The 57,671-nt window shown below is 49.7% G+C and carries 51 protein-coding genes, 1 other RNA gene and 1 pseudogene (1 of these 53 running past the window's edge); 40 read left to right on the top strand and 13 right to left on the bottom strand.

Features of this window, described 5'->3' with window-relative positions; all coding sequences use genetic code 11:
• The 3 genes from pta to EKM73_RS09010 form a co-directional block, all read left to right on the top strand.
• Window positions 1-223, top strand: partial view of a phosphate acetyltransferase gene (gene pta, locus EKM73_RS09020; protein WP_125701594.1) — the final stretch only. Its footprint begins 755 nt before the window's first position; only the last 223 of its 978 coding nucleotides appear in the window; the start codon falls outside the window, past its left edge; it ends in the stop codon at window positions 221-223.
• 440 nt (window positions 224-663) lie between these two features.
• On the top strand, window positions 664-1,140 hold the full coding sequence (gene tsaE, locus EKM73_RS09015; RefSeq protein WP_125701593.1) for a tRNA (adenosine(37)-N6)-threonylcarbamoyltransferase complex ATPase subunit type 1 TsaE: 477 nt from the start codon (window positions 664-666) through the stop codon (window positions 1,138-1,140).
• The gene (locus tag EKM73_RS09010) at window positions 1,133-1,642 is read left to right on the top strand and encodes a GNAT family N-acetyltransferase (RefSeq protein ID WP_125701592.1); all 510 of its coding nucleotides are present in this window, start codon (window positions 1,133-1,135) and stop codon (window positions 1,640-1,642) included. The genes tsaE and EKM73_RS09010 overlap by 8 nt, the downstream gene beginning before the upstream one ends.
• 207 nt (window positions 1,643-1,849) lie before the next feature.
• Here EKM73_RS09010 and EKM73_RS09005 read toward each other — a convergent pair whose 3' ends face one another.
• On the bottom strand, window positions 1,850-2,386 hold the full coding sequence (locus EKM73_RS09005) for a 3'-5' exonuclease (RefSeq protein WP_125701591.1): 537 nt from the start codon (window positions 2,384-2,386) through the stop codon (window positions 1,850-1,852).
• Window positions 2,387-2,412: 26 nt separating this feature from the next.
• On the bottom strand, window positions 2,413-3,177 hold the full coding sequence (locus EKM73_RS09000) for an exodeoxyribonuclease III (RefSeq protein WP_125701590.1): 765 nt from the start codon (window positions 3,175-3,177) through the stop codon (window positions 2,413-2,415).
• A gap of 607 nt (window positions 3,178-3,784) precedes the next feature.
• Between EKM73_RS09000 and murB the strand changes: the two genes are divergently transcribed.
• Window positions 3,785-4,690, top strand: coding sequence for a UDP-N-acetylmuramate dehydrogenase (gene murB, locus EKM73_RS08995; RefSeq protein WP_125701589.1), 906 nt, complete (start codon window positions 3,785-3,787; stop codon window positions 4,688-4,690).
• 27 nt (window positions 4,691-4,717) lie between these two features.
• Window positions 4,718-6,859, top strand: coding sequence for a cation:proton antiporter (locus EKM73_RS08990; protein ID WP_125701588.1), 2,142 nt, complete (start codon window positions 4,718-4,720; stop codon window positions 6,857-6,859).
• Between the two features lie 386 nt (window positions 6,860-7,245).
• On the opposite strand, the gene EKM73_RS08985 is transcribed toward EKM73_RS08990, so the two are convergent.
• Window positions 7,246-7,911 (bottom strand): DUF1361 domain-containing protein, encoded by a 666-nt coding sequence (locus EKM73_RS08985; protein WP_125701587.1) that lies wholly within the window; start codon window positions 7,909-7,911, stop codon window positions 7,246-7,248.
• A gap of 257 nt (window positions 7,912-8,168) precedes the next feature.
• On the opposite strand from EKM73_RS08985, the gene cdaA reads away from it, so the two are divergent.
• The 20 genes from cdaA to EKM73_RS08880 all read left to right on the top strand — a co-directional run bounded on the left by cdaA (window position 8,169) and on the right by EKM73_RS08880 (window position 29,688).
• Window positions 8,169-9,017: a diadenylate cyclase CdaA gene (gene cdaA / locus EKM73_RS08980; protein WP_125701586.1), complete on the top strand. Its 849-nt coding sequence runs from the start codon at window positions 8,169-8,171 to the stop codon at window positions 9,015-9,017.
• Window positions 9,017-9,985 (top strand): CdaR family protein, encoded by a 969-nt coding sequence (locus EKM73_RS08975; protein WP_125701585.1) that lies wholly within the window; start codon window positions 9,017-9,019, stop codon window positions 9,983-9,985. Before cdaA ends, EKM73_RS08975 begins: the two co-directional genes overlap by 1 nt.
• Before the next feature lie 31 nt (window positions 9,986-10,016).
• Window positions 10,017-11,372, top strand: coding sequence for a phosphoglucosamine mutase (gene glmM, locus EKM73_RS08970; protein ID WP_125701584.1), 1,356 nt, complete (start codon window positions 10,017-10,019; stop codon window positions 11,370-11,372).
• A gap of 1,110 nt (window positions 11,373-12,482) precedes the next feature.
• On the top strand, window positions 12,483-14,300 hold the full coding sequence (gene glmS, locus EKM73_RS08965; protein ID WP_125701583.1) for a glutamine--fructose-6-phosphate transaminase (isomerizing): 1,818 nt from the start codon (window positions 12,483-12,485) through the stop codon (window positions 14,298-14,300).
• Between the two features lie 168 nt (window positions 14,301-14,468).
• A complete protein-coding gene (locus EKM73_RS12965; protein ID WP_020088250.1) occupies window positions 14,469-14,591 on the top strand; it encodes a hypothetical protein in 123 nt (40 codons plus the stop codon).
• Between the two features lie 249 nt (window positions 14,592-14,840).
• Window positions 14,841-15,545, top strand: a complete 705-nt coding sequence (locus EKM73_RS08955; RefSeq protein ID WP_125701606.1) for a glucosamine-6-phosphate deaminase — start codon at window positions 14,841-14,843, stop codon at window positions 15,543-15,545.
• 103 nt (window positions 15,546-15,648) lie between these two features.
• Complete coding sequence (locus EKM73_RS08950) at window positions 15,649-17,070, top strand: glucosaminidase domain-containing protein (protein ID WP_125701582.1); 1,422 nt, start codon at window positions 15,649-15,651, stop codon at window positions 17,068-17,070.
• A gap of 253 nt (window positions 17,071-17,323) precedes the next feature.
• Window positions 17,324-18,406 carry an ABC transporter ATP-binding protein gene (locus EKM73_RS08945; protein ID WP_125701581.1) on the top strand — a complete coding sequence of 361 codons (1,083 nt, stop codon included), beginning with the start codon at window positions 17,324-17,326 and terminating at the stop codon, window positions 18,404-18,406.
• A gap of 821 nt (window positions 18,407-19,227) precedes the next feature.
• On the top strand, window positions 19,228-20,364 hold the full coding sequence (locus EKM73_RS08940) for a Gfo/Idh/MocA family protein (RefSeq protein ID WP_125701580.1): 1,137 nt from the start codon (window positions 19,228-19,230) through the stop codon (window positions 20,362-20,364).
• Between the two features lie 16 nt (window positions 20,365-20,380).
• Window positions 20,381-20,803 carry a VOC family protein gene (locus EKM73_RS08935; RefSeq protein ID WP_125701579.1) on the top strand — a complete coding sequence of 141 codons (423 nt, stop codon included), beginning with the start codon at window positions 20,381-20,383 and terminating at the stop codon, window positions 20,801-20,803.
• Window positions 20,803-21,273 carry a heme-degrading domain-containing protein gene (locus tag EKM73_RS08930; protein WP_125701578.1) on the top strand — a complete coding sequence of 157 codons (471 nt, stop codon included), beginning with the start codon at window positions 20,803-20,805 and terminating at the stop codon, window positions 21,271-21,273. Before EKM73_RS08935 ends, EKM73_RS08930 begins: the two co-directional genes overlap by 1 nt.
• Window positions 21,274-21,285: 12 nt before the next feature.
• Window positions 21,286-22,140: an AraC family transcriptional regulator gene (locus tag EKM73_RS08925; RefSeq protein WP_125701577.1), complete on the top strand. Its 855-nt coding sequence runs from the start codon at window positions 21,286-21,288 to the stop codon at window positions 22,138-22,140.
• 397 nt (window positions 22,141-22,537) lie between these two features.
• Entirely contained in the window at window positions 22,538-22,846 is a 309-nt protein-coding gene (locus EKM73_RS08920; RefSeq protein ID WP_125701576.1) for a hypothetical protein, read from the top strand.
• 639 nt (window positions 22,847-23,485) lie between these two features.
• Entirely contained in the window at window positions 23,486-24,208 is a 723-nt protein-coding gene (locus EKM73_RS08910) for an NEAT domain-containing protein (protein ID WP_125701575.1), read from the top strand.
• A gap of 177 nt (window positions 24,209-24,385) precedes the next feature.
• Entirely contained in the window at window positions 24,386-25,588 is a 1,203-nt protein-coding gene (locus EKM73_RS08905) for an NEAT domain-containing protein (protein ID WP_225421361.1), read from the top strand.
• Entirely contained in the window at window positions 25,575-26,369 is a 795-nt protein-coding gene (locus tag EKM73_RS08900; protein ID WP_125701574.1) for an NEAT domain-containing protein, read from the top strand. Before EKM73_RS08905 ends, EKM73_RS08900 begins: the two co-directional genes overlap by 14 nt.
• A gap of 12 nt (window positions 26,370-26,381) precedes the next feature.
• Window positions 26,382-27,278: a heme ABC transporter substrate-binding protein IsdE gene (gene isdE / locus EKM73_RS08895; protein ID WP_125701573.1), complete on the top strand. Its 897-nt coding sequence runs from the start codon at window positions 26,382-26,384 to the stop codon at window positions 27,276-27,278.
• Entirely contained in the window at window positions 27,275-28,246 is a 972-nt protein-coding gene (locus EKM73_RS08890; protein WP_125701572.1) for an iron ABC transporter permease, read from the top strand. Before isdE ends, EKM73_RS08890 begins: the two co-directional genes overlap by 4 nt.
• Window positions 28,227-28,991, top strand: coding sequence for an ABC transporter ATP-binding protein (locus tag EKM73_RS08885; protein ID WP_125701571.1), 765 nt, complete (start codon window positions 28,227-28,229; stop codon window positions 28,989-28,991). The genes EKM73_RS08890 and EKM73_RS08885 overlap by 20 nt, the downstream gene beginning before the upstream one ends.
• 223 nt (window positions 28,992-29,214) lie before the next feature.
• On the top strand, window positions 29,215-29,688 hold the full coding sequence (locus EKM73_RS08880) for a flavodoxin (RefSeq protein ID WP_164508906.1): 474 nt from the start codon (window positions 29,215-29,217) through the stop codon (window positions 29,686-29,688).
• 446 nt (window positions 29,689-30,134) lie between these two features.
• On the opposite strand, the gene EKM73_RS08875 is transcribed toward EKM73_RS08880, so the two are convergent.
• From EKM73_RS08875 to EKM73_RS08855, 5 genes are all read right to left on the bottom strand, one after another.
• Window positions 30,135-31,070 carry a Ppx/GppA family phosphatase gene (locus EKM73_RS08875; RefSeq protein ID WP_125701569.1) on the bottom strand — a complete coding sequence of 312 codons (936 nt, stop codon included), beginning with the start codon at window positions 31,068-31,070 and terminating at the stop codon, window positions 30,135-30,137.
• Entirely contained in the window at window positions 31,070-33,229 is a 2,160-nt protein-coding gene (locus EKM73_RS08870) for an RNA degradosome polyphosphate kinase (RefSeq protein ID WP_382386884.1), read from the bottom strand. The genes EKM73_RS08875 and EKM73_RS08870 overlap by 1 nt, the downstream gene beginning before the upstream one ends.
• Window positions 33,230-33,231: 2 nt before the next feature.
• Window positions 33,232-34,761, bottom strand: coding sequence for a Ppx/GppA phosphatase family protein (locus EKM73_RS08865; protein ID WP_164508905.1), 1,530 nt, complete (start codon window positions 34,759-34,761; stop codon window positions 33,232-33,234).
• Window positions 34,762-35,082: 321 nt separating this feature from the next.
• Window positions 35,083-35,904, bottom strand: coding sequence for a LicD family protein (locus tag EKM73_RS08860; protein ID WP_125701566.1), 822 nt, complete (start codon window positions 35,902-35,904; stop codon window positions 35,083-35,085).
• A 64-nt stretch (window positions 35,905-35,968) separates the two neighbouring features.
• Window positions 35,969-36,559, bottom strand: coding sequence for a DUF5067 domain-containing protein (locus tag EKM73_RS08855; RefSeq protein WP_125701565.1), 591 nt, complete (start codon window positions 36,557-36,559; stop codon window positions 35,969-35,971).
• A 141-nt stretch (window positions 36,560-36,700) separates the two neighbouring features.
• Here EKM73_RS08855 and EKM73_RS08850 point away from each other — a divergent pair, with 141 nt between their 5' ends.
• Together EKM73_RS08850 and EKM73_RS12785 are read left to right on the top strand one after the other, a co-directional pair.
• On the top strand, window positions 36,701-37,144 hold the full coding sequence (locus tag EKM73_RS08850) for a MarR family winged helix-turn-helix transcriptional regulator (RefSeq protein WP_125701564.1): 444 nt from the start codon (window positions 36,701-36,703) through the stop codon (window positions 37,142-37,144).
• 59 nt (window positions 37,145-37,203) lie between these two features.
• Window positions 37,204-37,380: a hypothetical protein gene (locus EKM73_RS12785; protein WP_164508904.1), complete on the top strand. Its 177-nt coding sequence runs from the start codon at window positions 37,204-37,206 to the stop codon at window positions 37,378-37,380.
• A 58-nt stretch (window positions 37,381-37,438) separates the two neighbouring features.
• On the opposite strand, the gene EKM73_RS08845 is transcribed toward EKM73_RS12785, so the two are convergent.
• The gene (locus EKM73_RS08845; RefSeq protein ID WP_125701563.1) at window positions 37,439-37,888 is read right to left on the bottom strand and encodes an OsmC family protein; all 450 of its coding nucleotides are present in this window, start codon (window positions 37,886-37,888) and stop codon (window positions 37,439-37,441) included.
• Window positions 37,889-38,275: 387 nt separating this feature from the next.
• Between EKM73_RS08845 and EKM73_RS08840 the strand changes: the two genes are divergently transcribed.
• Window positions 38,276-38,455 carry a hypothetical protein gene (locus EKM73_RS08840; RefSeq protein WP_125701562.1) on the top strand — a complete coding sequence of 60 codons (180 nt, stop codon included), beginning with the start codon at window positions 38,276-38,278 and terminating at the stop codon, window positions 38,453-38,455.
• Window positions 38,456-38,932: 477 nt separating this feature from the next.
• Here EKM73_RS08840 and EKM73_RS08835 read toward each other — a convergent pair whose 3' ends face one another.
• Window positions 38,933-39,304 (bottom strand): DUF1304 domain-containing protein, encoded by a 372-nt coding sequence (locus EKM73_RS08835; protein WP_125701561.1) that lies wholly within the window; start codon window positions 39,302-39,304, stop codon window positions 38,933-38,935.
• Window positions 39,305-39,520: 216 nt separating this feature from the next.
• Here EKM73_RS08835 and EKM73_RS08830 point away from each other — a divergent pair, with 216 nt between their 5' ends.
• From EKM73_RS08830 to EKM73_RS08805, 5 genes are all read left to right on the top strand, one after another.
• Entirely contained in the window at window positions 39,521-40,018 is a 498-nt protein-coding gene (locus EKM73_RS08830) for an alcohol dehydrogenase (RefSeq protein WP_125701560.1), read from the top strand.
• Between the two features lie 144 nt (window positions 40,019-40,162).
• Complete coding sequence (locus EKM73_RS08825; protein ID WP_125701559.1) at window positions 40,163-41,551, top strand: class II fumarate hydratase; 1,389 nt, start codon at window positions 40,163-40,165, stop codon at window positions 41,549-41,551.
• 475 nt (window positions 41,552-42,026) lie between these two features.
• A complete protein-coding gene (locus EKM73_RS08815) occupies window positions 42,027-42,512 on the top strand; it encodes an RNA polymerase sigma factor (protein ID WP_125701558.1) in 486 nt (161 codons plus the stop codon).
• Window positions 42,499-43,431 carry an anti sigma factor C-terminal domain-containing protein gene (locus EKM73_RS08810; RefSeq protein WP_125701557.1) on the top strand — a complete coding sequence of 311 codons (933 nt, stop codon included), beginning with the start codon at window positions 42,499-42,501 and terminating at the stop codon, window positions 43,429-43,431. Before EKM73_RS08815 ends, EKM73_RS08810 begins: the two co-directional genes overlap by 14 nt.
• A gap of 127 nt (window positions 43,432-43,558) precedes the next feature.
• A complete protein-coding gene (locus EKM73_RS08805) occupies window positions 43,559-44,926 on the top strand; it encodes a M20/M25/M40 family metallo-hydrolase (RefSeq protein WP_125701556.1) in 1,368 nt (455 codons plus the stop codon).
• Between the two features lie 120 nt (window positions 44,927-45,046).
• Here EKM73_RS08805 and EKM73_RS08800 read toward each other — a convergent pair whose 3' ends face one another.
• The 3 genes and pseudogenes from EKM73_RS08800 to EKM73_RS08790 all read right to left on the bottom strand — a co-directional run.
• A complete protein-coding gene (locus tag EKM73_RS08800; RefSeq protein WP_125701555.1) occupies window positions 45,047-45,679 on the bottom strand; it encodes an NlpC/P60 family protein in 633 nt (210 codons plus the stop codon).
• Window positions 45,680-45,951: 272 nt separating this feature from the next.
• Window positions 45,952-46,322: a transfer-messenger RNA gene (gene ssrA, locus EKM73_RS08795) on the bottom strand.
• A 182-nt stretch (window positions 46,323-46,504) separates the two neighbouring features.
• Window positions 46,505-46,642: pseudogene (locus tag EKM73_RS08790) on the bottom strand (zinc ribbon domain-containing protein); the annotation flags it as partial.
• 114 nt (window positions 46,643-46,756) lie between these two features.
• Here EKM73_RS08790 and tnpA point away from each other — a divergent pair.
• The 7 genes from tnpA to EKM73_RS08755 all read left to right on the top strand — a co-directional run bounded on the left by tnpA (window position 46,757) and on the right by EKM73_RS08755 (window position 57,118).
• Window positions 46,757-47,176: an IS200/IS605 family transposase gene (tnpA, locus tag EKM73_RS08785; RefSeq protein WP_125701554.1), complete on the top strand. Its 420-nt coding sequence runs from the start codon at window positions 46,757-46,759 to the stop codon at window positions 47,174-47,176.
• A gap of 247 nt (window positions 47,177-47,423) precedes the next feature.
• A complete protein-coding gene (locus EKM73_RS08780) occupies window positions 47,424-48,158 on the top strand; it encodes a response regulator transcription factor (RefSeq protein ID WP_125701553.1) in 735 nt (244 codons plus the stop codon).
• Window positions 48,155-49,621 (top strand): sensor histidine kinase, encoded by a 1,467-nt coding sequence (locus EKM73_RS08775; RefSeq protein ID WP_125701552.1) that lies wholly within the window; start codon window positions 48,155-48,157, stop codon window positions 49,619-49,621. The genes EKM73_RS08780 and EKM73_RS08775 overlap by 4 nt, the downstream gene beginning before the upstream one ends.
• A gap of 434 nt (window positions 49,622-50,055) precedes the next feature.
• Window positions 50,056-51,204 carry a class I SAM-dependent methyltransferase gene (locus EKM73_RS08770; RefSeq protein ID WP_125701551.1) on the top strand — a complete coding sequence of 383 codons (1,149 nt, stop codon included), beginning with the start codon at window positions 50,056-50,058 and terminating at the stop codon, window positions 51,202-51,204.
• 185 nt (window positions 51,205-51,389) lie between these two features.
• Entirely contained in the window at window positions 51,390-52,256 is an 867-nt protein-coding gene (locus EKM73_RS08765; RefSeq protein WP_125701550.1) for a GRP family sugar transporter, read from the top strand.
• 130 nt (window positions 52,257-52,386) lie between these two features.
• Window positions 52,387-53,733, top strand: coding sequence for a glucose-6-phosphate isomerase (locus EKM73_RS08760; RefSeq protein WP_125701549.1), 1,347 nt, complete (start codon window positions 52,387-52,389; stop codon window positions 53,731-53,733).
• Window positions 53,734-54,133: 400 nt separating this feature from the next.
• Complete coding sequence (locus tag EKM73_RS08755) at window positions 54,134-57,118, top strand: YfhO family protein (RefSeq protein ID WP_225421359.1); 2,985 nt, start codon at window positions 54,134-54,136, stop codon at window positions 57,116-57,118.
• Window positions 57,119-57,671 lie beyond the last annotated feature (553 nt).

The following is a 57,671-nucleotide window of genomic DNA, read 5'->3' as shown; positions in this document are numbered from 1 at the left end:
AGCCCCAGACTCCAAGGTTGCGGGTCACGCGAATGTCTTTGTCTTCCCAGAATTACAATCCGGGAACATTGGCTACAAGATTGCCCAACGCTTCGGCGGCTTTGAAGCCATTGGACCGATCCTGCAAGGCCTGAACAAGCCAGTCTCTGACTTGTCACGGGGTTGCAACGAAGAGGATGTCTACAAGGTAGCCATCATCACGGCTGCGCAATCACTAGACTAAATAGTAGCTTACGCAATTCATGTTATCTGATCTAGTTGGCTAAATATTGAAATGAAATTAATAGGTATACACAGAAAATTAGTTAGCTGATGTATTTCAGTCGGAGGAGGCCAGAAATGTAGCTGGCTGTGACGATGGTGTTAGTCCGGGTGGTTGTTCTTTCCCGGAGTTACAGCATGGGACGATTTGGGAGACTCGCTGAATTTTAGCGAGGCTTCCAAGCGAGCCGAAAGCCCGTTCTTTGGCTGTAGGCGGTCCCCACAGCAGGCGGAATTTCTGGCAGCCGCAGACGATCTCGAAACATCAGTTAAATCAACTTTAAGGTACCCGGATTGCTATTTTCAAGCAGTCCGGGTATTATTTGTAAGGTGAGTCGTACAGGATGTTTTGGACAACGATGATGAATCAAATTTAGTTTAAAGTAAAAGGGGAAAGAGACAATGTATGAAGTAACGGTCACAAGTCCTGAAGCCACAATGGCTCTTGGGCAACAACTGGCACCGGACTTACAACCGCGCGATGTCATTCTACTCGATGGGGACCTCGGTGCCGGCAAGACGACCTTTACCAAAGGATTGGCTGCTGGTTTGGGCATCACGCGTAACGTGAAGAGCCCAACGTTTACCATCATTCGTGAATACCAGGGGGGGCGAATCCCACTCTACCACATGGACGTTTATCGCTTGGAAGAGGGCGGTGGTGATGAGCTGGGGCTCGATGAGTATTTCAATGGTGACGGGGTCAACGTGGTCGAATGGTCGAAATTCATTGCGGATGAACTCCCCGAGGACTACCTGCGAATTGTGTTCAAGCGTGACGATGAGGCTGGCGAAAGTCAGCGGACGTTACGGTTCGAACCTCGTGGGTCCCATTTCGAAAAATTAGTGAAACAACTGGAGGACGGCACCAATGAGTGATGAAGTGGCCATTCGCTTGCCGAATGCAACTGACGCGAAGGCTTTGCTGGCATTGCTGGAACGTTTGCAACAAGAGAGTGACACCTTTAGCTTGGCCGATGCGGATGATCCCATCAGTGCGGCGCAAGAGGCTGATCAGCTGGAACAGATCAAGGAGAGCCCGGTCCACTTATTGTTGGTGGCGTGTCTTGGCGACCAGCTGCTGGGCGTTCTGTCGATCTCACCAACACCACAAGGTAACGTGGGTGAACTGGGCATTGCTGTCGAGAAGAAATATTGGCACCTGGGCATCGGCACGGCACTAGTCGATGAGGCTCTCTACTGGGCGGATACGGCGAGTGACCTGCAGGCAATCGGACTGATCGTGCAGACGCGAAATGTCCCTGCAATGAAGCTTTACGAAAAGATGGGCTTTGCCCGGACCCAGACGCCACCGGAGACGGTGACCGACGATGATGGCGAGCACGTCCAAGCTGTTGAAATGGTGTACCAGTTAAATTAAGCCGTTATTTAAGAAGGCACCGATCAGGATTTCCTGGTCAGTGCCTTTTCGTATGTGATTAGATATTTTCTTTACAAACTGTCAAAGTCAATTGTCACAAGGCTTTGGACGCGATATCGGGTTGGTACAAAGCCTATTTTGTCAAAAAAGTTGAGACAATAATCCCATTTTTTACATTAGTAATAGTATAGGGCAAATTCAGTAGCGTTAGGCATTTACCGTCACAAAGTTCTTCAAAGGCTGTGTGCCAAAGTGATTGGCCTCGTACAGCAGAATGTTGGCGCAGGCCAAACTATCGTCCAGCGCGTTGTGATGGTGATGGAGGTCGATGCCCAGTTCGTCACAGACCGTGTTCAGCTTGTGATTGGGAAATTCTGGGAAGAACTTCCGACTGGTCTTGACCGTGTCCAACGTCAGGTAACGCGGGGTTGGTAAATTGTAGTGTTCCAGGGTACTGCGCAGAACGCCGTTATCAAATGGGGCGTTGTGGGCAATCACCAACCGATCCCGTTGGAAGAAGGGGGCGACGTGCTCCCAGACTTCGGGGAAGGCAGGGGCGTTGGCCACGTCGCGTTCGTGAATCCCGTGAATCTGAACGTTCCGCCAGAAAAAATCAGTATCGGGTTTGATCAATGAGTAGAATTCATCGACGACCTGGCTGTCCCGCACAATGGTTAGCGCGAGTGAACAGGCGCTGTAGCGTTTGCCACTAGCCGTTTCAAAATCCATAGCAACGAAATTCAAAAGTGCCTCATCCTTTCAGAGTGAATTTAGACGGTCAAACCGTCGACGTCGAGTTCCACCGGACAGTGGTCGGAACCCATGACTTGGTCTAGTATTTTAGCGTCTTTTAAATGGTCTTGCAAGCGTTCGCTGGTGACAAAGTAATCGATACGCCACCCAGCGTTGTTATCGCGGGCGTGGAACCGATAGCTCCACCAAGAATAACGTTCCGTAGCATCCGGATTGAAGTAACGGAAGGTATCGGTATAGCCGGCGGCGAGGAGGGCCGTGAATTTCTCCCGTTCATCATCGGTAAAGCCGGCATTCTTGTGATTCGTTTTGGGATTCTTCAGGTCGATCTCCGTGTGCGCCACGTTCAGGTCGCCACAGAAGATGACGGGCTTCTTGGCGTTCAACTGGTTAATGAAATCGAGAAAGGCCGTTTCCCAGCCCATCCGAAAGTCGAGTCGTTTGAGACCACTCCCAGAGTTTGGCGTGTAGCAGGTCAGCACGTAAAAGTCGGGGTATTCCAGGGTGATTGTCCGGCCTTCGTGATCAAAGTCGGGCGAATCGATGCCGTAGATGACATTTAGCGGTTTGTGTTTGGTAAACAAAGCCGTTCCGGAATAGCCCTTACGTTCGGCGTAGTTCCAGTATTGGTAGTAACCGGGGAGGTCGAGGTCAATCTGACCCTCCTGCAACTTAGTTTCTTGGATGCCAAAGAAGTCGGCGTCCATTTCCTTAAATGTATCGACAAATCCTTTTTTAACAATAGCCCGTAGGCCGTTGACGTTCCATGAAATAAATTTCATCTGTGCACCTCCAACTGCTACTTCCCAGTATACCAGATGGCATGACCATATCGTGTCCGTTTCGCCCACGCAGGGACTATTAATGTTTAAAAATAGGTAGTTAAAATTATCGCCTGCGGCAGACTGGGATTCCGCCTGCTGTGGGGACCGGCTAAAGCCTGAGAAGCGGTCTTTAGCCTCGCCTTGAAGCCTCGCAACCCCGGCGAGTCTCCAAGGTCGTCCCATGCCGTAAGCACGGGAAGGGGCTAGCCCCGTGCTTACGCCATCGACACGGCTGGCTACATCCCAGTCTGCCTCCGGCTACACATAGTTGTTCAACATTAAATATCGGCACCGGACTTATGACTCAGCCAGCCTTGCTAAGAAGTAGCGGACTTTCGTCAAAAGTGATTTCGGGTATGCCTCAACAGCGAGCTGCCATCTTACCCGACTCGATTTTCAGTAAGCCCACATAGAAATCCTCATTTCTCATGATATTTTCTGTGAATCAGTGCACCCAGCGTGCGATGGTAGGGGGTTCCATGGTAAAATAGCCCTATGACTGTTGTTCGTTTGGCCAGTGACAGGTCAAACCGATCACAAACTTTTGAGAAACGAAGGGAATTTGATGATGATGGAAGAGATTACAGCGGCATTTCCAGCGATTGAAATTTTGCGGAATGAACCCTTGGCTCACTATACGCATACGAAGACGGGGGGACCAGCGGATTACCTGGCCTTTCCGACCAACATCCAAGAGACCAAATCGCTTTTAGCCTACGCCAACCAGGAGAATTTACCGGTGACGGTCGTGGGGAATGCCAGCAACCTCATCGTGCGTGACGGTGGTATCCGTGGCTTGGTTATGATTTTAACTAAGATGGCGAACATCACGGTTACCGGCAATACGGTCACTGCTGAGGCCGGGGCGGCTATGATCAAGACGACCCAGGTTGCGCAAGCTCACGCGTTGACGGGAACTGAATTTGCGGCCGGAATTCCCGGTAGTGTGGGCGGTGCCGTCTTCATGAACGCCGGGGCTTACGGTGGCGAAATCAGTGAAGTGGTGACTTCCGCCGAAGTTTTGACGCCAGAAGGTGAGATTCGGACGTTGAACGCGCAGGAGCTCGACTTTGGCTACCGGCACAGTTCCGTTCAGGACTATCATGACATTATTTTGACGGCGACGTTTACGCTGAAACCCGGGGATGGTGTGGCCATTCAAGCCACGATGGATGATTTAAATGCGCGGCGGGCAGCTAAGCAGCCGCTGGATCTGCCATCCTGTGGGAGTGTATTCAAACGGCCTACGGGACACTACACCGGTCAATTGATTCAGGAAGCTGGATTACAAGGCCTCAAGTGGGGTGGTGCCCAGGTCTCCACGAAACATGCGGGCTTCATCGTGAACATTGACCACGCGACGGCGACTGATTATCTCGAATTAATCCACCACATTCAAGAAGTTATCTGGAAAGAAGACCAAGTTCACCTTGAAACCGAAGTTCGGATTATTGGTGAAGAACCGAAGTAAGTCTAAAAAAAGAAGGGGGAACCTTATGTGCCTATAGTTGAAGCAGTGATTTTGTTAATCGTCCTGGTCCTATTTTCGAATATTATCAGTCACTACCTCACGTTTATTCCAGTCAGTTTGATTCAGATTGCCCTTGGCCTCATGGTCGCGTTAGTCTGGCAATTTGAAGTGCCACTCGAGACTGATTGGTTTTTACTCCTGTTTATCGCGCCATTGCTATATAACGATGGGCGCCGCTTCCCCAAGCGAGAGTTGTGGCGTTTGCGGGGGCCGATTTTCGGAAATGCCATCTGGCTGGTCTTTCTGACCACGCTGTTGGGTGGGTTTCTGATCTATGAACTGATTCCAAAGATGCCATTGACCGTGGCGTTTGCGTTGGCAGCTATCCTGTCGCCAACCGACCCTGTGGCCGTGCAGTCGATCTCGAAGCAGGTCAAGTTGCCGGCTAGTCTGATGCATTTGGTCAGTGGGGAAAGTCTGATCAACGATGCCAGTGGTCTGATTGCCTTCAAATATGCGATTGCGGCCACGGTGACCGGGGCCTTCTCGGTCGGGACGGCCGTGGGCGACTTCGTCTACATCAGTATCGTTGGTTTCTTATCGGGGCTGATCTTCATGACGGCAATCCAGCTATTGATGGACATCTTACGGCGCCAAGGCATCGATGACGTGATTTTTAACACGGTGTTACAGATTGCCACGCCATTTGTGATTTATCTCGTGACCGAAGAAATCACTCACGCATCCGGCGTTATCGCCGTGGTGACGGCCGGAGTGCTTTTCCACGCGCGGGAGAGTCGTATCGTGGAGGACTCACCAGAACTAAAGCTCGTGACCGAAAAGGTTTGGGATATTATTATCTATTCATTAAATGGGATCGTGTTCGTGATCCTAGGAATCGAGCTTCCCGTGGCGACCTCACAGGTCATCAAGGGTGGTCAGTTCAACACTTGGCAGGCTCTGTTCTTTGCCTTCATGGCTTGGGTAATCTTGGTCGCCATTCGGACGTTGTGGACGTATGGGTATATCCTGTTCCAACGCCTGACACGCAACCACAGTGACGAGCGTCCTGGTTTTCGGACGGCCGTCCTATCCGGTCTTTCTGGGGTACGGGGGGCCGTTACGATGGCCGGTGTCCTGTCTGTCCCAGCGGTAGTTGCCAGCGGGGCCGGTTTCCCGGCGCGGGCGTTGATGCTCTTCGTGGCGTCCGGGGTGATCATTATCAGTCTGATTGCGGCGACGATTATGCTGCCACTGATTTCGACGGATAAGCAGCCCTTACAGACGCGGGCGAGTGCCAGCGATGACATTGCCAATGACATTAATTTAGACGATGAGGAAGATGAAGAGGAGTTCCCAGAGGAACCTGTCCGGCAAATCAGTGAGGAAGAGGCGCGCGCGTACATCATGCGTTTGGCCATTTCCAAGATTGAGGAGTTACGGCGGCCCAACAATCAGCGGGCGGCCTATGACTTGATCCTCGACTACCAGTTCATTATCCGCCGCTTAGAAATGAGTTATCGCGCCGACACCGTGATGCAGAAGGTATTGGACGATGAAATCAAACTGCGTCAGGTGGCCATTGACGGCGAACGCGCCACATTAAAGGAGTTGCGTCAGGGTGAGAAGATCACGCAGACCAGCTATGTTGGTGCGCTCCGCCGGATTGAAAATCTGGAAGGTCGATTGACGCAAGTCTCCGGCCACACGATGCCCGGCGTCATCAACTACTGGCGTCGCTTCTTCAAGCATTTGTGGCGGGATGCGGCCTACTGGCTACACTCCGAGGATACTGACCGCTTACACGCGGAGAACAATCTGATTGAGCGTGAGACAGCTAAGGCGGCCATTAAGGCGTTATCCGAGTATCTGTCACGGACGGATATTGATGAAACCCAGTTCGATAATCAGGCCGTTTACCATCTGATTGTCCAGTACCGTAACCGTATCGAACGGGCCAAGGCAGCCACGTTGCCACACCGTAATGATGATTATCAACATCAGATCAACAAGTTGCGGGTGCGGGCATTAGGTGCCGAGCGGACTGGCATTCAGACGCTGTTAGAGGCTGGAAACATTACTTGGACCAAGGCCACACATCTGCGGCAGTATGTTAACTACGCGGAAAACGTGTTGGTGATGTCCTTGAGTGATGAGGAAGGCGAGTAGGCTAATTCTGGGAATTGAAAATTGTCGCCTGCGGCTGTTAGTAATTCCGCCTGCTGTGGGGACCAGATTAGTCGTTCGGCTATGTCTTTTATAATTTTTGTTCAAAAGTAAGGCTGCGTTTTCCATGTTTCTTTGGCACGGTGGAACGCGGCCTTTTGTGTATCTTTGGGAGGGATATTGTGGAAGCTGTGGCGGGGCCAGTTAGGTTTGAACCGCTAGATTTTCTCTCGCCAAACTATCCGGGAACTTGCGGCCTCCGAAACGAGCTACGCAAGCCAGATTCTTCCGCTTAGCAAAATAAGGACTTCTGTCCGGCGGTTGCCGAACAGAAGCCCTTATTTCCCTAATGCTCAGAATCTAAACGGCTTGCTCCGCTCTCTGAACCTTTAATCGGGTAATTCACTTTGCACCGTGTTGTGCATAACGAGATACAGAATCCAATAACAGAATAGCTGAATGAACGTCAGTAATCCCACGAATATCCACATGTTGCTGGTCCACATATCCATGATGGGGCGGATGAACTGCTCCGGATTGATGAAGAGGTAAATGGTGTGGATCCGTAAGAAACGACCAATGTAGAGACCTACCGACGTTAGGAAGGTCAGGATGACGACGATGACGACGCGGGCGATACCATTGCCCTTGGCGATGCGTTGACTGATGACCTGGCTGACGTAGTTGAGGCTCCAAAAGCCCAGTAGCGTACAGCTCATGGCGCTAATTATCATGTAAGTGAAGTAGATCCACAGGTGTGGCGTGACCCGTAATAGGCCACTCAAGGCGTATGGCTGCAGGAGCGACAGGTGGAACAGGTCGGTCAGCAGATACGGCGCGTTGGGGTAGAAGAGGAGCCACAGGAGTAGTAACGGCCAGAATAGCCAGGCACTCTTGGGGCGGGTCTTCCCCAGGTGAAAGCTCAGCTCAATCGGGATGTACCCCAGAAAGGTATTTAGCACCAGGAAGGAAAAAGGATCCTTGGCGCGGAAATACAGGAAAATCAGCCATGCCACGAAGAATATTCGAATTTCCCACCGGGCCCGCCGATTCATTTGCCATCACCAATCCTCTCACGAAATATCTACCCTCATTCTACAGCCTTTATGCTGAAAACGAACGGAATATGACTTCTAGTTTACCAGAATTTGGATGAAATATTTTCCAGAAATTGTCGATTTAAGTAGAGCTTAACGTTTCTGTAAATTTTGCGACCAATGACCGGCGAATTCCGGCGTTTCTGAGGATTCAGGGCGAAATGTAAGCGGGGCCGTGCTATAATGAAATCTGAATTCAATTTGGAGGGAAAGTCATGAACCTGGATTGGGGCAATCTCCTTACAATAGGGAATCTAGTCAACCTACTCGACATTCTTGTCGTTTGGTTTGTCATTTATGAATTAATCGTGATGTTACGGGGAACCAAAGCTATTCAGCTCTTCCGGGGCGTCATTTTAATTTTACTGGTGAAGTTCGTCAGTGCTTACCTCGGCCTCAACACGGTTTCGTGGCTGGTCGATCAGGTGATCAACTGGGGGGTCATCGCCATTATCATCATCTTCCAGCCCGAGATTCGACGTGGGCTGGAACATTTGGGTCGGGGCTCCTTGTTCGTGCGGATCCGGCATGAAAATGAGGCGGCCAATCACATGATTGAGGGCCTGGATAAGGCCATTCAATACATGTCGAAACGACGAATTGGGGCGTTAATGACCATTCAGCGCGATACCGGGCTTGAGGATTATATTGAGACGGGGATCGACTTGGATGCAGAGCTGACCGGAGAACTGCTGATCAACATCTTTATTCCCAATACACCCTTGCACGATGGCGCGGTCATTATTCGAGACAACCGAATCGCTGTAGCTGCGGCTTACCTACCGCTGTCTGAAAGTAACCTGATTCCTAAAGAATTGGGAACGCGTCACCGGGCGGCCGTCGGAATTTCCGAAGTGACGGATGCCTTGACCATCGTTATTTCAGAAGAAACGGGTGAGGTCTCCATTACCAAGAATAACGAGCTCTTACGGGGCTTGACGCAGGCCGATTACCTGAAGTTCTTGCGCGATGAGTTAGTTAATGAAGAAGCGGCCAACAACAGCAATGTCTTAGTTAAGGCGTTGGACTGGTTTGATGAACGCTTCAGAGGGGGGCGGCGCTGATGAAAAACGAGCGTTACACAACGTGGCTATACCGCATTCTCGCCCTCATTTTAGCCATTCTGCTATTCTTTTATGTGAACAGTACAAAATCGTCCAACAACTCGCAGTCAACGACGTCTAATACGAATACGTCACTAACGGCGACGAAGACGATGACGGTATCGGTCCCTTTACAGCTCAACGTCAACAGCAATAAGTACTTCGTGACGGGGTATCCGCAAAAGGTCAAGGTGACCTTACGGGGGCCGCTGGCGTTAGTGACCACGACGGCTAATACTCAGAATTTTAAGGTCTATGCGGCCTTGAGTGATCTGGGCGTCGGCAAGCATCGCGTCACGCTGCATCAAGAGGGATTGAACCATGAGATCGAGTCGAGTATTTCACCGGCGAAGATTACGGTGGATATTGAACCCCGCAAGACGGTATCCTTTCCCGTGAAGGTGCGCTACAATAGCCAAAACATTGCGGCGGGATATTCCGCTGGGAAGGCAACTTCCGATGTCACCAGCGTTAAGGCGACCGGGGCAGCCAATGAGATTTCACGGATCAAGCAAGTGACGGCCCAATTGACGGTGCCTCAGAACTCGAAGAAGACCGTGAATAGCCAAGCCGTAATCGAAGCCCTGGATAGCAGTGGTAAGACGGTCAACGTCATTTTGACGCCGTCGACGACTACCGTTAACCTGCCGATCACTTCGGATGGCGAGAGTAAGAAGGTCGGCTTAGACCTGAACGCGAAGAATGGGTCGTCCGGAACGACGTATAAACTAACCAGTAACGTCACCAAAGTTACTGCGTATGGGAGTGCCTCGCAATTAAAGGATTTAGATAACGTGGCAGTCGATGTCGATGTCAGTGACGTTAAGAATAATACAACCAAGACGGTCACGCTCGACACGAGTGATAATAATGTAACGGCGTTCGATCCCTCCACCATTAAGGTGACGATCAAGGCCACAGCAAATTAAAAAAATTGTTTGAGAAATGAGGAATATGACGATGAAGTATTTTGGAACTGATGGTGTCCGGGGCGTTGCTAACCAAGAATTAACCCCAGAGTTGGCCTTTAAAGTTGGCCGGTATGGTGGTTACGTTTTGACGCAACACGCTGATAGCGAAAACAAGCATCCACAAGTCCTAGTGGCTCGTGACACGCGGATCTCGGGGCAATTACTGGAAAATGCATTGGTTTCCGGCCTCCTGTCGGTCGGTATCGAAGTTCTGCGGTTAGGCGTCATTTCAACGCCAGCCGTTGCTTACTTAGTACGGACGCAAGGTGCCGCAGCCGGGGTCATGATTACGGCTTCCCACAATCCCGTTGAATACAACGGAATCAAGTACTTTGGGAACGATGGCTACAAGCTGTCCGACGAAATGGAAGAAGAAATCGAAGCCTTGTTGGATGCACCTAGCGACGACCAACCACGTCCAGCAACGGACGGTTTAGGCACAGTCGAGGACTACTCCGAAGGTAGCCAAAAGTACATTCAATTCCTGGAACAAACGATTGCCGATGACCTGGAAGGCCTGCACATTGCCGTGGACTCCGCTAATGGGGCCACGAGTGGTTTGGTTTCTCGGTTATATGCTGATCTGAACCTGGACTTCGACACGATTGCCACGACACCTAATGGTCTGAACATCAACGATCAAGTCGGCTCAACGCACCCAGAACAATTACAAAAGTTCGTCGTTGAAAAGGGTGCCCAAATTGGGTTGGCCTTTGATGGCGACGGTGATCGTTGCATTGCGGTCGATGAAAAAGGAAATATCGTCGATGGCGATAAGATCATGTACATCTGTGGCAAGTATATGGCTGAACACGGCCGCCTGAAGAAGGATACGATCGTCACCACGGTGATGAGTAATCTGGGGATGTACAAAGCCATGGAAGCCCACAACTTGAAGTCAGTCAAGACGAAGGTTGGGGACCGTTACGTGGTTGAAGAAATGCGGAAGTCCGGGTACAACCTGGGTGGCGAACAGTCTGGGCACGTGGTGTTCTTAGACTTCAACACGACTGGCGATGGCCTGTTGACCAGCTTGCAATTACTTCACATCTTAAAGGTAACTGGCAAGAAGCTGTCTGAATTAGCAGCCGATGTCACGACTTATCCGCAAAAGTTGGTTAACATTAAGGTTGCCGACAAGCAAGCCGCTCAAGAAAATCCTAAGGTCCAAGACATCATTGCCACCGTCGAAAAGGAAATGGATGGTGACGGTCGGGTCTTAGTACGGCCTTCCGGGACGGAACCCTTGCTACGTGTGATGGCAGAAGCCCCAACTGAAGAGGCAGTGGCGGGATACGTCGATCGTATCGCCGATGTCGTCCGCGCCGAAGTCGGCGTGGAATAAGCTTGAGCGTCTCAATTTGGTCATGACCGACGCCTTACCGGGTGGCACAAATGAACTGGAACGTGGAGGGCGGACGCCTAAAGCCAAAAAGCGGTCTTTAGGCTTGCTTTGAACCTCTGAGAAACGAGTTTCAAAGACACCAATTATCTAACCGGCAAAAAGCGCCGCTAAGATAATTCCCACCGCTGAGTTCATTTGTGCCACCCTCACGGCTTATGCTGTGTGAATTTGCTACTTGCGAGTGGCAATTCCACGCTGACTGTCGGTCGACTCGTTAGCTTCAATTTAGAAGCGTCGGGGTTGTCTTTGACGGCCAGGGATTCCGTCGTCTATGGGGAACGCCGTCAGCCAGAAAGTGGTCTGACGACTCACCTTGAAGCCACGAAAATCGCGTGTCTCCAAGGTGTCCCATGGGGTAGGCTGCCAAGAGACGCCAGCCAACGCCATCGACACAGCCGACTCCATCCCTGTCCGCCTGCGGCTACGTTCGGTTTTTAATGGCGTCTGTTGTGAGTCGTGTCACATCAGTTTGACTGGAATAGCGGGGTTAAGTGATAGATAAATTTGCAGATGAACAGTATGCGTGCATCTGTGGTTTACTGCAGACACTATTTGAATGATTTGAACTAGTGTAAGCCGTGAGGGTGGTGAAAATAATTCCAGCCGTGGGAATTCTCTTGGTGGCTGGGTTTGGCCACCTAGAGAATTGGGAGCTTTGAAACTCGATTTTGGAGGTTCAAAACTCAGTTGGAAGACCGCTCTGTGGCTTCCGACGTCCGCCCAGGCGTTCCGGATTATTTTCGCCACCCGGCAAGGCGACCCGAGAACATAGCTTAAAAATTGAAATTGTAAAACCAGTTGAAAAAGGGCACCTTGCCGCGTTGGCAGGGCGCCTTTTTCAGAAAATTAGATTATAAATAATATGATAGACCAGTTTCGAGTTTTTTAATTGACAACCCCTAAGAAACACTGTAAAGTATAGTCATTCAGAAATGTTTTTCAAGACGTTTCAGTCTATACCAATTTCAAAGAAAACAGATACATTTCTCAATTAAATTAACCGACCCTCCCAGTGATTTGGGACTGGCGTCGAGAAAAGGAAGACAACTTATGTGTGGAATTGTTGGTGTTACTGGTAATGACAATGCCGTTAAAATCTTACTGAACGGACTACAGAAGCTGGAATACCGGGGTTATGACTCAGCCGGGATCTACGTAAATGATCAGAAGGGTGAGGACTACTTGGTCAAGACTAAGGGCCGGATCTCCGAATTGCGGTCTAAGGTGACCCCTGACGTTCACGGGTCAACCGGTATCGGTCATACGCGTTGGGCTACTCATGGGGTAGTTAGCGTGGACAACGCTCACCCACATTTCTCCAACGATGACCGTTTCTACCTGGTTCACAACGGTGTGATCGACAACTTCCAAGAACTGAAAGCTAAGTACTTGAGCGATGTTCCTTTCAAGAGCCAAACCGATACTGAAGTTGTTGTCCAATTGATTGACAAGTTTGCCGTTGAAGACAACTTGGACGCTAAGTCTGCTTTTCTGAAGACGTTGAGCCTGTTAAAGGGTTCCTCATACGCCTTCTTAATGATGGACCGCGAACAACCAGACACGTTATTCGTTGCTAAGAACAAGAGTCCACTGTTAATCGGTGTCGGCGATGGCTTTAACGTGGTCTGCTCCGATGCTTTGGCTATGTTGACGGAAACCCATGACTTCTTAGAATTGATGGATGGCGAAGTCGTTACCATCACCCCAGGTAAGGTTGCCATTCAAGACGCCGAAGGCAATCCCGTTGAACGGAAGCCATTCCACGTTGACATGAACGCTGACGAAGCTGACAAAGGGACTTACCCATTCTACATGTTAAAGGAAGTTGACGAACAACCTAATGTTATGCGTAAGTTGGCTCAGACTTACCTGTCAGAACATGGTGTGCCTCAGATTGATGACAAGTTGATCAAGGCTATGGAAGCAGCTGATCGTCTGTACATCGTGGGTGCTGGGACGAGTTACCACGCCGGGTTAGTTGGGAAGCGGCTCTTTGAAAAGTTGGCCCACATTCCAACGGAAGTGCACGTTTCTTCTGAATTTGCTTACGAACAACCAATGCTGTCTGAGAAGCCATTCTTTATCTTCCTGACACAGTCAGGTGAAACGGCTGACAGTCGTGAAGTTCTGGTTAACGTTAACGACGCTGGTTACCCAAGCTTGACGATTACCAACGTTCAGAACTCTACGTTATCGCGTGAAGCAACCTACACGTTGTTACTCCATGCCGGTCCAGAAATCGCCGTGGCTTCAACCAAGGCCTACACTGCTCAAATCGCATTGGAAGCCATCTTGGCTAAGGCTCTCGGCGAAGTGACTGGTCAAATTGTGGCGCAAGACTTCAACATTCGCCAACAACTTGGTTTGGTCGCTACCGGGATGCAAGCTATCGTGGACGAAAAGGACACGTTGGAAAAGATTGCCAACGACTACCTGATGCAGTCTAACCGGGCCTTCTACATTGGCCGGGGGATCGACCACGCGGTTTCTCTGGAAGCTGCCTTGAAGCTGAAGGAAATTTCTTACGTCCAAGCTGAAGGGTTTGCCTCCGGTGAACTGAAGCACGGGACGATTGCTTTGATCGAAAAGGACACGCCAGTTATCGGTTTCATTACGCAAGCCAAGACGGCCGGCCTGACGCGGAGCAACCTGCAAGAAACCATGGCTCGTGGTGCCAAGACCTTGACTATCGTGCGTGAAGGCCTCGCTATTGACGGCGACGACTTGATCTTGCCAGACGTTGACGAAATGTTAATGCCATTACTGAGTGTTGTGCCAGCCCAACTGTTGGCTTACTACACCAGCTTGAACAAGGGCCTTGACGTGGACAAGCCACGGAACTTGGCTAAGAGTGTTACCGTCGAATAGATTGACCATTAAATTTTAAATATTTCGAGAGGAATCCTGCTGGTGTGGGGTTCCTCTTTTTATTTTTTGGGGATGAATCTAGCTGGTTAAAGGGCATTTCTCTTGCGTAATGCGGGCTTTCGTTGTATAGTACATTCATGAAAACTTTGAGAAAACGAGGTGAAAATGATGAAGTATACGAAACGAGTCGATGCTCATAAAAACCAGAAGCAACGAGATGCGACGTTTGATAAATTCAAAAAACAACAAAATGCGTTAAGCGCCAACCGACGGGGTGTTCGTCGGAAATAGGGTGGTCACTGTTAAGAGCAGTGGACATCCTTTTTTGTTGGATGAGTGGATGAATGAGTGACGTAGATTGTTGGATGGATAGTAGTTTACCAGGTTATTACATGATGGGATGTTTCATAGATTTACGGTCAGTTTTCAAAAAAAGTTGGAAAAGATGAGCATTTTACTTGAAAGATTGGTATAGAGCATTTATAATTGGACTATACCATTAGGAGAGGGAGACTGAATGAAATGAAGCAATTAACAAACATGAATGTCCAAATCGTCAGTGACAAATTGGCCGGGGGTCAGGCTGGTTTTAATGTATTCCAACAAGCCATTACTAACGGGGCCAAGGTTTTAGGCCTGGCAACTGGGAGTACGCCCGTAACAATCTATGAACAACTCGTGGCGAGTGATCTGGACTTCAGCCAGTTAACGTCCGTCAATCTTGACGAATACGTGGGCTTGAATGCGGACCATCCGCAAAGCTACCATTACTTCATGCAACATCATTTGTTTAACCAGAAGCCGTTTGCCAATTCTTATGTACCAGATGGGTCTAATCTGGACGCAACGGCAGCAACGCACGAATACGATCAAATCATTGCAGAAAATCCAATTGACTTACAATTACTCGGCCTGGGTCAGAACGGCCACATCGGGTTCAACGAACCGGGGACTTATCCTAAGTCAACGACACACAAGGTCGCGCTGACGTCCTCAACGATTGCTGCAAATGCGCGATTCTTCGATGATGCTGACGAGGTGCCGCGTTACGCCTATTCTATGGGTATTGGCTCCATTTTACAGGCTAAGCAAATTCTGATTGTAGCCTACGGTGAAGCCAAGGCTGCCGCAGTTGCTGCCATGATTCAAGGCCCTGTGACGCCCGACGTTCCAGCCAGTTACTTGCAGACGCATCCAAACGTTCACGTGATTTTGGATGAAGCGGCTGCCAGTCAACTGCACTAACCAACTTGGAATTACACTTAAATCTTATCAATTTTTCTTTAAGCACCTCCACAAGTTATGTTATTCTTAACTTGGAAGCGATTTTAAGGGGGAAATTGGTAAGATGAAGCGAACTAAGAAATGGCTATTGGCCGCACTCGTGGTGGGTGTGAGCTTGAGTAGCATTGGGGGCACAGGTCATGCGGCGACCACAGATCCTCAAGGTTTTATCACCCAGTTGAAGAGTCCAGTAGTGTCTGTAGCTAACCAATACAAACTCTACCCGTCCGTCATGATGGCTCAGGCGGCCTTAGAGAGCGCCTGGGGGACCAGTGACTTAACGACCCAAGCCAATAACTATTTTGGCGTTAAAGGAAGCTATAACGGACAATCCGTTAGTATGAAGACGGCCGAGTATGATGCCAATGGTCAAATGTATTACACGAAGGCTAACTTTCGTAAATATCCAAGCGCCAAGGCATCGATGACCGATAATGCCCAGCTTTTGCGGAATGGAACCAGCTATAATCCAACAATTTACAGTGGTACTTGGCGTGAGAATGCGTCAACGTATGCAGCTGCGGCTAATGCGCTGACTGGTGTTTACGCGACATCACAGACGTATGGTGCCAGCTTGATCAAGATTATTGGCCAATATAGTTTGGATACGCTGTTAGATGGGAACACTGGCAGTTCCGGTGATTCGGGATCCAGTACGACAAAGCCAACGACGCCTGTAGTCACTTACGCCAAGGCCAAATACTATGGTGCTAGTGGAAACCAAACCGCGCGATTGAGCAGCAAACATACAAAGTACGTGCTGTACAATCATGTAAAGGGCACGCGTGCTGACATTACCAAGACATCGTGGAACAAGTTAAATGATTACACGGGTCAACAGGCTTACTTGGATATGCGGGCGGTGAAGACCGATCCGAAGTCGGGTAAGAAGACGACGTGGTACCGGGTTCGTTTCGCCAGCAAGAGTACCGCCAAAAAGTACTGGCTCTACACAGAGGGACTAACGTTGCCGACTGTGAAGTATACTAAAGGTTTGGCAACGGTCAAAGTGAATAGTGGGATGAGTGGCAGTTACTATAACCACGTCTTCAATTCACCTTACCTCGCTAAGGCGATGGGGTCCCTCAAAAAATTAACGGCGAAATCATACACGGCAGACAACCAAGCGGTGCGGACACAAGACGGTTACAAGACGACTTGGTACCGTATCAAGGTCGGAACTAAGAAATATTGGATTGCTTCGACTGAAGCTGCGGCTAGTCCCCAGTATGATTATGTGGTTTATACCAAGCTGAGTGGTACCAAGAAGCTCAGTAGTAAATACAGTAAATATACCCTCTACAACCACATTAAGAAGACCCACTTTGACCAAAAAACGTCGAAGTGGCCAAGTGGTAGCAAGAAGGGGACTAAGGTCACGGTGGATTCAAAGGGCGTTAAAACAGCCTATAAGACGACCTGGTATCGAATTCAGTTCAGCGGCAATAAGACCAAGTATTGGGTCGATGCCCACGCACTACAATAATAATTAGGAGAGGGTCGCGGTTTATGCGCGACTCTTTTCATTTGGCCAATCCAATTTTGATTGTGTCGGGCAAGTTAGCCTGCTGTCCTTGTCGCAGGTGGAATAGATAACCATGGGCTATAAGAAATTTGTAAGGCCAACGAGAAATTACCCACAGACACTAGTTTTTTGGTATAATACACAAGACTGAGCTCGCAAGTTTACAGCGAGCCTTACTAGAAAACGTTAATAACTGAGTTAGGAAGTTTAATTCATGGATAATTCTTACAAAATTAAGGTCCAAAATGTCACGAAAGAATATGACCTCTACAAGAGTCAAGCCGAAAAATTGCGGTCGTTCTTTTCCCTGAGAGGGTCGAAGGTACCACACTTCTGGTCACTGATGGGCATTTCACTGGAGGTCAAGTCTGGTGAAACTTTGGGATTGATCGGGGTCAACGGGTCTGGAAAGTCCACGTTGTCTAACATCATCTCCGGGATCATCCCACAAACAACTGGGGTCGTTGATGTTCGTGGCGATACCTCGATCATCGCCATTGGTGCTGGTCTCCGTGGAAACCTGACGGGATTAGAAAATATCCGGTTGAAGGCGTTGATGCAAGGGTTAACGAATCCTGAAATCGATGCCTTGATGGACGATATCGTTGGTTTCGCCGATATCGGTGATTTCTTATACCAACCCGTTAAGAGTTACTCTTCAGGGATGAAGTCACGGTTGGGCTTCTCCATCGCCGTGCACGTTAACCCAGACATCCTGATCATTGATGAAGCCTTGTCCGTTGGGGACGATACCTTCTATCAAAAGTGTGTGGACAAGATTGCTGAATTTAAGGATGAGGGCAAGACCATCGTCTTTGTCAGTCACTCTTTGAAGCAAGTTGAAATTCTTTGCGACCGGGTGGCTTGGATTCACTATGGGACGTTGAAGGAAATTGGCGCCACAGCTGACGTGGTTAAGAATTACCGTGCATTCACCAAGTGGTTCAAGGGCCAAACGAAGAAGGAAAAGAAGCATTTCCAACGTCAAATGAAGGAAAACCAAAAGTCCTTTGATATTGATGCCTACCAGAAGCAGGTCACGGACGAACTACAAGCGGCGGAACCAAACGCCACCAACGTTGCGGCCAAGGTCAAGAAGGACTTTTACGGTTCTGTGATCAGTGAAAAGATGGGCTGGGGCACGCGACTCCTAACGTTTGCGGTGGCCATCGTCTTCGTGCTGACGTGTCTCGTCAACGTCTCCGGCCACTCGGTAGGGGATGTCATGCAACACCCAGGCAACCTGATTCACCCAGAAACGGTTCTCCACGATACGGATGCTGGGAATCCTAAATAAAAATTAGAAAACTATGATAAAATGGATAGATTTTTTTCATTTTTCATGGTATCTTTAACTTACCATTTATTTACCCCTTTATTTAATTTCCCAATGAATTGAATAGAGGTTTATCTCTCATTTGGTGAAGACTAAATGGCGGAGCACGGTCGGCAGCGACGGTGCTCTTTTTGTATAAGAGCGAGAACCAAGGCGCTTAGGTCCTGAGCATTAGGGGAATAAGAGGCTTCTGTTCGGCTATGCCGGACAGGAGTCTCTTATTTTTCTAAGCGCAGGGACCTGCCTTGGTGAACGCGTTTCAGAGGCCTCAAGTTTCCGGATATCAAGGCGAGAGCCAGTCTAACTCTTTAAACCAACACAAAAATTAAAAGATATGCCGGACAGGAGTCCTTAGCTTTCTAAGCGGAAGGACCTGCCTTGCGGAACTCGTTTTGACCAGAGTGTGAAGGCGGGCGGTAGGTCCTGAGCATTAACGTAGATAAGTGCCTGCTTGGCAGAGCCGAGCCGGTGCTTATCTGGGTTAAGCGCAGGGTCCTGCCCGACTGAACACGTTTCGAAGGTCGCATATTTCCGGATATCAAGGCAAGAACCAGTCCAGATCACTAAGTCAACATAAAAAATTGAAACCACACTAACCAAAGTTCTCTTACTTCTCCAATCCGATCATCAAAAAAATTCGCAACAATCCTTCCACCCAACCCCAGTGTGAATTTAGGCTACTTTTATCAGAATTACCCCCTGTTTAATTCCGAAAAACTTGTTATGATTTAAATGTAATCGGTTACATACGCAGAATTAGAAAAATTGAGAGGTGGGATTAAATGGCTATTTCACAAATTAACGTCGCCGTTGTCGGGTGTGGGGTCATCAGCGATATTTACCTGCAGTCACTCCAGGATAAATTCGCTGTGACCAATGTGGTTGCCTGTTCGGACCTGAATCCAGAGAAGATGCAAGCCAAGGCAGCGAAGTATCACATCAAGGCGATGAGCTACGCGGATATCTTGGCGGACCCGACGATTCAACTGATTGTGAACCTGACGACCCCCAAGGCCCACTACAGTATTATCAAACAAGCCCTGGAACACGGCAAACATGTCTTTTCGGAGAAAATGATTGCGGTCGAGTTGGCGGACGGTCAGGAACTCTGTGAGTTAGCACGGTCGAAGAATTTACGACTGGGTGTGGCGCCGGACACCTTCCTGGGCGGCGGGATTCAGACGGCTCGGTACATTGTGGATCACGGCTTGATTGGTGATCCGCTGTCAGTCGTTGTCTCGTTGAACCGGAACTTTCGCGTTTATGCCGATATTTTCCCCCACATGAATCAGCGCGGGGGCACGCTGCCGTTTGACACAGGGTGTTATTACCTTACGGCGTTGGCCAGCATTCTGGGCCCAGCCAAGAGCGTGAGTGCCTTTGGCCGGCGTTATCAACCGGAGCGGGTTGGGCAACGAACCGACAAGCCATGGTTTGGCGAAAAGTCAACGGTCGAGGCCGGTAATATCTTGACGGCGACCGTAGCCTATCAGAATGGTGTGCTGGCAACGGTTCACTTTAACTCCGAGAATATTTTAAACGAGGAGCCCCAGATCACGCTGTTTGGGTCCGATGGGATTTTAAAGATGGGCGACCCCAATAACTTTGATTCGCCCAACTACCTGACCAAACAACTGAACGATCCCGTTAAGTTTCCGTTCACCCATGGTTTTTTGGAAAATTCACGGGGCTTGGGTGTTGCCGACATGGCGTGGGCCATCCAGCAGAATCGGCCGCACCGCGCCAGCATGGAGATGGCCTATCACGTCTTTGAGTTGATTCACGGCATGTATCAGAGCGCCGAGACGGAGACGGTTTACCACCTGCAATCTACGTTTGACCGGCCACAGCCTTTACCAACGGGTTATCTGGATAATGGTTTCTGGGGGCCGACCGAGGAAAGTGCCTTAGCATTCTAGAAAGGAAGTTATCATTATGGAAATTAGTCGTATCGCACACGCGTCATTCAAAGTAACGGATATGGCCGCCGCAGTTGATTTTTACTGCAACGGACTGGGTTTTACTGACAAGTTTGAACTGCCAGACGAGCAGGGGCGGCCGTGGATTAAGTACTTGGAAATTCAACCAGGTCAATTTCTTGAGTTGTTCTACGACAACGATCAGCTCCCTAAGGCCACGCACGGTTACGATCTCTGTGGGTACCTCCACCTCAGTTTGGAAGTCCCTGATATCGAGGCAACCAAGCGTGAGCTACTGGCGAAAGGACTCCCAGTTAATAGTGAAATCAAATTCGGACCGGATAAGTCTTATCAACTCTGGTCAGCCGATCCCGATGGCAACCAGATTGAGTTTATGCAATACTCACCAAACTCTTTCCAATTAGTGGGGCGCAACTAATGAAAATGCCAACGATGGCCGAAGTCCAGGCTGAGGAAACGGACTTACAGTTTACGCAGTTTAGCAACGAAACGGCTCTCCAAATCGGTCAGCAGCTGGTAGCCTTGGCCAGAGAGCGTCAGGCGGCCGTGACCATTGACATCACGCGTAATCGCCAACAGTTGTTCCACGCTGCCATGCCGGGAACGGCAATCGATAACGATAAGTGGCTACAGCGCAAGATCAACACGGTTTACGAGTACGGTACCAGTAGCCTGCATAAGCAATTGGAAATGGCTGCGCGGGGCCAAACGTTAGAGGAAGCCGCCGCACTCGATGCTCGCCACTATGCGGCTGCGGGTGGTGGCTTTCCCGTTGTCATCAAGGGCACCGGTCTCGTGGGTAGTATTGCTGTCTCGGGACTGGCTTCAGAGGAGGACCACCAGTTGATTGTCGATGAGCTGCACGCATTTTTTCATCAGGAAAGTTAGAAGGGAATTGGCATGAAACGACTGCCACTGATCAATACGCAATTCACATTGTTCGGTGGGCACATGGAGACCGTGCCGCCGGGCTGGCACTGGAAGCCAGAAGCTCACTTGGCCTTTGAGCTCATGTATATTGTCTCCGGGACGCAGCGGACCACCTCTGAGATTGGCGAGCTAGTGACCCATGCCGGCGAGTTCATTATTATTCCGCCGGGTATTCGGCACAATAATTTTGTGGTAGGGGACCAGCCACTCGACTACTTTGCTATTCACTTTAATTTGGACGATCCATCCTTTAAATACATGCTGACGCGGGAGTATGCCAATCAAATCGTCCGTCCGGATTGGGCGGTCTACGCGGATCTGAAGGCCTGCACGACGGAGCTGATCACGCTTTTTTCAACCAAGTATGGCCTGACGGACAAGCTGAATATTGAGATGAATACGATCAAATTGATCATGATTCTTTTGGAAGCCGTGCAGACGCAAGCGCAATTCAGCTTTGACGAGACGAATCCCGATCAGTTTCTGTTGTGTACAAAGCTGGCTAGTGACTTGAAACAACAGGTGGACAATCAGATCTATTATGGCGAGCACCCAACGCATATTTCCATTGCGGCGGTGGCACGGCGGTACAATATTAGTCAAAGCTATGCGCTGGAGTTATTTAAGAAATACTATGGTGAGTCGCCCCAAAGCTATCTGATTACCCTGAAGTTGGAAGTGGGAAAGAAGCTCTTACGCCAACCCAAGATGCAGGTCAAGCAAGTTGCCGAGCGGCTGGCCTATGCGGATGCCAGTCATTTTGGTCGAGAATTCAAGAAACATTTTGGCTTGTCGCCGCGAGAATACGCGCAACAGAACCGCTAATTTAGCTGAAATTGCGTTAAAACGAAAACGCTTTCCAAAAGAATAAAATAATTGTTGAATAATTGCCATCTTTTGTAAAGGTAATGTAAATGCTGTCACACCAACGTTTAAACGATGACGGGACGTGGCAATGAGCGTGGACAATCATCAAATCCAATAATTATTTCACGAAAAGCATTGACAGCGCTTACAAAGAACGGTATATTATAACTCGTAAGGTATTAATAATTACCTTCTAATCAATTCTCTTTCTCTCTTATGCCGACCACTACCATTCCCTGGTAGTGGTTTTGTTTTTGTCTAAAACCCTGTATAATTGAAGCCGGTAAATGCCATTGACGGTGAGTGTTCATTCCCGTCGACGGCAATGAGAGTCTAATAGGAAAGGTGAGAATTGATGAAAAGTCATGAAACGTTTACCTTAATCGAAGAAATTACCCGCTTGGACGGGAGTAAATACATGGAGATCAGTGACATGGTGCAAAACGGCCGGGCTGAATTGGCCGTGGAGCGGGGACTGATCAAACAAGTACGGATTCTCCAGCTCAACATTGCGCATACGCCGCACGTGCAAGCTTACGAGGATTACGTGAACGAGAATTATGACATGCCCGCTGAAGACTTTAAGACCTTTCAGGAGTGGGAGAAGCCGGCTGAGATGCAAAAGGAAGTTGACGCCATCCTCCACGAAAACCATATTGGCTAACGACTAAACGGTGTTTACCGCTTGCGCCAGTCAGGGGTTCTGCCGCTGTGGGGACTGCCTGCAGCCAAAGGCCGGGCTTCCGGCTTGGTTTGAAACCTCATCAGGTTCGGGCGAGTTTCCAAGCGTGTCCCACGGTGTAAGGCCGGGAAAAATCAGACACCCGGTCTAACGCCGTCGCCACCCCTGGCTGGCTCCAGCTGAGCGAACGCTTTTTATGCATTAGCCAAGTGATGGCTAGTCAGTTAAGCAATAATCTAATTGCCTTCAATAATCCATAAATCATCTAGTTTGACCGGAAAGTTAAGTTGCCGGTCAAACTATTTTTTTGGTTACATCACACTATCCTTATCAGATGATAAGGATGACGCTAAACTACGAATTATTTTGTCAATGTTTGCTTCCGTCAAGTTGATTGCGCGTAATACCGGCGATTTGGCTCCGGGGGAGTCGGGACTTGCCGATGATTGGGCTTCAGAGCTAGACAGAAAAATAGTAGAATTTCAAAATCACTAATCACCCGATAAGCCTATTGCAGCGGCGTTTATGGAGGCTTTATTGTGGAGCTCACAGATGAATCATGCTACTATGTAATCGGATTCATTAATTAGATGATTTTACATATTTTGGGAGGGACACATTGTGAAAAAGTCTTTGACAGTGTTTAGTGCATTATTGATGTTAACGAGTGTTGGCGCTGGGATTCCGGCGGTTCAACTGAGTAATGCCCCCACAGCTCAAGCGGCGGCGTTGAATGCGGCAAAGCTGGCTAACGGGAAGTACAGTGTGAAGTATGCTATTTACAAGACGGGGACGACGACTGCTTCGGATGCGGCTAGTTACTTCAACGCTAAGGCAGCTGTTTCCGTAAAGAGCAAGAAGGCCGCTGTGACACTGACCGTCACGAAGGCTGGGAGCCAATTCATCAAGCAGATGACGTTGGATGGCAAGACGGGGACCGTGGCGAAGAAGGCCAGTGGCAACACCTACACCTTCAGCAACGTCAACCTTAAGAAGAGTCACACGCTGGGCTTTGCGTTGACCGTACCTATGAATGGTAAGGAAGTTACGATGAACGAAGCGGCGACCCTGAAATTTAAGACCAGTACGCTAGCTGCAACGACCAAGGTCAAGTTGAGCACTAAGAAAGTTAAGGCATCCACCAAGAAGGTCAGTGGGACCACGACTAAGGGTGCTAAGGTGACCGTTAAGCATAACAAGACCACTTTAGGCAAGACGACGACTAAGAAAGCCGGCTACACGGTCAAGTTAAAGAAGGCTGTTAAGAAAAACTGGAAACTCAAGGTTACGGCTACCAGGGCCGGTTACAAGACGGTGACGAAGACCATTACTGTCGCTAAGTAAGCAGATACCGAGATCACCGTCACGGGGCGGTGATCTTTTGTTTATCATTCGATAATTCAACGGTTCGGGGATTTAAGGCAATAAGTTTGGTGGCAGCTAACCGGTTTGGTAAAATGAAAGCGGGTACAACTCCCGTGAATACGTTCACGGAAAGATTTGAATTGGGGTGAGTGTGCAATGCGAAAGTTGCGACAGAGTTTACATATTATAGGATTAATTGTGGTGGGGGTTATCGCCGTGCTTGCTTTCGGTGGGCAACAGGCTCAAGCTGCCACATTAGATGACGGAATCTACGTGGTGCCAACCAAGATCATTAAGGCGAACAGTACGGCGACCTCGACGGCGAACCAGTTCTTCGGGGAGTACGCGGCTGTGCGTATCAAGGATGATCAGACGACGGTGCTCCTAACCAGTAACGGGGCGCAGTATATCAAGTCCATGACGGTTGCTGGGCAGCAAGCCAAGCTAGTCAAAACAGTCAATGATCAGGCAATCTATCAGGTCAATCTGACGAAGCAGACCAGTCCCTTACCGGCCACGTATAGTTTAAGCACACCGGTCGGCAAGATGAAAGAGTCCGCTCGGCTGGTCCTGACCTGGGCCAAGGCTGAGAAGGATAACACGAGTACCACTACCGCTGATTTGCTCAAGCAAGCCACGGCATTGACGGCGACCGCTACTAGTTCCAGTAGTGCAGTTAGCGTGCCAAAATCATCTACAACAACTAAAACGGCGACATCTACGGCCAAATCGACCACGGCCACGCCAACCACACAATACTGGAAGTACCAGGTTCTGAAGGCTGATACCATGTCACCCTCGGACGCTAACCAATACTACACGCACACGGCTAAAGTGACGCCGAGTCAGAATGGCTACCGCGTAACCTTGACCGTCAGTTATGCGAAGTCCCTGAAGTTGGGGCCAAAGGCGGTCGTGCCCAAGACAATGGACCGGGTTGCGGTGCCAGCCAGTCACGTGACGTACAGTCAGAGTGGTCAGAACTACACGATGACGTATTGGTTTGATATCCGGCATACCAGTGAGTTGACGGCTAAACTGATTCCGGGGAAGATTCACGTGACGGTACCAACGATGAACATCAGTGAAACCTTCCCGATTCGTTTCCGGTTTGCGGAAAGTGGGTCTGCGGATCAGGCGACAGCCGCTGCGGTGGCAGCTTTGCCAACGACCAAGAATAAGCAGACCACTGGTCAGAGTAACGGCTCGACCATGACGCCAACGGCCCATCAAGCCGCTAAGACCACGCTGCCAGCTACCGGTGAGACCACTGGTTCATGGGCCATCTTGGGCCTGGTTGGATTGAGTATCAGTGGAAGTCTGCTGGCTTGGGAGGCGAAACGGCATGCGCAAGATTAAACGCTTCGTGTTAACCGTTGCCGCGATACTGGGAGGATTGACCCTGCTGGCGCCACTTGCGGCGCATGCTCAGGCTATCGACTACAGTGCTCTCAAGTATGGCACTAAGGAAAATTCGATGGCCAGTGGCTATTTCGTCCATCCCGCCACGGTGAGCGTGAGAAATCACGCCTACGTGGTCACGATGGATCTAAAGACGGCGAAAAAGCTGACAAGTTGGCCGGTTCGCGTGCTCTCGGTCGATGGTCACGCGCCGGAAAATGTGCGAAAGGTCAAGGATGGTGCTGGCAACTCACACGTCTATTACAGCTTTACGACGACAAATTTAAAGCGCAACATCAACGCCAAGCTGGCAATCAACGTGCCGGACGTCTACAAGGCTAAGCACAATATTACCTTTCACTTCAAAACCAACAATTTACCCGCGCTAGGGAGCAAGGCAACGACGCAGACCACGCGGGCGCAACAGACGACTCAGGAGAAGCCAGCGACGAAGGCTTCATCGGTGAAGCCAGCCGCCACCACTACCAGTCAGCAGGCGGCTAGTTCCAGTCAGGCCAGCAGCAAGGCCGAAGCCAAGTCGTCTGCATCTACGACGAGTAGCACGTCCAACCAGTCGGTGAGTCAATCGTCGCACGTAGCCAGCAATGACTCGCAGCAGGCCAGTGCCAGTGATCAGGTTCCCCAGCAAAAGACCCATTGGGGTGGTTTGATCGGTGGTGTCGCGGCTATCGTGCTACTAGTTGGTGGCGGTAGTTGGTGGTATTTCGGTAAGCATTAGGAGGTCTGGCAGATGCAAAATCCAAGGAAAATTGGGCTATGGTCACTGACGGTCCTACTCGTATTGGGCATCATCGGTGGTGGCTTCGCCTGGCAACATCACCAGCAAAAGCAACATCAGCCACGGATCGTCGCCACGACCTACGCGGTGGTTCAGATTGCTGACAAACTCAATCTGCCACTGGTGGGGATTCCCACGACGGCGAACCAGATTCCTAAACGTTATCAACACGTGACAAAGGTGGGAAGCCCGATGAATCCCAGCGTGGAAAAGATCACGGCGCTGAAGCCCACAGCGGTGTATTCGGTGACCACGCTCAGCGACCAGTTCGGCAAAGCCTTTAAGGCACAGCATGTGGCCCCACACTTTCTCGACCTCACGAGTGTGGGACACCTCGAGACGACGTTAACCCAGCTCGGCAAACGTTATAACCGGCAGAGTGCCGCGGCCAAGCAAGTTGCTAAAATTCAGGCGGCCAAACGAATGGCCAAACAGCGGGCCCAGAACCGACCGGCATCTCGAGTACTGGTCATCATGGGACTGCCTGGTGCAAATTACATGGTCGCGACCAATCGGGCCTACGTGGGCGACTTGGCGCGGTTGGCTGGCGGGAAAAATGTCTTTACCAGTCAGAATCAGGAGTACATCCAGCCCAACGATGAAGCCATCCAGAAGGCCAATCCGCAGGTGATTCTCCGGCTAGAACACGCGATGCCGAAGATGGTCACCAGTCAATTCAATCAGGAATTTAAGGACAATAAGATGTGGGCCACAACTTCGGCTGTGAAGCATCACCAGGTCTACGACCTTCAGGAACCGACCTTTGATGCTACGGCTAACATGCAGGCAGCTACGGCGCTCAAGCAGGTCAGTCACTGGCTCTATCCCGCAAAGGGGGCTGGGGCATGACCAAACACGCAGGGTGGTGGTACGGGGGTGTATTAGTGCTCCTCGTCGTCACGATTGTGGTAGCCCTCATGGCCGGAACGACCTGGATCGGACCGGGACGATTGTGGACGATTGTGAGTCAACCGGCTAGTCGTGACTTTGTGACGGTGTTTAACCTGCGCCTACCCCGAATCATAAGTAGTCTGATCTGTGGGGGCAGTCTGGCGGTTGCCGGGGCGCTCTTTCAGGCGGTCTTTCGTAACCCCATTGCCGATCCCAGCATCTTGGGAATCAGTTCGGCAGCAGACTTCTTCAAACTAGGGGGCGCGCTACTGTTGCCTTGGTTACCCGGCCGTAATTGGGTGCTGGCCCTGATCGGCGGACTAGTTGCTCTGGCGATTCTGACCAGTGGCAAGGCCTTACGGGACCCGTATCGCTTGATTATTGTCGGGGTGGCCCTCGACGCCACGTTTGTTGGTTTAGCCCGACTCGTCAGTAGCGGTCAGGCGACTCAGGTCATGCAGAGCACCTTTAACGCTGTGACCTGGAGTGATACCGTGGGTTTGCTGATTCTAGGCCTCTTGGGGCTCGTAGTGGCCTTATTGCTGGCACCCTGGGCCAATGATCTAAAATTAGCGGATGCGGCGTTACAGACGATTGGTGTGCCTGTCAGAGTTATTCGGTGGAGCTTGCTCCTGCTGGGGATGTATCTGGCCGTCAGCGTGACCGCCATTGTGGGGGCGATTCCGTTTGTCGGGATTGTGGTTCCTAACTTGGCGCGACGTTTCGTGGGTCACGACTACCAGACACTGATCCCGTTCTCCATGTTAGCGGGCGCTTGGTTGATGTTGGCGGCGGATACACTGGGCCGAACGGTTATCGTGCCCAGTGAAATTTCCGCGGCGACCATGATGGCCGTGATTGGTGGGCCATTTGTGATTATTCTCTTACAACGGGGGCGAGGTTTCCATGGAATTACAACACGTTAGTTACCGGTACCCCGGGCAGGAGAAGGGGGTCACGGATCTGTCGGGAACGTTTCCGATAGGGAAAATCACCACAATCATTGGGCCAAATGGGGCCGGCAAGTCGACGCTCCTAAAGACCCTGTCGCGACAGGTCACACCACAATCGGGAACGGTGACGCTGGCGGGGGAACCACTGACGGCGTACACGAGCAAGACGTTGGCACGGAAAATCGCGGTCGTCAGTCAACGTCACGAGTTATATGATGATATGACGGTTGCTGCGATGGTCAAGATGGGACGGTTGCCCTATCACAGTCTGTTGGCTACGGTGCCGGATGAAGAGGTGACCGATTTTCTCGCCCAGACGGCGCTCACGTCACTGGCAAATGCCCATCTGGATGATCTGTCGGGTGGTCAGCAACAACGTGTCTGGTTAGCGATGGCCTTGGCTCAGGAACCACAAGTCTTGTTGCTGGATGAACCCACAACTTATCTGGATGTCCATTACCAGCAAACGTTGATGACGCAGTTACGACAACTCGCCGCAGCGGGGATGACGGTAATTCAGGTCTTACACAATATCAATCAGGCGTTCACGGTCAGCGACTGGCTGTGGCTTTTGAAAGATGGCCGATTGGTGGCCGCGGGAACCCCTGGCGATTTGCGGCAAGCCCCGTTGTTAGCGGAGACTTTCCAGACACCGATTGAGATTGTGGACGTGCCGCGGCTGGGGCCGTACATTGTGCAGGTGCCGGAAGCGACATAGTGTGGGTCACCACAAGGCTCTATACTTATACCAATGTAAAAAACAGTAAATTTGTCGCATGATTTAACAGGACTTAATAAAAAGTTAATACGATAGCGTGGTCGGCTACACAGCTCTTTACAATGCGAGTCGATTGTCCATTATTTGAAAACGGTTGCGCCGCCGGTAGGCAAAGGGTGTTATGATTTAACTAACGTTTGACTATGAATAGGAGGAATCAATGATGGGACAATCAGTTGTACTCTATCTTTCAAATACCGGGCATACAGAAGCAGTCGCCAAGAAAATTGCGACTGCCACGGGTGCCCAACTCGTCGCGATTACTCCTCAGCAAGCTTACACGGCGGCTGATTTAGACTGGAATGATCACACAAGTCGTAGCTATCATGAAATGCATGCTGGGCGGGTGCGGCCAGCAATTCAACCGGTTGATGTGGCTGTGGTTGCGCAGGCCACGACGATTTATCTAGGATTCCCACTGTGGTGGGCCACGGCACCGCGGCCGATTAATACGTTGCTAGACAGTCTGGACTTTACCGGTAAGGCTATTTGGCCATTCTGTACGTCAGGCTCATCCCCAATCGATGAAGCAACGTCACAGCTGCGTCGGGATTATCCGGCGGTTGCGTGGCATGCTGGGCACCGCTTTACGACCCAGATGACGGATGACGATGTGCGAAACTGGTCGCAGAGTTAAGACTGAAGGGCTATATCGCTTGCGGCTGGGCTAACTTTAAGTTCTAAACGCGAGCCGGATTACGGTGAGATTATTGGTTTGTGATTACAATTATTCAATTGAAAGTTAAAAGAGTTCCATCAAAGCTATTTAATTGCTAGCTTTGATGGAACTCTTTTTGTGGTTTATTTGGATTTGTGTAGGGCTTTTCCGCTAATTATCTCTAGCCGAAACGTGCGCCAAGGAGCAGCCAGCTGTGCTTAACCCCATAAGAAGAATAATCCAAGCCCGGGATTTTTCTCCTTATGACGTTAATGCTCGATGCCTTCCTCTAATTATCTCTAGCCGAAACGTGCGCCAGAAGGCAGCTGGTTGCGCTTAACCCCATAAGAAGAATAATCCAAACCCGGGATTTTTCTCCTTATGATGTTAATGCTCGCCAGCTAACCGCCTTCTTCTGCACTCTTTTACTCTACCCCGTTCTTGATCTCATTAATCCGGTTGAACAGGATACCATCCCGTAACCCGGCGTTTGAGAATGTGATTTGTTGGGAATCCAGTAACCGCATGAGTAGGGTTACCGGAATCAAGCCGCCGATGATGATGTCTGCCCGGTCCTTGGATAAGCCTGGGACCTTCTTGCGGCCTGCTAGGTCTAAGCCCAGCAGTTGGATCAGGGTGGCGTAGACGTCTTCGGATGAGAGCTTGTAGCCGTGGACATCTTCGAAATTCAGGAAGTTCTTCTTGCGCCGGTTGATCTTGGCCAGTGTCCGGTTGGCACCGCCTAGCCCGATGATGGGCAGGTTCGTTGCTTCTCGGAGCCACCAGACGTCGTTGAAGACGCTGTTGACGAAGGTCATCGCTTCAAATAGGGAGTCGGCCTTAACCACGTCACTCTCCAGATAGCTCTGTGACAGTGTGACGGAACCCAGGGGAATTGAGACGACCTGCTTCATCTGTTGATTCTGAACCAGAATCAATTCGGAAGAGGCCCCACCGGTATCGACCAGAAGGCCATTGACCACGGGGAGGGTGTTAACAACCCCCAGGTAATCGTAACGGGCTTCCGTGGCGCCAGAGATGACGTTAAAGGATAAGCCAATCTTGTCTTTGACTAACTTGAGGAATTGTTTCTGGTTGCTGGCTTGACGGACGGCCGCGGTCGCCACGGCTTGAATGTCCGGCTTGTCGAGTTGACTGTAAATCTTTTTGAATTCGCCCAGTGCGGTGAGGGTGCGCGCAATTGATTCGGGCTGCAGGACCTGCTCCTCGCCCATGTTTTCTGACAGGCGGACGTAGCGCTTGACCTGTTCAATGGTCTTGTGATTACCAGTACCATCAATTTCGCTGATGGTCATACGAACTGAGTTTGAACCTAAGTCGATAACGACTAAGTTTTCCATTACTGAGGACTCCGATCAATGGGGGATTTTGGTTGATTCTTGGGACTAAGCATTGGTTTAAATTGCCGCGGAGCATTAACAGCCTCCGGGGAATTGTCGACACCGATTTTACGCTTATTCGTGGCTTCTTGCATGAAAGTCGCTTGCGCATCCAGTGGATCGAGTCCGCGCCGGTCGACCCGCGTGAAGGTCCGGTCCGCGAGCAGTACCCGTGTTTGGACGTTATCGTGCCAGAGGGTGGCAAAAATATCGAAGACCCGTTGCCGCAAGTCGGACTGCAGGATAGGGAAGAGTAACTCTACCCGCCGGTTCAGGTTCCGCGTCATGAGGTCGGCACTGGACAGGTAGATCTGGGGATCGCCGTTGTTGGCGAAGCCGTAGATCCGGCTGTGTTCCAAGAAGCGCCCAACAATCGAGTGGACCTCAATATTTTCACTGATTTCGGGGATGCCCACGTTTAAGCAGCAGATGCCCCGGACAATCAGCTTGATGTGGACACCGGCGTGAGAGGCCTCGTAAAGTTTGGCAATCATGTCGGAATCGGACAGCGAGTTCATCTTCATTTCAATCCAGGCAGGTTGGCCAGCCTTGGCATTGCTGATTTCTTGGTCGATTTTGGAGACGATAAATTCACGAATGCCGTCGGGTGACATGTGGAGTTGATGGAAGTAAGGGGGTTCGGAGTAGCCAGACAACATGTTAAAGATGTTGGAGGCGTCGATTCCCATGTCAGTATTGGTCGTCATTAGTCCGAGGTCGGTGTAGAAGTGAGCGGTGACATCGTTGTAGTTCCCGGTTCCCATGTGCATGTAGCGGCGAATGCCATCAGGTTCCCGCCGGACAACGAGAGCCAGCTTACAGTGGGTCTTCAGACCAATCAGGCCATAGATAACGTGACAGCCCATTTTTTCCAGTTGTTGGGCCCAGTGGACGTTATTTTCTTCATCGAAACGCGCCTTAACTTCGACCAGCACAGTGACCTGCTTGCCATTTTGTGCTGCAGAGCCCAGGTACTTGATGATCGGTGAGTTAGAGGATACCCGATACAGGGTCATCTTGATGGCCAAGACCTCATCGTCAGTGGCCGCCTGGCGAATAAATTCGGTGACGGCGGAGAAGGAATCAAAGGGGTGGTGAACCAAGACATCGCGGTGACGAATCGTCTTGAAGATATCGTCGTCTGCGGTGACCCCCGGTGTCTGGGCCGCGGTGAAGGCTGGGTAGACCTGATCGTCGTGATTGCTGATTTGCTTGGTCCATTTGCTCAGGAAGGTCAGATCGATGGGTCCGCCGATGTTGTAGACGGCGTAATCGGGAATCTTGATGGAAGTTGCCAAGCGTTTCTCCAGGGAATCGGAAATGCCGGCCTCGACTTCCATTCGCACGGCACTCCCGTGTTCCCGGCGCTTCAGCTGTTGTTCGACTTCCTTCAAGAGGTCGGAGGTATCTTCTTCAGCCACATCCAGATCCATGTCCCGGATAACCCGGTAGTTCGCGGCTTCCTTGACCTCATAGCCAATGAATAGGTTGCCGATGAAGGCCTTGATGATATCCTCTAATAGAATAAAATCATTGTCGGCCCCTGGTAGGCGCACGGTTCGAGGAAAGATGTCGGGCACTTGCACGGTGGCAAAGCGTTTATCCTTCTTGTTACCGTCCTTGAAGAGGCGCAACGCAATGTTTAACGTGTTATTTCCAATGAATGGGAAGGGCCGCGAACTGTCGACGGCCATGGGTGTCAGGGCCGGGGAAATCTCGTCGTTGAAGTATTTCTGAATGAAACGAAATTGCTGCGAGGAGAGTTCCTTAACGATCTTAAGGTGAATGTTCAGATTGGCCAGAAGCGGCAATAACATCCGATTCAGGGTGGAATACTGTTTGACGACCTGGTCGTGAGCCTTGGCGTTAACTGCCAGCAGTTGGGCTTCGGCCGTCATCCCCGAGGCATCGGGCTTGGCATAGTTGACCGCTGCTAATTTTGAGAGCGAGGCTACCCGTACCATGAAGAATTCATCCACGTTACTCTGCGTGATGCCGAGGAACCGCACGCGTTCTAACAAAGGATTGGCCTTATCGCGGGCTTCTTCCAGGACGCGGTCGTTGAAGTCTAACCAGCTAAGTTCCCGGTTGGTATAGTACTTGACGTCTTTATAATCCATTGTCATTTGTGTAATCTCCTTTGTTTAAACACGGGTTGCAGGCCGAATACGTCGGTGAAGAACTGAGCCTTGTAGTTGAACGCCCAGCGGATCAGGGAGAGATCGTCATCGCTAAATGCGGTGATGATGACCTTGTTGGTCCGAACAGAGACGGAGATGCGTTGAATGGTCTGTTGGTGCGCATCGTCGAGGGCATCGGCTAAGCGGAGAATTGCGGCTAATTTGGCCACGGTCAGGCGTTTCTCCGGAGTGAGCTGCCGGAAATGGGTGATGTCCTCTGCGGGCGTCCGGGTGCTGTGGTAGCGTGAGACGGCCGCGATGATCTGAATTTCTTCCGCGGACAGCCCCAACATCTCGGATTGTTTGAGCACGTAGTCCGAGTGTAGGTAGTGCTCGTGGGTGTCGATGAAGCCGCCGATGTCGTGAACGATGGCTGCAACTTGCAGAAGTAGCCGGTCGCGAGCGGTCAGGTGGTGGAGCGTCTTGAGTTGATCGAAGAGGTGGAGGGCAAAGTGCCGCACCAATTCCATATGATGGGGTTCCACGCGATACCGCTGGGCGAGGTCGTTGGCGGCCGCCAGAATCTGATTCTCGAAGTGATACTTCTGGTTGCCAGCTAAGATCTCTTGGTTAGTGGTCAAACCGTCTAGTACGTTGAGGTTGACCAGATGTAGCTTGTCGGCGTGAACCACGGCGAGGAGCTTCTGAATCAGGAGAACCTCAGGTAAGACGAGCTCAACATTTTCTTCCGTCAGGTGGAGCCGTTCCATTAAGTATTGGTCGGATGCGCCAATGACCTCGCGGCTGAATTCGTTGAATTGCTTGAGGGGCAGGGTGAAGCTGACCTCATCTTTGGGGATGAAGTAGTTGTTCAGTGGAGCCGCCCCGATTAAAATCACCTGGTTGTTCGCCGTCTGTAGGCGTTCCGGTAAGAAGCGGTAGAAGTCGTCAACCTTACTGTTGATGTAATCATCGAGAACGTCGACCGGGTTGGGCGCGGTGGCCCGCAAGCTTTGTAGCACTTCCTTAATGCGGACGGGGCCGAGCTTCATGTTGTGCGAAGCTACCAGATTGTCATGCGCGAAGAAGGACAGGGTCGCACTCCCGGAGTTGAGGCCGATGATGGCTGCGTGCTTCTTCACGAGGTGATGGTAGCCGTCGAACTTCAATGCGATGGCTTCGTTACGGACGAATGACTCTTCCCCCAAGGAGAGCCATTTGATGCTGAGGCCGGTCCGGACGAAAATCTGGTCACGAATGAACTCGGCATTGGGCGCAGTGGAGAGGGCTTGTGAGCCCCAGAGTTGGTAGTTGGTGACGCCATAGTCCTTGATGACTTGGAGAAATCCCCGAAGTGCCTCAGCCGCCTCGGCGACGGTTTCAAAATCAATCTCTTCATGGTTGTAAATATTTTCCCCAATGGCGACGGTTGACTTGACCCGCTCGGTCTGGGCACCGGTTTTCAGGTTCACGATTGACAGTTCCATACTGGAAACATTTACGAGCATTGCGCCAAAATAATTATCAGCCATAAACTTCATCTACTTTCTATTTCTATTCTACATATGGGTGAAACGGGATGTACTGACGGTTCTTAGTCTTAATACCTGCAAATAATGGGTAAAGTGTTGGATTGTGAACAATCTTAGCCGGAGGAGGCCAAGGATGGAGCCGGCCGTGTCGATGGCGTTAGCTGGCGTGTTTTGCCAGTTTACGCCATGGGACGATCTTGAAACCACGTGAATTTCGTGGTTCAAGTCGAGGCCCAAGACCGCTCTTAGGCTTGGACCGGTCCCCACAGCAGGTGAAATCCCTGGCAGCCGCAGGCGAACCTAACACTCACGATCCAACGGTTATTCCGTGAAGACCTGGTTATCCATGATGACCTTCTCCAGGTGTTTCTCGGTGCGCTGACTTTCCGGGGGCAATGCCATGTAATCACCATACATCCCCGTTAAAATGCTAGCATACATTTTAGGTACTTGGACCGTGAGATGCTCGAATGGCATCGGCGTTAGGTCGGTTACTTCCGCAACGGTGTAGACTTCCTTGTTGTAACTGTATTGTGACGCGAGATTTTTGACTTGTAGGAGGGTCTCATCGCCCTGATATTGGGTCATGAGGGCCTGTCGTTCGGCCTTCAACGCTTTGACGTCTGCCAGTTGTGCTGGTGACAGCGGACTCTGTAACTTTCGCAGAGGATTGTCTACCAGGTGGTAACGCAGCTGGAAGAGAATCCGGGTGTTCAGCACCTGAAACTTCGTGAGTTGTTCACGCTGCAACCCAATGTCTAGTGGAATCCGATCTAGAGGAAAAATATCGATAAAGATCCCCTTACGTGCGGCATTGACATTGTTCTTCTCCTCGATGTAGGTATTTCGGTCGAGCAGTTTGGCATAGCTCAGACCGTAATTCTCATCGCTGGCGGGCGTCTGCAGGAAGTAGTGGGTGTCTGCCAGTAGAGTGGGTGCTGCGGCCAGTAGCCGGTCGTAATCGGCTCTGAGGAGACCAACGTCCATGTCGTCGTCCCAGGGGATGAAACCCTGGTGGCGAATCGTACCCAGTAGGGAACCCCCCATCATGAAATAGGGGAGTTGGAGCTGGTCACACAGGTGAATCAGTTGCTCCAGGTTGCCGAGCTCTACTTGGTGAATTCGGTCGATTAAGCGCGTCATAAAAGGTCCTTTCCAATTGCACAAATTTTTAGAAATACTTAGTGTTCTGCTTGTTTAGTGTTTATTAGTTTAAGTTATACTGGCTAGTATGGACGACTTGGCCGTGGGTATCGCTGAAGGTGACACTGACGGGGTCAGTGTTCTTGGGTTCAAACATGGCCAGTCCCTTCGTCGTTTTTCCGGGTTTAACCGGCATGACGGTATTGTTTAACAGATCGTTGTCCTTGGTCTGACTGGTGGTGAACGCCAGATTACCAGTGCTCAACTTTTTACCGTCTTGTTTGGCACTGACCGAACTTTCCCACAGATCGCTAGGCACGATGGCCTTACTTTGTCGGTTAGTTACGGTATAATAGATAACGAATAAATTACGGTTTGCCGTGGCACTGGCCGTGACGTCGGTCCCCGTCAGCTCGTAAGTCACGTGGTTAATGGTGAATTGCGAGTTGGCAAACGTCGCGGTCTTGGCTTGTGACGACTGGCTGGAACTGCTAACGCTGCTGGAACTGTGTGTGCGTTGACTGTGACTGGTTTTTGTCGCTTGACTGGTCCGGCTACTGCTGTGCGACTGCGTGGTTTTGGCGCCAGAAGCGCCACAGCCAACAAGCAGTAATAGAAGACTTAAAGCGGTTCCAATTTTTAATGATCGATACATGTTTTCCCCTCCAAATGCTACCCCTTTATTTTAGCATAGGTCGGTCCAGACCACCTGTTAAATTGGGCGAAAAAAGCTGGTATTTGCTGGGCGTAAATGCTAATATAAAAATCGTATTTTGAGAAATGTAGGTGGGTAATCATGGCTGAGCAAGAGCAGTCGCTATTGGACGCGTTCATTGACGTCTACATGAGTTCACTCAAGTATTTGGATGAATTTGTTTCAGAACCAGCAAAGGAGTTTCATCTCTCCTTCGAACAATACTTAATTCTGCGGGAAATTACGCGTAATCACGATGTCACGCTGATGGATATTGCCAGCAAGCGGCAGGTCACGCGGAGTGCCATTTCTCGACAGATCAAGGTGTTGTTAAAGCAGGGGTACTTGCGCCAACAGCCGGATGAAAACGATCGACGACGGTTGTACTTGATTGCGACCGATGCAGGCAAACGCGCTGAACGCGTGATTCGTCAGCGAATCAACCAGCGCTTTCAAGGCTGGGTCGATGTTTACGGCAACGAGCGCGCCCACGAGATTCTGACATTCATCCAGGACTTTAGTCAGGTTACCCGCATGAAAAAGTAGTCAACGGCTACGGAGAGTTCCCATAACTTAAGGATGGGAATAAAAGGAGATTGAAGTCAATGAGCAAAAAGCGCATGAGTGACGAAGAGGCCAAGCGCTGGCGCAAGATTGTCTTCATGGATGATGACCACGATGACAAGCGGTCGCCCCGATCCACTCGGTCTTACGTGTACAGCGAACCATCTGAACATAAGTCATGGTGGCATCGGTTAAAGGGGCGGTTGACCCGTCGCTAAATTGAAAGTGGACCACACAACCCTAACGCAATGTCAGGGAGTGTGGCCCACTTTTGCTTTAACCCTCGACTGGTGTTGCGGCAGAAAATTCGGTGACGAGCTTGACGACAACGTTATCATTATCGCCAATTAATTTGGCAACGGGGCACCGCCGTTCGGCGAGATCGACCATCGCCAGCGCGGTCTCGTGATCAACGCCGGGAATCTTAACTTCGGCCGTCAGATAGAATTGGAAGCCGCGCGTATCGCGGGCCATCTCAACGATGGTGTGGACCTGCGAGCTGTGTGGCAGATCCCGGCGCTCTTCGATAGCTTCCAGAGTGGCGTTCAAACAAGTGCTGAGAGCCAAACCGATGAATTGTTCCGGATTGGCACCAGGCGCATCGTTGAGCGGGTGGCTGGTCAGAACGTCCAAACCATCGGGGACGTAGGAATGACTTTCGAGGCCGGCATCGTTAGCAGCAACGGTCCGGTAGAGTGGCGGAAATTTTTCGCGGTCAATGGCCACGATGACACCTTCTTTCTATGGATTAATTACCTTAAGATTACGCTGTTTTTAGGCAAAAAACAATCGAAATGCAATGGTTTGGAAGGGCTTTCTCCAGAGGTAAACCACTGACCGTTGATATAATGAATTGTTGCAATGAGTTAAGAACTGACGTGACGACAAACGGTTGCACAAACCACCTATACCAATTTCAAAAGTGACTGTGTCCACGCAACCGTTCTGGACATTAGAATTAGCTTGAACCATTAGTTGGCAAGGAAAACTAACCAGTGGGTCTCTGTAAAGTTTTTGTAATAATTACGATTACCCCCTAGACCGCTTAGCCAAAAATGCTATAATGGAGTCAACAGGAATCAGAACACTGGCGCAATGTTTGGGGGGAGCCATATGTTAACGGAAGAACTGTTGAATGAACGGAAGAAGTTTCAAATGGTGACGTGGCGGGCACAGAAACATGGGGCTCAAGTCATCGAACGTGATATTATGCAACAATTCACGGCGACGATTGCACAGCAAGAGGCAATCGTGGCAGCGGCAAATCGGCGGGAGCCCGCTCCGGTTGGTTAGTCTACCGCGGATATTTAAGGCGTGATGTGGTAAACGTTTTCGGTATGTTTTAGTTTGTGGTAAGCTGTGCGCAATAGATGGGGGGCTCCATCATGAAGCATCCAGGCATGTATTACGTTTATTACACGTTAGGCTGGTTATTCGTTGGAACAATGGCCTTTGTGATCTATCACATGGCTTTGCTGTGGATTATTGCCAGTCACTTTTAAGCTTAAAAAGCGGAGAGTCTTCCGAATGGAAGGTTCTCCGCTTTTCTGTTAGGCGTAATTTACAAATATGTAAGTAAAAAAAAGCTAGTTACGATTTACGCAACCAGCAGAATAGAAGTATGTGTACGGCTTCAACGGTGTTAATAATGGCTAAATGTCTAATTAACTCCTCCAACGATTGAAGACCCGTAGCAGGCTCTCACCTGAATATGTAAATTCATTATAACCTGCCTACCGACTTCTGTAAACCACATATTTAAAGATTCGCTTAAACTATTAAGATTAGTAAAACGAGTAACGTCACGAGGGCCGGCATTCCTTGCAGCCAGAAAATTTCTTTTTTAGCGGTAAAACTCCCATACAAGGCGACGAGCACGATGAAAATCAGGAGGACGGCGGTGGCTAACAGACTGGCACGACCGGTGATGACCCACTGCAGAGCGATGAGGCTGAGTCCCAGCATGCCGTTATAGATGCCCTGGTTACCAAGTGCAACGTGTGCTTCCGGGCGTTTAACGAATTCCAGAGGCATCCCGAATGCCTTGGCCTGAGCCTCGGGTTTGCCAAACATTTCCAGGCACATGATACCGAGGTGTTCGATGGCAACGACGTAGATGAGTATATTTAGAATGATTTGCATTAGTTATTCCTTCTTTCAGAGTCGAATAGGTGTTAAAATTAAAAGTGTCCAGGGGTCATCGATTAATCAAAAACATGTTGCGACTTTAAGCTAATTTTTAGTTTGGCGTGTAGAATAATAATTAAGTAATATGTGCCAGGGGAGCTCAAGCGTTTTGGAGAAACATGAATCGCGTCACACCAACCTTTATGGCAAATTTGAATGGAGGAATTATTTATGAGACTCCTAGACTTAAGTGGACAACAATTCGGCAGACTAACGGTTATTCGCCGGGATGGAACCGCAAAGAACGGGAACGCCACGTGGCTGTGTAAATGTAGCTGTGGCAATCTCGTCACGGTTGACAGTTACCGCTTGCGTCACGGCATTACCGTCAGCTGTGGCTGTTACCGGCGAGATATCAGTAAGGCCCGGCTCACGAAGGACCCTCGGACACGTAAACAAATTGGCAATGCCATGAATCTACCATTGGTTAATGGCTCTAACGTTGCCGCACTCACAAAAATCAGCTCCCGGAACATTTCCGGTGTGATTGGCGTCAGCTTCGACAAGCGTTCCGGCAAGTGGGCAGCACGTCTATTTTACCACGGCCGTTACGTTTTGAATCAAACTTTTAGCGACTTTAACGATGCTGTTGCCGCAAGACGACAGGCTGAGAAACAATTGAACCAACGAGAAGATTTTAAAACGGTTGAAGAATCCGCTGAAGGCTAAACAGCGATTCCACCAGTCAGCATAGAAGCCAAGCAGTCGGTCTGAGAGGCCGGCTTTTTTGGTGCTCAGGGACTGGATTGATTGACGGCGGGCCTTCTAATTGGGTATGCTGTAACCGACTGAAAACGTGAGAGGAAGGTTAATATGGAATATCGTGAAGAAGCAGATACGTTGGGGACGGTGCAGGTCCCGGCGTCGGCTTTATGGGGGGCACAGACCGAACGAAGTCGGCATAACTTTACCACGGGTCCTTTGATGCCGCTACCGGTGATTCGGGCCCTGTTGCAAATCAAGCTGGCGGCTGCCACGGCGAATCGCGACCTGGGTGAGATTCAAGAGGAGAAAGCCCAACTGATTATTCGCGCGACGACGGATTTGTTGGCATTGTCCGATGATGAGCTGCAGCGCGACTTTCCCCTCCACGTCTATCAGACGGGGTCCGGAACGCAGACCAATATGAATGTCAACGAGGTGATTGCCCACCAGACGATTAAGTACGATCCAACCAGTGGGGTGTTACCCAACGATGACGTGAACCATGGACAAAGCTCCAACGATACTTTCCCAACGGCAATGGCGATTACGGCTCGGGTGGCCGTGCGGGAGCTGGAGGGAGCCGTGCAACACCTGATCGATGAGTTAGCGGTCAAGGAAGCGGCCTATGAAAACGTTGTTAAGATTGGTCGGACGCATCTGCAGGACGCGACACCATTGACTTTTGGCCAGGAAGTCAGCGGGTGGGTCAGCATGCTGGAACATGACTGGGACTTTCTCAAGTCCCTGGATGATTCGCTACTCGAGTTGCCAATTGGTGGCACAGCCGTGGGGACGGGGCTGAATGCAGCCCCGGGGTTTGACACGGCGGTCGCCACCCAACTGAGCAAGGCTTACGATCAACCCTTCACCGCTAAATCAAACAAGTTCTTTGGACTAGCGGCCCATTCCGGTATCAACGTGGTCCATGGCGGGCTGAAGACGCTGGCAAGTGATCTTCTGAAGATTGCCAACGACGTGCGTTTCCTGGCGAGCGGTCCCCGGGCTGGATACAACGAATTGAATATTCCGGCCAACGAACCCGGTTCTTCGATTATGCCGGGGAAGGTCAATCCCACCCAAGCGGAGGCCTTGACCATGGCGGCCACCCGAGTCATGGGAAACGATGTCACGATAACCGTGGCAGCCTCACAAGGGAATTTTGAAATGAACGTCTATAAGCCAGTCATCATTGAAACCTTCCTAGAATCGGCGGACCTGCTGACGGGAACAGTCACTGGTTTCGCAGATAAATTGATTCACGGCATGACGGTCAATGCCGATCGTATGGCGGAATTGGTGTATAACTCACTGATGACCGTCACGGCGTTGTCGCCCTACATCGGCTATCACGCCAGTGCGGAAATCGCTCAGGCGGCTGAGCGCGAGGGGACGACGCTGCGTGAGGCGGCGGTGAAATCAGGCCAGGTGACGGCGGAACAGTTCGATCAATGGGTCAATCCCTTAGCCATGACCAACCGTGACCGGTCAACAGATTAAGCTTCTGTATGGATGATGACCGTCGCCTGTGGCTGCCAGGATTCCGCCTGCTGTGGGGAACGGTAAAAGCCGAAGTGCGGTCTTTTACCTCGACTTGAAGCCGTCAAAATGCGGACGTCTCCAAGCTCGTCCCATGACCTAACCTGACCAAAAGCGTCAGCTAAGGTCATCGTCACGGCCGGCTACATCTTGGCTTCCTCCGGCTAAGATAAGTTGTCGGCTTAAAGCATAGTCGATTGACTATTCAAAAAATTGCATGGATATGTAAAAAATTAACTGTAATCTAATAGTGAATAAGGAACCGCAGACATCACAATTCGACGTGATGTCTGCGGTTTTTGCGTTGGCTAGGCAATCAGCTCGCCTTAATGAATCCTATTCTGTATACTCCAGCTATCTGACGGATCTTTTTGAAAATAATCGTTACCTTTTTGGGGAGTTATTCGTTGTTTAGGTGTAGGGGGAGGCGAACAGCATGCAGTTACGGCAATACGAGGACCTATTAGCCCAGTTAGCCGTTGAGTTACAGCGTTATTTGATGGGACGCGGGGCCCAGCGGGAAGTGGCCGAAGATATCTGTCAAGACGTCTTCGTCAAGGTTTTGGAGATGGAACTGGTGCTGCCACCCGATGAACTGCGACCCTACCTTTATCGGGTAGCGTGGTCGACCTACCTGGACGATTATCGGCGGAAGCGGCGGTACCGGGAGCTGGTGACGCAATACTTACGACCCGAGCGGGAACAGGTGGATTCTGAAGTTTATGAAGATCTGCTGAGCGCCTTAGATACGCTACCGGAGCATGACCGGGAGCTACTCCTGCTCCGGTACAATCAGGAGCTGTCGATTCGGGAGGTTGCGGTGTGCCTGAAAGTTAGACCGGCCGCAATCAAGATGCGGTTGCATCGCGTACATCGAAAGTTAAAGAAGATTTTACGGAGGGGTAGTCATGGACGAAAGTAAAAAATTTCGACGCTTAGCACTTTGGGTGAAGATTCGGCGGTGGGGCATTACAGTAGTGATTGCCATTCTGGTGATCCTAGCGACAATACCAGTGGCGTACAAGTTGACGCAGATGCGGGCGGCGAAGGTATCAAACGAGATTATGCTAACCATGGAAATGGATAACGACCTGATGGCGCCTAATATCGAAGTTAGCGACCAGTATCTAGGAAATACTTCTGTGATGGGCGGACAGGTTATTAGTCATCGCTACAAGGATATTGAGGGGTATCGCGTTCCTTGGTCATCAGTCATTCAGAATTACTCTTGGTTAACTAGTGGCGGTGGGGATGCCCTGAGTAATGCGACGGACCAGAGCATGACCGCTCTATACGATCGCGTAACGGAACAGAAGATTCCCATGTTTTTCAATGCGCGAGCAAACAGGCCCAACTTGAAGGCCACGCATGATTTGCGGAAGGTGGCCGCGACTAAGGGAGCAGTGGCCGAGATGGCCTTAACGTTCAAACAACCGCTGACGTATCAGCAGGTCCGAGCCAAGTTGCCGGCAAAGATCCATCCGCAATGGTACTGGATTGGGGTGAGCGGCACCGCAGATCCAACCTCGATGGATAATAACCTACTCGGCTATAATGTTAAAAATTTAGCGCATCCGGAACGGCTGAGTCAGGATAACTATCGCGGATTTTATCTGGGGTTAGTGAAGACTGGTCAGACCGCTTCAGGGATGTCATATGATGGTTTTAATATTTATAAGTATGCCGGCCAATATGCTAAACGCTATCCTAAAGGGAATCAAGCCAAGTTTGCCGGTGTCATCGTGACTGGAAACAGTGAGGACTTTCAGTCGCTAACTAAGGCAAACTGGATCTATGCCAGTTCCGCCGGGTTCTTCAGACAACGCTCAGTCATTAAATGACAACTTGATGAGAATAATCTTGACATTTTTCTCATCAAAGCTTAATGTTAAAGGCAATCGAGCAACAGTGTTAATCACTAGTTCCCGCCAAGTGAGTTGCTCGTGAAAATTTAAGGAGCGAATGTCTATGTCAGAGAAAACTACCGACGCATTGCAAACCGCCATCGATCAGGCCTTAGAAGCCGATCGTCCCCGGTTAGCCAAGTATTTAAGTATTGAAACGGTTGCTGCCAAGCACCTCGGAATTGAGGAAACGGTTAGTGTAATTGAACAATCCCTTCAAGAATTAGGTGCCGAGGTAGAGGTCTGGCGGGACATTCCGGGTAGTAATCCTTTCGTATTTGCGACCCTACCAGCAGGGCCAAACGGGAATCCCGATAAAACCCTGTTGTTCTACAACCACTATGATGTCCAGCCGGCCGAACCACTGGATGAGTGGGACAGCGAACCCTTCCAGTTAACGGAAAAGAACGGTCAGTACGTGGCTCGCGGTGTTTCCGATGACAAGGGGGAGTTTATGCTTCGCTTGTCCGCAGTTAAGGCGTTACAAGCAACGGGTGGACTGCCTTGTAACTTAAAATTCATTCTCGAAGGGGAAGAAGAAGTGGGAAGTCCCCACATTGAACCCATGACGAAGAAACATGGTGCTGCTTTGGCTGCCGACGCGATTATTTGGGAAACAGGCGGTAAGGATGCCGACGAGAATTTCCAGGTGACTTGTGGGGTCAAGGGCACGGCCAGCTTCAACGTGACCGCAAAGTCAGCAGAGAGTGACCTGCATTCTTCACTGGCCGCCTTCGTGGATAATGCGGTATGGCGGTTAGTTCAGGGCCTGTCAACATTGCGCGGTCCTAGGGGTGAAGTCTTGGTGGATGGTTTTACCGATGGCGTGAAACCCTTAACACCAACCGAACAAGCGGCCGTCGATCAATTACCCTTTAATGAAGAAGCAACGCGTAAGAACTTCGGCTTGAAACTGCCACTGCTGTCGGATAAGCCAGCCGAGGCCTTAATTAACCGACCGACGATTACGATCAACGGGATTTCCGGTGGGTATGAGGGTAATGGCTTGAAGACGGTCTTGCCTAAGGAAGCCCGGGCCCAGTTAGACTGCCGGTTGGTTCCTGGCCAAGATCCGCGTCACATTTCAGAGCTCGTCCAGCAACAGTTGGACAAGAATGGGTTTAGCGACCTTCATGTCTCCTACAATCAAGGGGAGCCGGCTTTCCGGTCGGATCTGACGGATAGTTTCGTGCAGACGGCGGTCGCTACCGCCCATGAAGTCTATGGGGATGCGGTTAAGCTGGTGCCTAATGCCGGTGGTAGTGGTCCCCAAGCACCGTTCTTTGAAGCGGTGGGTGTGCCAATCATTGACGTCGGATCAACTTGGGCCGGTTCCGGGGCCCACGCGCCTAACGAAAATGTTCGGGTGAGTGATTATGTTCAGGCTGCTCGCTACACGGCACGGGTCTTACAGAATTTTGGTGAAAAATAACTTTCAATAAATCGGTTGCAGAGAGAATCGGTTGATTTCAAAAAAACTAGCCTTATCAGGGTCATCGGTGAAATGGTGACTGCTGATAAGGCTAGTTTTAGGTTGACTCAGGAGTAGTGGCTAGTTAACCACGATGTAGTAGCTAGCTGGCCAGTAAGTTTGACTGAAGACGCCGATACCATCGTTTTCATTCTGGGCGGCAACGTATTGGCCGTTTCCAAGAGAAATTCCGTCGTGGTAGGGGGCGCTGTCGGATCCCCAGAAGAGGATAGCACCAGCAGGCGCGTTGGCCACGTCGTAGTGGTGGGTTCCCAGGGTCGTTTGCTGGGTGGTGGTCCGGGCGCTCAGACCGAAGGCGTATTGCACCAGGCCGGAGCAGTCGAAGCCGGAGAGTGAACTGCCACCGTAAACGTAAGGGACGCCGCTATTCGCTACGGCGAGGGCCTTAGCAACGGCACCGCTGGCACTCGTTGTGGTGGTCGTAGAGGTATTAGCTGCTGTGGCCGTCGTAGTTGCAGAATTGTTAGTAGCGGTATGTTGGTAGCTGGTATTCTGGGCGGTTACCGTTCCAGTTGCGGTTGTTGATGTTGTTTGAATTGCGTGTTGACCGCTGACCTGCGTCGTCTGGGGTGTCTGACTCCCCGTATCCGTGGTCATGTGGGCGGACGCCGTAGTTGTGCCGGCGAAGAGCAGGGCGGTTGCGCCCAAGGTACTTACTAGAACTTTGGTTGTGGTTGTTTTGATAGATGTCACTCGCAATCTTCTAAGTATTTTGTAGCGAATTACCTGACTACAGAATTTAGTATAGCGAACAAAAATTGCGGGGCGGTATCAGTCAAATGACGGATTAAGACGGTTTGGTGACGTTAGATGTCAGACGCGGTGAATGATTTTAAGGATAATTGAATGAGAGAATCTGGCTATTAACAATAGAAGAAATTTAACGGTGAATTCTATAATCAAGTTAGCCACCTAGATTTTTAGACAAAATAAAAACCCGTTAGTCGCGTAACTAACGGGTTAATCGATGGAGGCGGCGGGGATCGAACCCGCGTCCTAGCATATTGCCAACTTAACGTCTACACGCATAGGCAGACTACTTAAAGTTTCGCTGAACAACTTGCCGCCTGTCAGGGCCAACATGAACAGCTAACCTGATTTTTCTCTTCTAACGTACTTCAGGTGGGAGTCGTTAGCGTAAGTCCGTTAAATTTAGGACCCAGATCTAGACCACGGACAAGCCTAGGAGGATCTACGTTAAGCGCCTATTAAGCAGCTAAAGCGTAAGAATTGTTATTATTTTTTGCAGTTATAATAAACTGGACCTTTTAACGTAGATGCCGCTACGACGCGCAGTCAAGCTTCAACCTATACCAGTCGAATCCAGAACGCCCCCATAAATTGATACTCATCTAGTTTAACATACCTCCAGCCGTGTGCAAACAATTTTGACCAGTGAGACCTAAGTCAACCACGTCCGTTTAAAAACAGACGCTTGTGAGAACCGCACCCCACGGCATGGTGATAGATATAACACTAGCCTATGAATAGGACTTATCCGCTAATTACCAAAGCCTTTTAAGTCCGCAGGTTGCCAGACGGACTCATTTCTTGTAGTGTTGCTAAACCTTTTGCTAAAATATTTTTAGCTGCGTTGTGATCACGTACATGGAACGTGCCACAACTAGGACACGCCCACTTGCAATCAGCCAACGTCCGAAATACTCATCGCCATAAGTTGCCACCTCCTTTTGCTTGATAGGAGCATACCATATGAGTATAATGTATTCATAAAAAAACGTCTTATAATAATATTTATGGAGGTATCATATGAGTAAAGACACTAGCGGAGCAATTCACGAACGAGGTTATGTTTACAACTTTCATTTTCACTTGGTCTGGGTCACCAAATACCGGCATGAAGCATTTACAACGCCACAGTTAGTCGCTGAAATGACCAACATTCTAACGAAAATAGCCCGACTGAACGAAGTGACCATTGAGCAAATGGAAGTAATGCCGGACCATATCCACTTACTACTAAGCTTTAAACCCAAGTATGCCCCAACCAATGTTGTCAAAGCCTTCAAGGGCGGTTCGGCTCGTTTATTCTTTGAATTACATCCAGAAATAAAGGCTCAGAATTTCTGGGGTGGTCATCTCTGGTCTCCAAGTTACTTCATGAGTACCCTTGGTGATATGAGCAAGAAAACTGTAGAAAACTACATTGCCAGTCAACGAAAGAGATAACGGCATTCATCCCTTGTTTGAAAGCAAGGGAATTCTGTCTAGCTTCTATTAAAGGGGAAAAAACCCATATTTAGTATAGTATAATAGATAGTTAAGGAACCAGGCGGCTCAGGCTCGCCGGTAAAAGTTACAGAAACTTCATCGTTCTATCATGGAAGCTTCTGGTTAACCTAGTAGGTTTAGGACACTATGACTCCTAACCTTTTTGCCGGCTCCGAATATAGTAGCCCGACCTTTGGAGGTAGCAATGAAGTTATTAATGATTGAAGACAACCACTCAGTATCACAAATGATGTCCATGTTCTTTAAGAAGGAGCAGTGGGACGCCGAATTTGCTTATGATGGTAATGAAGCCGTTGAAATGTTTAAGGCCGCACCCAACGATTGGGATATGGTTACGCTTGACCTGAACCTGCCCGGACTGGACGGGATGCAGGTGAGTGCCGAGATTCGTAAATTATCGCCAACCGTACCAATCATCATGTTGACGGCCCGAGATTCCGAGAGTGATCAGGTTCTGGGATTGGAAATGGGCGCGGACGATTACGTTACCAAGCCATTCAGCCCCATCACCTTAATTGCCCGGATCAAGGCGCTCCACCGACGAGCTGGATTGGGCGCCATTAGCAAGGGTGTGGAGACGGCACCGTTGGACGATACCGAATCCTTTGATGTGGTCACGGAGAATTTCAAGCTCAACACCAAGACGCGGGAAGCCTACCTAAATGGTCAGCAGATTCACGATTTAACGCCGAAGGAATTCGACTTGTTAAAGACCTTGGCACAGAAGCCCCGGCAAGTATTCTCTCGTGAACAGCTCTTACAGCTGGTCTGGGACTATGAGTACTACGGTGATGAACGGACTGTGGACGCGCACATCAAGAAATTACGGCAAAAGATTGAGAAGGTTGGCCCCCAGATTATTCAAACCGTTTGGGGGGTGGGTTATAAATTTGATGATAGTGGAGCAGATCAGCAATGAAGCTAATGTATCAACAAATGCTGGGATTCTTTGCGGCAATCATGATTATCCTGATTATCATGGGTGTATCCTACTCACAAATGACCAGGCACATGGTGTACAGCAATACCTGGAATTCGCTTGAAAAATATTCGAACAGTTTGATTGAACAGTCTTTACGGATTAGTTCACAAGATGGCAATGCGGTTAATTTCGATACGACTGCTCTGGAAAATAGTGAGCAGTTGCTGCAAAACCAAGCAGTCAGTACAACCATCTACAGTGCCAGCAATAAAGTCGTCTTTCCAGCCAGTGTGTATCAGCAGTCCATTAAGCAGACTGACTGGAAAAAACTAAAGAATAACCAGATCATTCACAAGGTCGTTGACCGACGTGTCCGAAACAAGGATGGTCGGGTCAGTCCGGCCATGACTGAGGTGATGAAACCTTACTTTTACAACCACAAGCTCGTGGCAGTCGTGGTGATGGGGGCGTTCGTCTCCGATATCAATACGAGTGTCAATCAAATCAATCGTAATCTGATCCGAGCGCTACTGGTATCCATCGTGGTCGCCATCGTTGCCAGCTATATCCTGGCTCGTTACTATACGTCGCGGATCAACCGGCTACGAAAGGCCACCAATCAGGTTGCGCGAGGAAATTATGATGTGGAAATGACCAGTAAAAACCGTGATGAAATTGATGACTTGATCAACGATTTCAACGGCATGGCCCACTCGCTAAAGGATTCACAAGAAGAGATTCAGCGGCAGGAACAACGGCGCCGTGAATTCATGGCCAATGCCTCACATGAAATGCGGACGCCACTGACGACTATCAATGGATTGTTGGAAGGACTGGCCTATGACGCCATTCCTGAGGAGAGTAAGGAAGAAAGTATCGACTTAATGCGGAGTGAAACGAGTCGCCTGATCCGGCTGGTCAACGAGAATCTGGACTACGAAAAGATTCGATCCAACCAGATTTCGCTCAACCTTCACGAATTCAATGCGGTAGATGCACTCCATAATATAGTAGAACAATTAAAACAAAAGGCTGATGACAGCGAGGATACCCTTGAATTACAAGCACCTAACGAAATTCCTGTATATGCCGATTATGATCGTTTTGTCCAAATTATGTTTAACATTACACAAAATGCCATCCAGTTCACTCACGATGGGACGATTACCATTTCTGCTCAGCGGGGTTACGAGGAGACCATCGTCAAAGTCGCCGATACGGGGATGGGCATGAGTGATGAGCAACTGCAGAATATCTGGGAACGGTACTACAAGGCTGACCCATCGCGGAAGAACACCAAGTATGGTGAATCTGGTCTGGGACTGTCAATCGTCCACCAGTTGGTGCAGTTGCACCATGGTAAGATCAGCGTCACCAGTAAGGAAAATGTCGGCACAACCTTCACCGTCATTTTCCCAGACCAACACCAAACAAATTCGGAACGGGTCAAGACGGATTAGCGAGATGTTAACTAGTGCACAATCAGCCGGATTTTAGGTGATTAAGTGGAGCTGCTGATTTCATCAAATGTAGGCGGCGTGACCACAGATAGGATTTATGTAGAGAGTTGAGTGGTGAAGGCCGATAACACAGAAATTGTGGCTACTGTGAGTCAACGTCAGCCGTGAGGGGAAGGCAAATCAACTCAGCCGTGGGAAGTGGCTTAGTGGCGTTTCTTGCCGCTTAGCCAATTGGTAGCTTTGAGACTCGGTCCTTAGAGGCTCAAAGTAAGCCCAGAGACCGTTCTTTGGCTCTGGGCGTCCGCCCACCGCGTTCCGGTTGATTTACCTTCCCCGGTAAGGCGAGGAGTTGCTCAGTTTAATTCATACCAAACCATTGCTGTGTTTATCGCGTTCTCGTGATACAATGAGGGGAACCATTAAGGAGGAAACTTTTGAAACGAGTACAAATTACCGGGAAGTCCGTCCGTAAATTCGAGGACGGCTATCCCATCGTATCTTTAACTGATTTAGAAAATGCCAAGGACTTCGACAACGGTGCTTGGGTCCAATTAGAAAATCACGGCCATTTTGTGGCCACGGCCTACTTTGCCAAGCAACATCGTGGCATTGGCTTTGTCATGAGTTTACGTGAAAATGAGGATATTGACGAACGCTTCTTCACCAGCAAATTCCGGGCCGCAGTTGCTAAGCGGTCAGCCTTTGCAGAAACGTCAGCTTACCGTTTGTTTAATGGTACTGGTGACGGTTTAGGTGGCTTGGTTGTGGATGTGTTCAACGGCAAGTACGTCTTCCGTTGGTTAAACACGGCCATCAAGCAACAGTCTAAGCTGATTTATGCGGCTTTTGAACGTATCATGGGTAAGGGCCAAACAATCTTGGCTGATTTTCCTGGTCAAGAACACTTACAACTGGTGAGCGGCGACTTTGGTGATCAACCCACGGAAATTTTGGAGAACGGTGTGACTTATCCTATCGATTTAACAGTCGGTCGGCAACAGTTAGCTTTGGAATTCCGGGACATTCGTGCTTGGGCTAAGGCAACCAGTCAACAACGGCGAATCTTGAACTTGTACAGCGCCGAGACTGGTTTGGTAACGGCAGCTATGATCGGTGGCGCCATCGAGGCCATCACGGTTGACCCAACGAACCGGGCAACGACGGCTATTCAAGCCCAATTGGCGGCTAACAACTTTGACCAAGCGGCTGTGGAAATGCGGACGATGGATGTTGCCAACTACTTGGATTACGCCATCAAGCACGATTTGAAGTTTGATACCATTTTCATCAATCCACCTGCATTCATCCGGGGGAAGAAGAAATCCTTCACCTTGGAACAAGACTTGCAAGAGTTGATCGAACAAGCCCTTAAGCTGACGCAACCGGGGTCACAAGTCGTGATTACCACGACGACGCTGATGTATTCCATGAAGCGTCTGCGGGATACGATCAGTGACGCCATGCAAAATTATACCGGTCATGTAACAGTTTCCAATACGTACCTTTCACCAAATGATTTCATAACTAACCATGCCGACCGTCATAGCGAGGGATTAAAGGGTGTTCAGCTCACTGTTGACTAACTGAAAACGACGTGAAAATAATTGCAATTGATCCCAACCGGTAAGATAGACCACTTACCGATTGGGGTTTTTGTTAAGCATTTATAGTTTACATTTAGAATCGAAAACAGTAGACTTACTATTGCTAAATAAAAAACGCTTACAAGAAAAAGAACTAGAATTGAAACGAGAGTTGAGGCTTACAAATGGGTATTTTACTAGCTTTGATCCCCACGGTCTGTTGGGGAAGTATTGGATTAATCAGTGGGAAACTTGGTGGGACATCTTACCAACAAACGTTGGGAATGACCGCCGGGGCCGTCTTGTTCGGCCTGTTCTCAGTCTTTTATTTTCACACGGCAATTTCCGGCATGGCAATGATCGTTGGGGTTGCTTCCGGTCTCTGCTGGTCCGTTGGTCAGTTTGAACAATTTCAATCCATGAAATTCATCGGTATCTCACGGACGGTGCCAATCTCAACCGGGCTTCAGTTGGTTGGGACGGCGCTTGCCGGGGTGCTGTTGTTCCACGAATGGAAGACTACTCGAATGGTGACGATGGGGACTATCGCCGTTATCGTTCTGATTGCTGGGGCCGCACTGACGTCTCTGCGTGATTCCAAGGCTAAGGCCTCGGCTGCAGGGCAACCCATGCAAGCTGGTAAAGGTGCCACCGCTATTATTATTTCGACGATCGGTTACGTGTTGTACACGGTTATCGTCAATGCTTCCGGTTTACCTTCCAAGACAGTCATCTTCCCACAATCGCTGGGAATGATCTTAGGCGCTACGATTTTCGTCCTCTTCTCTCATCAAAAGGTGATGCACAAGGCAACCGCCAAGAACATCATGACTGGGATTGTCTGGGGTGTCGGGAACTTCTTCATGTTCATGGCTATTCCCTCAATTGGGTTGGCAATTAGTTACTCCTTGGCACAATGTGGGATCGTTATTTCCACCTTTGGGAGTATCTGGTTATTGGGCGAAAAGAAGACTGGCCGCGAAATGGTCTACATCACGATTGGTTCACTCCTCGTTGTTGTTGGTGGGGTAACCCTTGGTTTAATGAAATAGTTTTCATGAGGTTAGTAACTGCGGTTGCTGACCTTTTTATTTTCGAAAAATGTGGACTAGACCATTTACTTTCCAGGTGGTTGCGTTATAATGGACTAGTCAATAACAATAAAAGTGAGGTTTTCTTAATATGGCACATATCGCCTTTGATCTTTCGAAACTTGAACCATTTGTTCATGACAACGAATTAGGAGAAATGCAAGCAATGGTGACGGCGGCTGACGCCGAATTACGCCAAGGTACCGGTGCTGGTAGCGACTTCCGCGACTGGTTAACGTTACCTAAGGACTACGACAAGGAAGAATTTAGCCGTATCAAGGCTGCAGCAAAGAAGATTCAATCTGACTCTGCTGTATTGGTAGTTATTGGTATCGGGGGTTCTTACCTGGGTGCTAAGATGGCCGTTGATTTCTTGAACGACACGTTCTTCAACTACTTACCAGCCGACAAGCGGAACGCTCCCCAAGTGTTCTTTGCAGGGAACTCCGTCAGTGCTGACTACGTCCACGACCTGATCAACCTGATTGGTGACCGTGACTTCTCTGTTAACGTCATTTCCAAGTCTGGGACTACAACGGAACCTTCTATCGCCTTCCGGATCTTCAAGGATATGCTGGTCAAGAAGTACGGTGAAGACGGTGCTAAGGGTCGAATCTACGCTACGACTGACAAAGCGCGTGGTGCCCTTAAGACCGAAGCCGCTGCTGCTGGCTACGAATCCTTCATCATCCCTGATGGTGTTGGTGGTCGTTACTCCGTATTAAGTGCCGTTGGGTTATTACCTATCGCCGCTTCCGGTGCCAACATTGACGAATTGATGCAGGGTGCTGCAGACGCCCAAGACGCCTACACAAATCCTGACTTAACTAAGAACGAAGCTTACCAATACGCCGCTTTACGGAACATCTTGTACCGTAAGGGCTACACGACTGAATTGCTGGAAAACTACGAACCACGTTTGCAATACCTTGCAGAATGGTGGAAACAATTGACTGGTGAATCCGAAGGTAAGGATCAAAAGGGGATTTACCCATCTTCCGCTAACTTCAGTACTGACTTGCACTCCTTGGGTCAATACATCCAAGAAGGTCAACGGACATTGATGGAAACGGTCGTTATGATCGACAAGCCACGGACTGACGTGGATGTACCAACGGCTGAAGATGACCTCGATGGTTTAGGCTACCTCCAAGGTAAGAACATGGGCTTTGTTAACCAAAAGGCCTTTGAGGGGGTCGTATTGGCTCATACCGATGGTGGTGTACCTAATATGAGCGTTCATATCCCAGATACGACGCCATACACGTTGGGTTACCTGATCTACTTCTTCGAAGTTGCTATCGGCGTTTCCGGTTATCTGAACGGGATCAACCCATTCAACCAACCGGGTGTTGAAGCATACAAGACCAACATGTTTGCCCTGTTAGGCAAGCCTGGTTTTGAAAAGTTGGGCAAGGAATTAAACGCTCGTCTTTAATTTAACTTAAACTTAATGAGGACTCTCGGCTCGCATGAGCTGGGAGTCCTTTTGTTTTCAACGGGGATAATGACCGGTTAGTTCGGTGAATGAACGGTTGGGTCAACGCGTAGCTTATGCTAAAATTAGTTCTATTGCGCGTGACGCGGGGAGCCTATCTCATACCTACCAGTACTTGGCGGAGTGCGGGGCCATAGTGAATTGGTGGTTAAAATATTACGAGACGTGAAATTTTGATTACAGATTCATGCTATCTCTTGAGATGTTGGTGGCGTCCCAGTAATATTAGTAAGGGGAGTAGTAACAGTTTAATTATTGTGTCAAACGGAGAACTAGGGATTATTAATTTAAGGGAGAGAATATGTTGAAGGCTTCAAAGAAAAACTATTGGATTTATACGATGATTTTTATTGTGCTAGTAGTCTGCCTCTACGGAATTTTTATTCTGACTGGTAAGTCGTTCATCTGGGAAGGGGACGGCCTGGCACAACATTATCCGGTACTGGAGAAATTTTACACTTGGTTACATGAGGGGAGCTTGTCAGGGTGGTCTTGGAATCTGGGCTTAGGTGCAGACAAAATGACGACCTTCTCTTACTATGTTCTCGGGGACCCATTCAGTTACCTGATTTGGTTCTTCCCAAGACATAGCATCGAGCTGGGATATAACGTGTTGATTCTCTTACGGCTATACGTGAGTGGATTGGCATTTATGTTATTTGCCCGGCAACGGGGATTCAAGCCCGGTAGTCAACTATTGGGGACGCTGACTTACACGTTCACAGGGTATTCCCTGTACGTTAGCATTCGGCACCCATTCTTCTTGTTGCCAATGATTCTATTTCCATTGCTGGCTTACGGCATTGACCGCGTCTATCAGGGGAAGACGTGGGTCCCACTGGCCGTCTTTACGGGACTGGCGCTTGTCAGCAACTTTTACTTTGCCTACATACTGGCGATTGGGAGCTTAGTTTACGCGGTACTCCGGTATCTGACCGTTCGCGACACGATTGCACAGAAGGGTTGGCCACTGATTTTTAAGTTGGTGGGGGCCGGATTACTTGGGTTCTTACTGGCCGGCATCATCTTTATTCCGTCACTGATTGGGGTCCTTACTTCAACGCGGGCGACGGGCAATTTTGCCAATGGTTACTTTATCTATCCGTTGAATTACTATTTACGGCTACCCAATGCTTTGGTGACGACTGGGAACGCCATGCGTTTCTGGGCCAATTTAGGCTTGGCTGGGCTGACCTTTCTCAGCCTGATGTATGTCGTCCGGCACGCACGACGTTACCTGTGGTTTGACGTGGGTCTGTTGATCTTAGTGATCGGTTCACTGTTACCAGAGGTCGCCGCCGTGATGAACGGGGGGACAACACCGTCTCAACGGTGGTTACTGTTAGGCTGTCTAGCTTTCAGTCTGTCGGTGATGTATTTCATCGATGCCTTGCCACGAATCGACCGTAGCGACTTGTCAGCCATGATTGTGGGGACGCTGTTCCTTCTGGGGCTGGTTTGGGCCGCTAACGGGTTTATTTTCAGCAATCATCCGCATGACTTCGTGATCTATGGCTTGCTCTTGTTAACGCTGGGGGCCATCGTGGTCGGCCACTTTTATCAGTGGTCGCGTCATCAGGTCATTTGGACGCTACTGGCATTGCTCAGTCTAAACATCATTGCGAACGGTTACGGTTACTTTAGTCCCAACTCTGGTGGTGCCAGCGAACAACTGCTGAACCGGGGAGTGGCTTCGAAATTCCAGAAGAACTTCTACGATGGGGCTGAGAGTTATGTGAAGGCCCAACCGGGTTTTAAGCGGAGTTCTATTAGCAAGTACTATTACTTTAGTAATGAAGCCAAGACCAACATGGGGATGAACCTGGGCGCTCACGATATCATGTCCTACTTCTCCATTCAGGATGGCGCTGTGGGGGAATTCAGTGAAGAACTGGCGAACTCACAATTTAAGATGAACAAACCGATTAACCAAGCGGATAGTCGGACCACTATGAACAATCTGTTGGGGGTCAACTATATTTTCGCCCGGAGTAATCAATTAAAGACGCAAGGATTCCCATACGGCTATAAGCCGGTCAAAAAGAACGGGACCATTCTCACGTATCAGGATGAACCCGTCCATGACTTAGGGAACAACTACGATACTGTTATTTTGAAGTCAAAAAATGCGCTACCATTAGCCTATCTGCAAACGAAGCAGTTAAGTGCTAAGCAGTTCAAGAAGCTTAACGGAAGCGATAAGGAACAGGCATTGACGTATGGTGCCCTCGTTGATAAAAAGGCGAAGGGTGTGCCAACGACCACGTACCATAGCCAGAGCCGTGAGTTGCGTTACAAGACGAAGGCGGATAACAGTACGGTGATCGATAGCTTACAACAGGTCATGAAGTTCCGGCAACAGGGGAATCAAATGGATCCTGACTTGATCACGACAACCAAGTCCTCGTTGATGAAGACTAATCAGGATCGGTCTGTGAATATTACGGATGACAAGGCTCGCTTGGAGCAGTTGACGGGGCAGAACCGTACGGCGTTGAAGCAAAATGCGTTGGCCAACCAAAAGTCTCTGCATAAGCTGATTAGCGATAATCAGAGCTTGCCAGTCAATTACAAACTCCATCTCAAGCACCCTAAGCAAAATAAGGGGACTGAACTGTACTTGGAACTTGACGGCATTCAGGCTGAACGGCTCAGTGTAAAGGACAAGTATCAAGCACAGAAGAATACCAAAGCTTTCAGTAATCAGGCATTCTCTGGGATTGCACGGATCAACCAATTACGGTCTGGTCTGTGGAACATGAGTGATGGTGCCTATTCCGTGACGGCTACAACAGCCAATAATGTTTCGAGCTTTAGCCAGTTTGGACAGTCCAACCTGTCAGACTATCAAGAAAAGCACCACGTTCTGTTGAACTTGGGCTATTCTAATAAGGCACGGAAGACTATCAGGCTGACGTTCCAAGGCGTCAAGGGCTTGTCCTTCAAGTCGGCAAAGCTCATTGCGGTGCCATTTGGCAGCCAATACAACAGGCGGATGTCACAGCTCAAGCACCAAGGCTTACAGGGCTTAAACGTGAAGAATAACCGGGTTACGGGGACCTCACATTCACAGCAGGCTAGTGTGCTGACAACGTCGATTCCGTACAACACCGGTTGGCAGTTGACAGTGGATGGTAAGAAGCAAGACATTACCAAGGTCAACGTGGGCTTTGTGGGTGCACGTGTGGCTGCTGGTAAGCATAAGATTGAGCTGACGTATCACACACCAGGTCAACGGATTGGGGCCTTCCTGACGTTGATTGGTGCGGTAATTCTTGCGGTGACTGGTGGTTATAGCTACTGGCATTGGCGGAAACGGCGATAAATCTAAGTAAATTAAAAGCACCTCTCGTTTGAGACGGGGGATGCTGACATGAGGTCACGTTGCACAAGCTGCAGCGTGACTTTTTTAGTTGTAATTGAAGAAATCCCAGGCCAACACAGTAAACAGAATAATTAAAAATAACAGTTCCGCAAATAGATAGTGGTGAGGTGGTGTCTGACGACGGCCCATCATGATTGTAACTCCGTATGCAATGGTAAAATAGGGAAATAACGAGGGATTTGTAAAGATAGTGGGGATTCATGAGATAACTTTTTCAAATTAATTTTCCTCCCAGACTAGGCTGATAACTTTCTCCAAGTTTAACGAAGTCAGAGGTGATTAGCAAGAAGTTTATCTATTTAATTGTTAATAATATATAATTAATATTATATTGGCAGAATTGCCACTTTTAGACAAAAATAAAAGCCTCAAAGCGCTGATAAATCAACGCTTTGAGGCTATCGTTTAAACCACTAATCACCCGCACGGTGATTGTAGCTAGTGGGGGAACCCCTTAGTAACGGCTTCATATCAACGTTTCTAAAACTCGAGA

It is taken from the genome of Levilactobacillus fuyuanensis (assembly GCF_003946395.1).
GTDB lineage: Bacteria > Bacillota > Bacilli > Lactobacillales > Lactobacillaceae > Levilactobacillus > Levilactobacillus fuyuanensis.
Note: the sequence above shows the minus strand (reverse complement) of the source record. Positions and strands in the feature narration are given on the sequence as shown.

Excerpts from the sequence above, each read along its gene's own strand:
- glmS (WP_125701583.1), top strand. The coding sequence starts at position 12,483 with ATGTGTGGAATTGTTGGTGTTACTGGTAATGACAATGCCGTTAAAATC.
- EKM73_RS08925 (WP_125701577.1), top strand. The coding sequence starts at position 21,286 with ATGAAACGACTGCCACTGATCAATACGCAATTCACATTGTTCGGTGGG.
- EKM73_RS08870 (WP_382386884.1), bottom strand. The coding sequence starts at position 33,229 with ATGGATTATAAAGACGTCAAGTACTATACCAACCGGGAACTTAGCTGG.
- EKM73_RS08850 (WP_125701564.1), top strand. The coding sequence starts at position 36,701 with ATGGCTGAGCAAGAGCAGTCGCTATTGGACGCGTTCATTGACGTCTAC.
- EKM73_RS08760 (WP_125701549.1), top strand. The coding sequence starts at position 52,387 with ATGGCACATATCGCCTTTGATCTTTCGAAACTTGAACCATTTGTTCAT.
- EKM73_RS08825 (WP_125701559.1), top strand. The coding sequence starts at position 40,163 with ATGGAATATCGTGAAGAAGCAGATACGTTGGGGACGGTGCAGGTCCCG.
- EKM73_RS12785 (WP_164508904.1), top strand. The coding sequence starts at position 37,204 with ATGAGCAAAAAGCGCATGAGTGACGAAGAGGCCAAGCGCTGGCGCAAG.
- EKM73_RS08985 (WP_125701587.1), bottom strand. The coding sequence starts at position 7,911 with ATGAATCGGCGGGCCCGGTGGGAAATTCGAATATTCTTCGTGGCATGG.
- murB (WP_125701589.1), top strand. The coding sequence starts at position 3,785 with ATGATGATGGAAGAGATTACAGCGGCATTTCCAGCGATTGAAATTTTG.
- EKM73_RS08945 (WP_125701581.1), top strand. The coding sequence starts at position 17,324 with ATGGATAATTCTTACAAAATTAAGGTCCAAAATGTCACGAAAGAATAT.
- EKM73_RS08940 (WP_125701580.1), top strand. The coding sequence starts at position 19,228 with ATGGCTATTTCACAAATTAACGTCGCCGTTGTCGGGTGTGGGGTCATC.
- EKM73_RS08775 (WP_125701552.1), top strand. The coding sequence starts at position 48,155 with ATGAAGCTAATGTATCAACAAATGCTGGGATTCTTTGCGGCAATCATG.
- EKM73_RS08900 (WP_125701574.1), top strand. The coding sequence starts at position 25,575 with ATGCGCAAGATTAAACGCTTCGTGTTAACCGTTGCCGCGATACTGGGA.
- EKM73_RS08880 (WP_164508906.1), top strand. The coding sequence starts at position 29,215 with ATGGGACAATCAGTTGTACTCTATCTTTCAAATACCGGGCATACAGAA.
- EKM73_RS08855 (WP_125701565.1), bottom strand. The coding sequence starts at position 36,559 with ATGTATCGATCATTAAAAATTGGAACCGCTTTAAGTCTTCTATTACTG.
- EKM73_RS08920 (WP_125701576.1), top strand. The coding sequence starts at position 22,538 with ATGAAAAGTCATGAAACGTTTACCTTAATCGAAGAAATTACCCGCTTG.
- EKM73_RS08865 (WP_164508905.1), bottom strand. The coding sequence starts at position 34,761 with ATGGCTGATAATTATTTTGGCGCAATGCTCGTAAATGTTTCCAGTATG.
- EKM73_RS08975 (WP_125701585.1), top strand. The coding sequence starts at position 9,017 with ATGAAAAACGAGCGTTACACAACGTGGCTATACCGCATTCTCGCCCTC.
- EKM73_RS08805 (WP_125701556.1), top strand. The coding sequence starts at position 43,559 with ATGTCAGAGAAAACTACCGACGCATTGCAAACCGCCATCGATCAGGCC.
- EKM73_RS12965 (WP_020088250.1), top strand. The coding sequence starts at position 14,469 with ATGAAGTATACGAAACGAGTCGATGCTCATAAAAACCAGAAGCAACGA.
- EKM73_RS08875 (WP_125701569.1), bottom strand. The coding sequence starts at position 31,070 with ATGGAAAACTTAGTCGTTATCGACTTAGGTTCAAACTCAGTTCGTATG.
- EKM73_RS08890 (WP_125701572.1), top strand. The coding sequence starts at position 27,275 with ATGACCAAACACGCAGGGTGGTGGTACGGGGGTGTATTAGTGCTCCTC.
- tsaE (WP_125701593.1), top strand. The coding sequence starts at position 664 with ATGTATGAAGTAACGGTCACAAGTCCTGAAGCCACAATGGCTCTTGGG.
- glmM (WP_125701584.1), top strand. The coding sequence starts at position 10,017 with ATGAAGTATTTTGGAACTGATGGTGTCCGGGGCGTTGCTAACCAAGAA.
- EKM73_RS08935 (WP_125701579.1), top strand. The coding sequence starts at position 20,381 with ATGGAAATTAGTCGTATCGCACACGCGTCATTCAAAGTAACGGATATG.
- isdE (WP_125701573.1), top strand. The coding sequence starts at position 26,382 with ATGCAAAATCCAAGGAAAATTGGGCTATGGTCACTGACGGTCCTACTC.
- EKM73_RS08860 (WP_125701566.1), bottom strand. The coding sequence starts at position 35,904 with ATGACGCGCTTAATCGACCGAATTCACCAAGTAGAGCTCGGCAACCTG.
- EKM73_RS09000 (WP_125701590.1), bottom strand. The coding sequence starts at position 3,177 with ATGAAATTTATTTCATGGAACGTCAACGGCCTACGGGCTATTGTTAAA.
- EKM73_RS08755 (WP_225421359.1), top strand. The coding sequence starts at position 54,134 with ATGATTTTTATTGTGCTAGTAGTCTGCCTCTACGGAATTTTTATTCTG.
- EKM73_RS08765 (WP_125701550.1), top strand. The coding sequence starts at position 51,390 with ATGGGTATTTTACTAGCTTTGATCCCCACGGTCTGTTGGGGAAGTATT.
- EKM73_RS08780 (WP_125701553.1), top strand. The coding sequence starts at position 47,424 with ATGAAGTTATTAATGATTGAAGACAACCACTCAGTATCACAAATGATG.
- EKM73_RS08930 (WP_125701578.1), top strand. The coding sequence starts at position 20,803 with ATGAAAATGCCAACGATGGCCGAAGTCCAGGCTGAGGAAACGGACTTA.
- tnpA (WP_125701554.1), top strand. The coding sequence starts at position 46,757 with ATGAGTAAAGACACTAGCGGAGCAATTCACGAACGAGGTTATGTTTAC.
- cdaA (WP_125701586.1), top strand. The coding sequence starts at position 8,169 with ATGAACCTGGATTGGGGCAATCTCCTTACAATAGGGAATCTAGTCAAC.
- EKM73_RS08905 (WP_225421361.1), top strand. The coding sequence starts at position 24,386 with ATGCGAAAGTTGCGACAGAGTTTACATATTATAGGATTAATTGTGGTG.
- EKM73_RS08810 (WP_125701557.1), top strand. The coding sequence starts at position 42,499 with ATGGACGAAAGTAAAAAATTTCGACGCTTAGCACTTTGGGTGAAGATT.
- EKM73_RS09010 (WP_125701592.1), top strand. The coding sequence starts at position 1,133 with ATGAGTGATGAAGTGGCCATTCGCTTGCCGAATGCAACTGACGCGAAG.
- EKM73_RS08950 (WP_125701582.1), top strand. The coding sequence starts at position 15,649 with ATGAAGCGAACTAAGAAATGGCTATTGGCCGCACTCGTGGTGGGTGTG.
- EKM73_RS08955 (WP_125701606.1), top strand. The coding sequence starts at position 14,841 with ATGAATGTCCAAATCGTCAGTGACAAATTGGCCGGGGGTCAGGCTGGT.
- EKM73_RS08835 (WP_125701561.1), bottom strand. The coding sequence starts at position 39,304 with ATGCAAATCATTCTAAATATACTCATCTACGTCGTTGCCATCGAACAC.
- EKM73_RS08885 (WP_125701571.1), top strand. The coding sequence starts at position 28,227 with ATGGAATTACAACACGTTAGTTACCGGTACCCCGGGCAGGAGAAGGGG.
- EKM73_RS08830 (WP_125701560.1), top strand. The coding sequence starts at position 39,521 with ATGAGACTCCTAGACTTAAGTGGACAACAATTCGGCAGACTAACGGTT.
- EKM73_RS08815 (WP_125701558.1), top strand. The coding sequence starts at position 42,027 with ATGCAGTTACGGCAATACGAGGACCTATTAGCCCAGTTAGCCGTTGAG.
- EKM73_RS08840 (WP_125701562.1), top strand. The coding sequence starts at position 38,276 with ATGTTAACGGAAGAACTGTTGAATGAACGGAAGAAGTTTCAAATGGTG.